At 32.6% G+C, this 57,671-nt stretch carries 49 protein-coding genes, 19 tRNA genes and 3 pseudogenes (1 of these 71 running past the window's edge); 8 read left to right on the forward strand and 63 right to left on the reverse strand.

Annotation, left to right across the window (positions count from 1 at the left end; all coding sequences use genetic code 11):
- On the forward strand, window positions 1-463 hold a 463-nt coding region (locus V5784_RS09350), incomplete at its 5' end, for a transposase zinc-binding domain-containing protein (protein WP_336888767.1).
- Between the two features lie 1,075 nt (window positions 464-1,538).
- On the opposite strand, the gene V5784_RS09355 is transcribed toward V5784_RS09350, so the two are convergent.
- Both V5784_RS09355 and V5784_RS09360 read right to left on the reverse strand, forming a co-directional pair.
- Window positions 1,539-1,615 (reverse strand) — tRNA-Asp (locus V5784_RS09355).
- Window positions 1,616-1,634: 19 nt separating this feature from the next.
- A tRNA-Val gene (locus V5784_RS09360) sits at window positions 1,635-1,710 on the reverse strand.
- 250 nt (window positions 1,711-1,960) lie between these two features.
- Between V5784_RS09360 and V5784_RS09365 the strand changes: the two genes are divergently transcribed.
- The gene (locus tag V5784_RS09365) at window positions 1,961-3,295 is read left to right on the forward strand and encodes a PhoH family protein (protein WP_336888768.1); all 1,335 of its coding nucleotides are present in this window, start codon (window positions 1,961-1,963) and stop codon (window positions 3,293-3,295) included.
- Window positions 3,296-3,363: 68 nt separating this feature from the next.
- Here the strand turns inward: V5784_RS09365 and V5784_RS09370 are convergent, their stop codons facing one another.
- From V5784_RS09370 to V5784_RS09415, 10 genes and pseudogenes are all read right to left on the reverse strand, one after another.
- Entirely contained in the window at window positions 3,364-4,251 is an 888-nt protein-coding gene (locus V5784_RS09370; RefSeq protein WP_336888826.1) for an EamA family transporter, read from the reverse strand.
- Between the two features lie 91 nt (window positions 4,252-4,342).
- Window positions 4,343-5,186, reverse strand: a pseudogene (gene nadC, locus V5784_RS09375) (carboxylating nicotinate-nucleotide diphosphorylase).
- 33 nt (window positions 5,187-5,219) lie between these two features.
- Window positions 5,220-5,567: an FAD-binding protein gene (locus V5784_RS09380; protein WP_336888769.1), complete on the reverse strand. Its 348-nt coding sequence runs from the start codon at window positions 5,565-5,567 to the stop codon at window positions 5,220-5,222.
- A gap of 79 nt (window positions 5,568-5,646) precedes the next feature.
- Window positions 5,647-5,727: pseudogene (gene nadA / locus V5784_RS09385) on the reverse strand (quinolinate synthase NadA); the annotation flags it as partial.
- Between the two features lie 69 nt (window positions 5,728-5,796).
- Complete coding sequence (locus tag V5784_RS09390; RefSeq protein WP_336888770.1) at window positions 5,797-6,165, reverse strand: DUF6672 family protein; 369 nt, start codon at window positions 6,163-6,165, stop codon at window positions 5,797-5,799.
- Complete coding sequence (locus V5784_RS09395) at window positions 6,165-7,268, reverse strand: ABC transporter permease (RefSeq protein WP_336888771.1); 1,104 nt, start codon at window positions 7,266-7,268, stop codon at window positions 6,165-6,167. Before V5784_RS09395 ends, V5784_RS09390 begins: the two co-directional genes overlap by 1 nt.
- Entirely contained in the window at window positions 7,258-8,295 is a 1,038-nt protein-coding gene (locus V5784_RS09400; protein ID WP_336888772.1) for an ABC transporter permease, read from the reverse strand. Before V5784_RS09400 ends, V5784_RS09395 begins: the two co-directional genes overlap by 11 nt.
- Entirely contained in the window at window positions 8,282-9,874 is a 1,593-nt protein-coding gene (locus V5784_RS09405; protein ID WP_336888773.1) for a sugar ABC transporter ATP-binding protein, read from the reverse strand. Before V5784_RS09405 ends, V5784_RS09400 begins: the two co-directional genes overlap by 14 nt.
- 76 nt (window positions 9,875-9,950) lie before the next feature.
- Window positions 9,951-11,126: a DUF3798 domain-containing protein gene (locus V5784_RS09410; RefSeq protein ID WP_336888774.1), complete on the reverse strand. Its 1,176-nt coding sequence runs from the start codon at window positions 11,124-11,126 to the stop codon at window positions 9,951-9,953.
- A 203-nt stretch (window positions 11,127-11,329) separates the two neighbouring features.
- Window positions 11,330-12,349 (reverse strand): alpha-hydroxy-acid oxidizing protein, encoded by a 1,020-nt coding sequence (locus V5784_RS09415; protein ID WP_336888775.1) that lies wholly within the window; start codon window positions 12,347-12,349, stop codon window positions 11,330-11,332.
- A gap of 290 nt (window positions 12,350-12,639) precedes the next feature.
- Between V5784_RS09415 and V5784_RS09420 the strand changes: the two genes are divergently transcribed.
- On the forward strand, window positions 12,640-13,503 hold the full coding sequence (locus V5784_RS09420) for a YitT family protein (protein ID WP_336888776.1): 864 nt from the start codon (window positions 12,640-12,642) through the stop codon (window positions 13,501-13,503).
- Window positions 13,504-13,600: 97 nt separating this feature from the next.
- On the opposite strand, the gene pheT is transcribed toward V5784_RS09420, so the two are convergent.
- The 18 genes from pheT to V5784_RS09510 form a co-directional block, all read right to left on the reverse strand.
- Window positions 13,601-15,982 (reverse strand): phenylalanine--tRNA ligase subunit beta, encoded by a 2,382-nt coding sequence (gene pheT / locus V5784_RS09425; RefSeq protein WP_336888777.1) that lies wholly within the window; start codon window positions 15,980-15,982, stop codon window positions 13,601-13,603.
- A gap of 207 nt (window positions 15,983-16,189) precedes the next feature.
- Window positions 16,190-17,209 carry a phenylalanine--tRNA ligase subunit alpha gene (gene pheS / locus V5784_RS09430; protein WP_336888778.1) on the reverse strand — a complete coding sequence of 340 codons (1,020 nt, stop codon included), beginning with the start codon at window positions 17,207-17,209 and terminating at the stop codon, window positions 16,190-16,192.
- Between the two features lie 144 nt (window positions 17,210-17,353).
- A complete protein-coding gene (locus tag V5784_RS09435; RefSeq protein WP_336888779.1) occupies window positions 17,354-17,809 on the reverse strand; it encodes a metallophosphoesterase in 456 nt (151 codons plus the stop codon).
- 116 nt (window positions 17,810-17,925) lie between these two features.
- Entirely contained in the window at window positions 17,926-18,702 is a 777-nt protein-coding gene (locus V5784_RS09440) for a hypothetical protein (RefSeq protein ID WP_336888780.1), read from the reverse strand.
- A gap of 113 nt (window positions 18,703-18,815) precedes the next feature.
- Window positions 18,816-21,635: a DNA gyrase subunit A gene (locus V5784_RS09445; RefSeq protein WP_336888781.1), complete on the reverse strand. Its 2,820-nt coding sequence runs from the start codon at window positions 21,633-21,635 to the stop codon at window positions 18,816-18,818.
- A 280-nt stretch (window positions 21,636-21,915) separates the two neighbouring features.
- Complete coding sequence (gene gyrB, locus V5784_RS09450) at window positions 21,916-23,823, reverse strand: DNA topoisomerase (ATP-hydrolyzing) subunit B (RefSeq protein ID WP_336888782.1); 1,908 nt, start codon at window positions 23,821-23,823, stop codon at window positions 21,916-21,918.
- A 20-nt stretch (window positions 23,824-23,843) separates the two neighbouring features.
- Window positions 23,844-24,683, reverse strand: a complete 840-nt coding sequence (locus tag V5784_RS09455) for a DUF721 domain-containing protein (protein ID WP_336888783.1) — start codon at window positions 24,681-24,683, stop codon at window positions 23,844-23,846.
- Window positions 24,676-25,758: a DNA replication and repair protein RecF gene (recF, locus tag V5784_RS09460; protein ID WP_336888784.1), complete on the reverse strand. Its 1,083-nt coding sequence runs from the start codon at window positions 25,756-25,758 to the stop codon at window positions 24,676-24,678. Before recF ends, V5784_RS09455 begins: the two co-directional genes overlap by 8 nt.
- An 11-nt stretch (window positions 25,759-25,769) precedes the next feature.
- Window positions 25,770-25,979, reverse strand: coding sequence for a S4 domain-containing protein YaaA (yaaA, locus tag V5784_RS09465; protein WP_336888785.1), 210 nt, complete (start codon window positions 25,977-25,979; stop codon window positions 25,770-25,772).
- A 695-nt stretch (window positions 25,980-26,674) separates the two neighbouring features.
- Window positions 26,675-28,066 (reverse strand): aminopeptidase, encoded by a 1,392-nt coding sequence (locus tag V5784_RS09470; protein ID WP_336888786.1) that lies wholly within the window; start codon window positions 28,064-28,066, stop codon window positions 26,675-26,677.
- A 24-nt stretch (window positions 28,067-28,090) separates the two neighbouring features.
- Window positions 28,091-29,854 carry a M3 family oligoendopeptidase gene (locus V5784_RS09475; RefSeq protein ID WP_336888787.1) on the reverse strand — a complete coding sequence of 588 codons (1,764 nt, stop codon included), beginning with the start codon at window positions 29,852-29,854 and terminating at the stop codon, window positions 28,091-28,093.
- A gap of 75 nt (window positions 29,855-29,929) precedes the next feature.
- Window positions 29,930-30,151 carry a hypothetical protein gene (locus tag V5784_RS09480; protein ID WP_336888788.1) on the reverse strand — a complete coding sequence of 74 codons (222 nt, stop codon included), beginning with the start codon at window positions 30,149-30,151 and terminating at the stop codon, window positions 29,930-29,932.
- Window positions 30,144-31,139, reverse strand: a complete 996-nt coding sequence (locus V5784_RS09485) for an oligopeptide/dipeptide ABC transporter ATP-binding protein (protein ID WP_336888789.1) — start codon at window positions 31,137-31,139, stop codon at window positions 30,144-30,146. The genes V5784_RS09480 and V5784_RS09485 overlap by 8 nt, the downstream gene beginning before the upstream one ends.
- Window positions 31,129-32,130, reverse strand: coding sequence for an ABC transporter ATP-binding protein (locus tag V5784_RS09490; RefSeq protein WP_336888790.1), 1,002 nt, complete (start codon window positions 32,128-32,130; stop codon window positions 31,129-31,131). The genes V5784_RS09485 and V5784_RS09490 overlap by 11 nt, the downstream gene beginning before the upstream one ends.
- Window positions 32,131-33,135: an ABC transporter permease gene (locus V5784_RS09495; RefSeq protein ID WP_336888791.1), complete on the reverse strand. Its 1,005-nt coding sequence runs from the start codon at window positions 33,133-33,135 to the stop codon at window positions 32,131-32,133.
- Window positions 33,135-34,166: an ABC transporter permease gene (locus tag V5784_RS09500; protein WP_336888792.1), complete on the reverse strand. Its 1,032-nt coding sequence runs from the start codon at window positions 34,164-34,166 to the stop codon at window positions 33,135-33,137. The genes V5784_RS09495 and V5784_RS09500 overlap by 1 nt, the downstream gene beginning before the upstream one ends.
- Window positions 34,167-34,234: 68 nt before the next feature.
- Window positions 34,235-36,031 carry an ABC transporter substrate-binding protein gene (locus V5784_RS09505; RefSeq protein WP_336888793.1) on the reverse strand — a complete coding sequence of 599 codons (1,797 nt, stop codon included), beginning with the start codon at window positions 36,029-36,031 and terminating at the stop codon, window positions 34,235-34,237.
- Between the two features lie 500 nt (window positions 36,032-36,531).
- Window positions 36,532-36,912, reverse strand: coding sequence for a RidA family protein (locus tag V5784_RS09510; RefSeq protein ID WP_336888794.1), 381 nt, complete (start codon window positions 36,910-36,912; stop codon window positions 36,532-36,534).
- A 294-nt stretch (window positions 36,913-37,206) separates the two neighbouring features.
- Between V5784_RS09510 and V5784_RS09515 the strand changes: the two genes are divergently transcribed.
- From V5784_RS09515 to V5784_RS09535, 5 genes are all read left to right on the forward strand, one after another.
- Window positions 37,207-37,881 carry a hypothetical protein gene (locus V5784_RS09515; protein WP_336888795.1) on the forward strand — a complete coding sequence of 225 codons (675 nt, stop codon included), beginning with the start codon at window positions 37,207-37,209 and terminating at the stop codon, window positions 37,879-37,881.
- Between the two features lie 66 nt (window positions 37,882-37,947).
- The gene (locus tag V5784_RS09520; protein WP_336888796.1) at window positions 37,948-38,169 is read left to right on the forward strand and encodes a 4Fe-4S binding protein; all 222 of its coding nucleotides are present in this window, start codon (window positions 37,948-37,950) and stop codon (window positions 38,167-38,169) included.
- Window positions 38,170-38,186: 17 nt separating this feature from the next.
- Window positions 38,187-39,248: a 3-methyl-2-oxobutanoate dehydrogenase subunit VorB gene (locus V5784_RS09525; protein WP_336888797.1), complete on the forward strand. Its 1,062-nt coding sequence runs from the start codon at window positions 38,187-38,189 to the stop codon at window positions 39,246-39,248.
- Window positions 39,248-39,997, forward strand: coding sequence for a thiamine pyrophosphate-dependent enzyme (locus tag V5784_RS09530; protein ID WP_336888798.1), 750 nt, complete (start codon window positions 39,248-39,250; stop codon window positions 39,995-39,997). Before V5784_RS09525 ends, V5784_RS09530 begins: the two co-directional genes overlap by 1 nt.
- Window positions 39,997-40,536, forward strand: coding sequence for a 2-oxoacid:acceptor oxidoreductase family protein (locus V5784_RS09535; RefSeq protein WP_336888799.1), 540 nt, complete (start codon window positions 39,997-39,999; stop codon window positions 40,534-40,536). Before V5784_RS09530 ends, V5784_RS09535 begins: the two co-directional genes overlap by 1 nt.
- Window positions 40,537-40,825: 289 nt before the next feature.
- Here the strand turns inward: V5784_RS09535 and V5784_RS09540 are convergent, their stop codons facing one another.
- From V5784_RS09540 to V5784_RS09700, 33 genes and pseudogenes are all read right to left on the reverse strand, one after another.
- The gene (locus V5784_RS09540; RefSeq protein WP_336888800.1) at window positions 40,826-41,329 is read right to left on the reverse strand and encodes an Mn2+dependent serine/threonine protein kinase; all 504 of its coding nucleotides are present in this window, start codon (window positions 41,327-41,329) and stop codon (window positions 40,826-40,828) included.
- 61 nt (window positions 41,330-41,390) lie between these two features.
- A complete protein-coding gene (locus tag V5784_RS09545; RefSeq protein WP_336888801.1) occupies window positions 41,391-42,068 on the reverse strand; it encodes a lipopolysaccharide core heptose(II) kinase RfaY in 678 nt (225 codons plus the stop codon).
- A gap of 74 nt (window positions 42,069-42,142) precedes the next feature.
- Window positions 42,143-43,153, reverse strand: a complete 1,011-nt coding sequence (locus tag V5784_RS09550; protein WP_336888802.1) for a glycosyltransferase family 9 protein — start codon at window positions 43,151-43,153, stop codon at window positions 42,143-42,145.
- Window positions 43,154-43,323: 170 nt separating this feature from the next.
- Entirely contained in the window at window positions 43,324-44,370 is a 1,047-nt protein-coding gene (locus V5784_RS09555; protein WP_336888803.1) for a glycosyltransferase family 9 protein, read from the reverse strand.
- Between the two features lie 137 nt (window positions 44,371-44,507).
- A complete protein-coding gene (locus V5784_RS09560) occupies window positions 44,508-45,224 on the reverse strand; it encodes a glycosyltransferase (protein ID WP_336888804.1) in 717 nt (238 codons plus the stop codon).
- 216 nt (window positions 45,225-45,440) lie between these two features.
- Window positions 45,441-45,692 (reverse strand): hypothetical protein, encoded by a 252-nt coding sequence (locus V5784_RS09565; RefSeq protein WP_336888805.1) that lies wholly within the window; start codon window positions 45,690-45,692, stop codon window positions 45,441-45,443.
- On the reverse strand, window positions 45,689-46,810 hold the full coding sequence (locus tag V5784_RS09570; protein WP_336888806.1) for an O-antigen ligase family protein: 1,122 nt from the start codon (window positions 46,808-46,810) through the stop codon (window positions 45,689-45,691). The genes V5784_RS09565 and V5784_RS09570 overlap by 4 nt, the downstream gene beginning before the upstream one ends.
- Window positions 46,811-46,856: 46 nt before the next feature.
- A pseudogene (locus V5784_RS09575) lies at window positions 46,857-48,018 on the reverse strand (nucleotide sugar dehydrogenase).
- A gap of 3 nt (window positions 48,019-48,021) precedes the next feature.
- Complete coding sequence (locus tag V5784_RS09580) at window positions 48,022-49,230, reverse strand: glycosyltransferase (protein ID WP_336888807.1); 1,209 nt, start codon at window positions 49,228-49,230, stop codon at window positions 48,022-48,024.
- Entirely contained in the window at window positions 49,227-49,985 is a 759-nt protein-coding gene (locus V5784_RS09585) for a polysaccharide deacetylase family protein (RefSeq protein ID WP_336888808.1), read from the reverse strand. Before V5784_RS09585 ends, V5784_RS09580 begins: the two co-directional genes overlap by 4 nt.
- Before the next feature lies 1 nt (window position 49,986).
- The gene (locus V5784_RS09590) at window positions 49,987-51,138 is read right to left on the reverse strand and encodes a glycosyltransferase (protein WP_336888809.1); all 1,152 of its coding nucleotides are present in this window, start codon (window positions 51,136-51,138) and stop codon (window positions 49,987-49,989) included.
- Window position 51,139: 1 nt separating this feature from the next.
- Window positions 51,140-51,877, reverse strand: a complete 738-nt coding sequence (locus tag V5784_RS09595; RefSeq protein WP_336888810.1) for a lipopolysaccharide core heptose(II) kinase RfaY — start codon at window positions 51,875-51,877, stop codon at window positions 51,140-51,142.
- A 245-nt stretch (window positions 51,878-52,122) separates the two neighbouring features.
- Entirely contained in the window at window positions 52,123-52,854 is a 732-nt protein-coding gene (locus tag V5784_RS09600; protein ID WP_336888811.1) for a hypothetical protein, read from the reverse strand.
- A complete protein-coding gene (locus tag V5784_RS09605) occupies window positions 52,841-54,082 on the reverse strand; it encodes a glycosyltransferase family 9 protein (RefSeq protein ID WP_336888812.1) in 1,242 nt (413 codons plus the stop codon). Before V5784_RS09605 ends, V5784_RS09600 begins: the two co-directional genes overlap by 14 nt.
- A gap of 156 nt (window positions 54,083-54,238) precedes the next feature.
- Entirely contained in the window at window positions 54,239-55,288 is a 1,050-nt protein-coding gene (locus tag V5784_RS09610) for a glycosyltransferase family 9 protein (RefSeq protein WP_336888813.1), read from the reverse strand.
- A gap of 34 nt (window positions 55,289-55,322) precedes the next feature.
- Window positions 55,323-56,078 carry a glycosyltransferase family 2 protein gene (locus V5784_RS09615; protein WP_336888814.1) on the reverse strand — a complete coding sequence of 252 codons (756 nt, stop codon included), beginning with the start codon at window positions 56,076-56,078 and terminating at the stop codon, window positions 55,323-55,325.
- 104 nt (window positions 56,079-56,182) lie between these two features.
- Window positions 56,183-56,257, reverse strand: a tRNA-Gln gene (locus tag V5784_RS09620).
- A 14-nt stretch (window positions 56,258-56,271) separates the two neighbouring features.
- Window positions 56,272-56,347, reverse strand: a tRNA-Thr gene (locus V5784_RS09625).
- Window positions 56,348-56,368: 21 nt separating this feature from the next.
- Window positions 56,369-56,445 (reverse strand) — tRNA-Asp (locus V5784_RS09630).
- 21 nt (window positions 56,446-56,466) lie between these two features.
- Window positions 56,467-56,542, reverse strand: a tRNA-Val gene (locus V5784_RS09635).
- A gap of 10 nt (window positions 56,543-56,552) precedes the next feature.
- Window positions 56,553-56,627: transfer RNA gene (locus V5784_RS09640), tRNA-Glu, on the reverse strand.
- Between the two features lie 19 nt (window positions 56,628-56,646).
- Window positions 56,647-56,723, reverse strand: a tRNA-Met gene (locus V5784_RS09645).
- A gap of 5 nt (window positions 56,724-56,728) precedes the next feature.
- Window positions 56,729-56,804: transfer RNA gene (locus V5784_RS09650), tRNA-Ala, on the reverse strand.
- Window positions 56,805-56,808: 4 nt separating this feature from the next.
- A tRNA-Ile gene (locus V5784_RS09655) sits at window positions 56,809-56,885 on the reverse strand.
- 2 nt (window positions 56,886-56,887) lie between these two features.
- Window positions 56,888-56,972 (reverse strand) — tRNA-Tyr (locus V5784_RS09660).
- 27 nt (window positions 56,973-56,999) lie between these two features.
- A tRNA-Leu gene (locus V5784_RS09665) sits at window positions 57,000-57,087 on the reverse strand.
- 42 nt (window positions 57,088-57,129) lie between these two features.
- A tRNA-Glu gene (locus V5784_RS09670) sits at window positions 57,130-57,204 on the reverse strand.
- A gap of 16 nt (window positions 57,205-57,220) precedes the next feature.
- Window positions 57,221-57,297: transfer RNA gene (locus V5784_RS09675), tRNA-Ile, on the reverse strand.
- A gap of 6 nt (window positions 57,298-57,303) precedes the next feature.
- Window positions 57,304-57,380 (reverse strand) — tRNA-Arg (locus tag V5784_RS09680).
- 3 nt (window positions 57,381-57,383) lie between these two features.
- Window positions 57,384-57,459, reverse strand: a tRNA-Lys gene (locus V5784_RS09685).
- Between the two features lie 3 nt (window positions 57,460-57,462).
- A tRNA-Gly gene (locus V5784_RS09690) sits at window positions 57,463-57,538 on the reverse strand.
- 26 nt (window positions 57,539-57,564) lie between these two features.
- Window positions 57,565-57,641 (reverse strand) — tRNA-Met (locus V5784_RS09695).
- Between the two features lie 21 nt (window positions 57,642-57,662).
- A tRNA-Leu gene (locus V5784_RS09700) sits at window positions 57,663-57,671 on the reverse strand; it runs 79 nt beyond the window's last position.

Below are 57,671 nucleotides of genomic sequence, written 5' to 3' on the forward strand. Positions count from 1 at the left end.
CAACCCCCTGCCCCCATCTTGGGGGTTTTTTGGTATAATAACTATTATGACTACTATTACTCTTAAAGAGATTCTTACTAACGACAATTTAAAAGCTTTCTTCAAACATTCTTCCAAATATTTCGAGCACTTCCCCAAAAGTTATCTTGATTTCATAAAATCTACCCTTCTTTCTGCAAAAAATTGTAGAGAGTTTTCTTTTCCCAAATCCGTATTTTCTTCCCCTACTTGCTCTCATTATATTTTTAGACCTATTACTTGTAAATCAAAATTTTGTTCTTCTTGCGGTAAAATTTACGCTGAAAAATGGGCTTCTAAACTTTCTTCGCAATTAATTGATCAAAAACATCGTCATGTTATTTTTACCTTACCTAAAGAAATATGGAACTACCCTATTATTAAAAAGGATCTTCTGATTACTTTTTCTAACCTTATTAATACTCTTTTTAAAAATTGGTTTTAAAAGAATGATATTAAATTCCCTGGCCTTATTGTTGCTATCCATACTTTTAGTAGAGATTCTTCTTTTCATCCACACTTTCACGTGATTCTTCCTCTTGGTGGATTCAAAGAAAATCTCGCATGGAAAAAATTCTAATTTTATCCTGCTAATTTTTTTAATAACTCTTGGAAATACCTAGTTCTTCGAAGTATTACTCGAGCATATCCTAAATGCAAAAAGACTAAAAAAATTATCTCTCTTTGCCATAAAAAAGATTTTTTTATTAACTTAAAAGGTGAATCTCTTAAGACTTATCCTAAATCTCTTAAATATATTGGTCGCTATCTTATGAGACCTGCCATTGCTGAGTATCGAATTACTAAATTTGAAAATAATAAAGTTACATTTTGGTATATCAATGTAATTACCAAAGAAAAAACATTTCTAACTCTTTCATTATTTAAATTTATTGGAAGACTTATTACTCATGTTAATCCCAAAGGATTTAAAGCAAATAAGAAGATATGGATTTCACGCACGTAATATTAAAATTAATCTAAAAAATAAATTTAAATTACTTTTAAAGAAGTCATTATTAAATACTAATTTATTAACATGGCGTGAGCGAATTTTTAAATTCTATGGAAGAGACCCTTTTATTTATCCTAACTGTTTTTCAGAATTAAAATCAACATCATTTCATCATAAAAAATATGGTGATTTATATTATCCCTAGACTTTTAAAATTGAATATTCTCTCTCAACTTAGCCCTTAAGTTTTTTTTTATGCAGTTTTTTCAATTTACCATTTCAATTTTACCTTTTAATTTCAAATCTGACTTTTTTTTACAAATTTCTATCAAGATTTGGTTTTATAATTTCCTAGATAATAAAAATAACCACGAAACTAACACTCTTTTTCAAGTGTCTAGTTTCATGGTTATAGTTTGCTAAATTTTCTTTTATATTAGTTTATCATATTATAATCAAAACTTTATTACTGTCTGTATACACACTTCAGTCCTTAATTCTAAAAGTTTTATCATATAATTTTATGCAATAAAAAAATCTCCCAAGAGACTTCTAATTTAATATATGGCGGGAGTGACGAGAATCGAACTCGCGACATCCTGCGTGACAGGCAGGCACTCTAACCAACTGAGCTACACCCCCCTAGCGCTTTAAATTTAAATGGTGCTCGCAACAGGACTTGAACCTGTGACCCCCTGCTTGTAAGGCAGGTGCTCTCCCAGCTGAGCTATGCGAGCTCTCGTTTTTTCAGAACTCATTAAGTATACTATAAGTGGTTTTTGTTTGCAAGGTTTTTTTTATTTATTTTTATTTTTATTTTTATTTCTATTCACTATAAATACAAATAAAAATTTGAATTTCTATACGAGAAATATACATATATCTTTCCCCTTTGTGTGCTTATACCCAAAGTTTCTCCGTCGTTTCTCTTGCCATTTGATATTTTAAATACTATACTTGTATCAACCAAATTAGGAGGTATAACTCATGAACTCATATATAGTCGATACTAATGTTATAATTGCAAACCCATTCTTTATGAGGGATTTCAATGATTGTGAGATAATCATCCCTATCTACGTGCTAGAAGAATTGGATAAAATTAAATCCCGAGAAGGAAACAGTGGATTCCGTGCCAGACAATTCTTTAGATTCTTTAAGGAACTCGAAAAAAATGGAAATCTTATAGAGGGAATAACAGTCGATAATAGAGTTATTTTAAAAACCGAAATACAGGGAGATCTTTCTCTTATTCCTGTCGGTTTGGATCCAAATTATGTAGACAATAAGATATTAGCCCTTATGATGATGCCAAAACATAAAGAAAAAACTCTTTTAACCAACGACGTCAGTATGAGAGTTAAAGCTTCGTCTTTAGGAATAAGTTGCCTCATCTTGGATGCTTCTAATAAACATAAATTAGATGATCTTTATACGGGGGTTATTACCCATGAGGTGACCTCTGAGATGGTAAAAAAATTCTATACAGCAAAAGATATCTCGCTGGAAGACCTAAAAATTAAATCTATGCACCCCAACCAATTTTTTTACGGTTACACAGAATTTTCCTATAATCAGATCGTTGGTAAATTTGATAAAAAAAGAAACAAGGTCATAAAATTAAAATTTGATGATGCCAAAATATACGGTATTTCTCCTAAGGATGTAAGACAAAAATTCGCCATCGATGTTCTCCTAGATCCAAAGATTCCCTTTATTACGATTACCTCCAGACAGGGGTGTGGAAAAACTCTTTTAGCAGTTGCAGGAGCCTTAGAACAGGTATTAGAAAGAAATCGTTATGAAAAAATATTGATCGGTAAAAATACAGCACCTGTAGATAAGTGGAGTTATCAAGGGTTTACCACTGGAGATACAGAGGAAAAATTATTGACACATTTTGCCAACTACACCACTACTTTTGAAAATATCCAGCATATCAGGGGGAAAAAACCTCGTAAAGGGGTGGAAATTTTACAAGGATTGATAGATCAAGATAAAGTAGAAGTTTTGGATATCTCCTCTATTCTGGGATCAAGTTTTCTTAACAAAATTGTTGTAATAGATGAAGCTCAATCATTCGATATCCATGCTATGAGGTCGATGATTACAAGGATAGGAGAAGGGAGTAAATTGATCTTAATAGGAGATATCGCTCAGCAGACCGTCTCTAGATTAGACCCAGACAAATCAGGTCTCTATGCATCCATTGAATGGCTGAAAGAACTTCCAGAAACTGCTCATATCACATTAAATAAAGTCCATCGAAGTGAATTTATAGACAAAGCCAGCTTGATTTTTGACAAGAAAATTTTTGGCTAATTAAAAAAATGAGATCTTTCAAAATTAGATTTTGAAAGATCTCATTTTTTTACACTTTGAACACAAGTTTATGCAACCTTATATTCAAATTTTTTCTGAATATACCTTGGGAAGATAATTCCAAATAAAATTATTAAAATTCCAATCCACTGAACCATTGATGAGCTTTCGTGTAATATTGTCGTCGAGGCTAGTATGGCTACTGGTAGTTCTATTGATACAAGGATCGAGGTTAAACCTACCCCAATAACAGGAACTCCTATTGAAAAAAATAATGGAGGAATAATCGTTCCAAATAATGCTATTGTTGCTCCGTATTTTAATAGTGGTAAAACTATTTTAAGATCCCAAAGAAATGTGGGAGGAAATAAACCCACTATAAAAATAAAAGCTCCTGTTAGCATTAATGCACTTCTTTGAATTGGATCTACATTCGTTGCAACTTTTCCACTGACAAAGGTAAAAGCCGTATATGAACATGCTGCAAGAAGCCCGTATATTGTACCTAAAAATGTTAAACTATTTAATCCTCCATCAAAAACATTAGATGAAAATGCCGTTCCTATTAGGAGTAATGCAATCGACATTACCTGCGTCTTCGAAGGCAATCTCTTTTCCATCACACATTCCACTAAATTTCCCATCCATGTAAATTGAAAAAGAAGTAATATTGCCATTGAAGCTGGAATTTCTTGGACAGATTTATAATAAATTATACTGGTAAATCCAATTGGTATCCCTGCCAGTATTAACTTTATCGAATCACTTCTATTAAAATTTATCCTATATTCTTTATTTATTAGTTTGTTTAAAAAAACCAAGAGCCACAGAACTAGACATCCTATTCCTGCTTGAGAAAATACAATCGGTCCCAATGTAAACCCCTCAGCATAAGCTAACTTTACAAAAGTCGAAAGGACCCCATAACTTACAGCACCTAATAGAACAAAGATTATATGGAATTACTTATTTTTATACCTGTTAAAAACAGTACCATAATTCCCAATTTTTTTCAATCATTATAAAACTCAGTCTTCTACTAAAAAATTATTTCAACTTTAGATTTTTTATACTTATATCCAGTGACGTATACGAATGAGTAAGAGCTCCTAAAGAGATATAATCTACTTTCAACCCTCTAATCTCTCTTATCCTTGCTTCATCTACATTTCCAGATATCTCAACTATAGCTTTTCCATCTATTATTTCAACGGTTCTTCCCATAGTTTCTACATCCATATTGTCCAACATAATAATAATATCGGCTCCTACTTCTATAGCTTCCCTTACCTGATCTAGACTCTCAGTCTCTACCTCTATCTTCTTTACAAATGGATGATTGTTTCTCACAGCTAACACGGCTTTAGTCAGACTACCCCCAGCAGCCATTATATGAATTGTCCTTGATCATAGCTATGTCCATCAGATTATATCTATGGTTGTGCCCTCCTCCTATTTTCACCGAATATTTTTCCAAATATCTCAAATTAGGAGTTGTTTTCCTGGTATCCATAAGTTTTATCTCTGTTCCATCTAAGATTTTTACCATCTTATTGATTTTAGTGGCTATCCCTGACATCCTTTGTATTAAGTTGAGGGCTACCCTCTCACCACTGAGTATATTTTTAGCTATTCCAGATATCTTAGCTATAATTTCTTTGGGTTTTACCACCGATCCTTCAGTAGTCATAAATTGTACCTCTACACCGCCTAGGATATCAAAAGTTCTTTTAAAAATCTCCAGTCCACAGATTATTCCCTCTTCCTTAGCTATCAAATCTACCTCACATATAGCCTCGACACCTAAGATAGAATTCGTCGTTATATCATCTATTACAGAATCTTCTAACAGTGCACCTTTTATCACCTTATCAATTAACAGAAAGTTCATCCTTTAAATCCTCCCTAACCTTTAATATCTCATCTATAACCAATTTTCTATATCTATATCTATATCTATATCTATATCTATATCTATATCTATATCTATATTTTTCTCTACTTCTATCCATTTACCTTTTCCTCGCTTTATCATCTGGAGGGGAACAGAAGAGGAGAGCTCTTTATTTATGTCATTCGCTACCCTATTTCCAAATACCAATCCCTCTAAAAGGGAGTTACTAGCTAATCTATTTCTCCCATGAAGCCCTGTAAATGCAATTTCACCACAGGCATATAAGCCTTTTAACTTAGTTTCCCCGTCCATGTCCACTGCGATTCCACCCATGAAATAATGTTGGGAAGTTGTTATTAGGATCATGTCTTTAGCCAAATCATATCCTTTCTTATATTAAGTGCTGTATAGATGCCCGCTATCCCGCTTCCACAGATTATCACATCATAGTTCATCTCTATCCTCCTGCATAGTCAGTAATATCCTGTACATCTGCGTTTTGATAATAATGTGCAAGAATTATTGCATTTTTCTCTTCTTTTAACTTTTTTTCATGATTTTATTTCAATAAAAAATTCCCAGTTATTTTTATAGCCGGGAATAATCACTATTTTTTTTTGCTTTTTAACTCTTCCATTTTAAACCATGAATCACTTTCTATCATAGCTATATTCATCGTTATTTTCTTCCCTATCTCTGTTTTAAATTTTTTAACTATTTTTATTTCTATTCCACTTGCATCTTTAAACCTAACCTCTATAGTATGGTTAACGCCTTTTATATATTCTCTTTTTTTCTTCTTTTTCTTTACCTTAACTTCTTTTTTTCCATCTAAGATATAGTAAGCATTTTTAGGCGTATATGTTTCTCCTTTATTTTCTATATATACTGCATGTTCCTTACCACTTATAAATAAAAATACTCCCAAAAGGATCATCACCAGAATAACTCCTATTCTTGCAGCAATCGTTTTCATTATTTCTCACCTCCAGAAAGCTGTATCTCCATCATTTTCTTCCTTTCAGCTTTATTTTCCTGTTCCCTTCTCCATTGATGTAGCACCAGAGCCAAGGCTATTACTCCGTAAGAGATAAATACTCTAAAAAACTCTCCTATTTGAGCTGATCCTACTAATGCCTTTCCTGCTCTTGGTGATATCACAAACATCAAATGAAATAGTATTATTCCACCTAGAGCATTTGGTATACTTGCTCTTGCGGCTGTTGCTCCACCTATTAGTATCGCTGCGATAGAGAACATTCCTATCTGTTCATGACTGTTATATGTATTCATAGTTCCTATATTTTGTAAAAATATTATCTGCCCAATAGAAGCCAATACAGTAGATATTACAATAGATAAGATCCTAGTTCTTTCCACTGCTATTCCTGCTGATTTTGCTATTTCTATATCCTGACCAATAGCTCTCATATCCTGACCTAGCTTAGTTTTTCTAAACCACACTATAAAGAAACATAAAGCTATAATTATTATTATTGTTAGAAGAGGTATTGTAAATTGTCCCACTTTTACAACCATGGATCGATCCAGTACCTGACGAATATTCTTTAGATCGATGGCATTTCTAATCCCATATCCACGACTGAGTATTATTTTTTTATTTGTCATAGGAATGATATTTCCCATCCCATATAAAACTACTAATTGATAGACACCATTTATAAAAAATCCCATGATTATAGAAGTTATCATCTCTCTACCCTTGGCTTTATTTAATATATACCCGCCCAATATACCAAGTAAAATAGCGATTGGTAATGAGATTAAGACCGCTAACACAATCCCTTCCATCCCTGCTATCCTCCAATCGGTAATAAATATGAGTCCCAGTTGCCCAGCCATAGCTCCTAAAACTATTCCAAAGTTTAGTCCCATTCCTGCAACTACCGGGATAATAAGAGACAGCACTAAAAACGAGTTTCTAGACAATCTAGATATCATCTCTTGAACCAAATATCCCCCTGACAGACCAGCCAATGGAATAGCCATGACGATCAGTATTAATATTACTATTGGTACTATGTTACTTATAAGAAACTTTTTACCTTTATTTTCCATTCTTTTTCCCCCCTTTCCTAGTCAAAGCGTAGAGGATCATTCCATTTGAAATTATTATCCTCAGAGTTTCTGACATATCTGTTTTGACCAAGTTATTTATTACCGAAGGTGTCATTGTAAGTATTCCCTGGAATAAAAAAGTTCCTACCATTACATTTATTACAGTTGCTTTATTTACAGAAGCTCCCCCTATAAGGATCGCTGCAATTGCCGGAAATGCCATATAAAATGGCGCTAAATATAGCTGGATGAACCCAAAACTTTGTTGATATACTATTATTCCTATGGCAGCTAACATAGTAGACATTATAACTGATTTAGTTCTTACCTTGTCTATATTTACTCCTGTTGCCAAAGCAAATTTTGGATTTTCTCCTACAGCTTTCATTGCTAAACCTGACTTAGTTTTAAAGAATCCCCACATTAAAAATGCTAAAAAACCAAAGAAAATCATCTCACCAAATGGGATCTTGTCTGCCATTGGAAAGATCTTATTCAATGCTCCCTGCCAATAATTTTCTATACTGATCGTTGTACGAAGACCAGACCCTCCATATGCCCAGATCATATCCTGACTTTTAAATGGAAGTACAAGCCACATGATACACATAATTGCCACTGAGGAGAATCCGACATAGGTAGCGATCATCATCTCTCCACCCTTTACCCTGTTTAGTATCTGTGAATACCCCCATCCAAATATAATGGCAAATGGAATTGCCATTATGATAGCTCCCCAAAATCCAAAGACTCCAGTAAGACCCATCTCTACACTGACTACTGCTCCTATTAACCCTGCTTCTACTCCTAAAGGTAGCCCAAAGTTAAGCCCTGTTCCCGAATATATCATAGGCATAAGAGATAATACCAAGATAGCGTTCATTCCAAATCTTATTAACGTATCACTTATAGACGTTCCCAAATTTAAACCTACAAATGGAGCTGCTATATACATACTTAAAAGGAATAATGTTATGATTACCCTTGGCCACCCCATAGTTTCAATATAATTTTTAATTTTGTTCATCAGTTCCTCCTATCCCTACCATCAATTCTCCAAATTTAATTATGTCTGCTTCTGGAGGCAGTATTCCAGCTACTTTACCCTCTGTTATTATAGCTATCCTATCACTGATCCCTCGAAGTTCCTCAAGTTCTGAAGAAGTTATTATTATCGTAGTGCCATATTTTTCATTGTATTCACGCAGAGTTTCCAAAACTAATTTTTTTGCTCCTACATCTATCCCCCTGGTTGGCTCCGAAACCATTAATAATTCAGGTTTCATGGTAAATGCCTTGGCTAGGCAGACTTTCTGCTGATTTCCACCACTTAGTTCTCCTGCTGTCTGCTTAGAACTCAGGCACCTAATCTCTAATTTTTTTATGTATTCCAATGCATTTTTTTCTACACTTTTCTCATCAACCCATTCCACTAAACCACCGAGATATTTCTTAATAAATTTATTCTTGATTTGGATCGCAGGATAAGCTATATTGTCTTCAACGGTTCCATCTAGGAGCAGGCCTACTCCTTTTCTGTCTTCTGACACCAGGAAAATACCTTTTTCTAAGGGTAATTTAGGTTGATTTAACTCTAACCTTTTCCCTTCGAAAGTTATTTTTCCACCTGTAGTATATAACCCCATGATTCCATTGGCTATTCCTAATTTTCCCTGCCCTGCCATTCCACCTATTCCCAAGATCTCACCTTTATATACTTTCAGATCCATTTTTTTTACTGTTTCTCCAGGCATATCTACCCAAAATTTATCTAACTCTAGCAGAACGTCCTTGTTTTCAGTTGCTTTTTTTATTGTTTCTGATTCACTGAAGCTTCTACCAATCATCCATTCTGTTATCTCATGGGAGCTAGTTTTCTTTGTTTCTATCTCCTTTATTAAAATTCCATCCCGGAGTACTACCACCTTGTCACTTACCTGCATTATTTCATTTAATCTATGGGTTATGAATACTATTGAGATCCCCTCATTGGCCAATCTCTTCATTGTTTGTAATAAGATCTCTGATTCTGATTCTGTAAGTACTGCCGTAGGTTCATCGAGTACCAATAATTTTGTGTTTTCCCTTTCTATTTCACGGGCTATCTCTGTGAATTGTTTATGTGCCACTGGCATCTCTTTTATTATAGTTTTTGGATCCATTTTTACACCTAGATGTCCCACGGCTATCCCTGCTCTAGCTTCCATCTCCAAACGATCCAACTGTTTTATCCTATCACCAAATAAGACCTCTAAAAATCCATCTTTAGTCGATTCCCTATTAAGAACTATATTTTCAGTAGCTTCAAATCCAGGGATTAAGGAAAACTCCTGATGTACCATCCCTATCCCTGCCTCTAAAGCATCAAATGGAGATTTAAAATCTATCTCCTTTCCTTCAAACTTTATACTCCCACCATATCCACCTGTTTCACGGATTACAGGCATTCCAAATATAGTCTTCATTAGAGTCGACTTCCCTGCACCATTTTCCCCTACTAAGCCTATTATCTCGCCCTTATTTATACTTATATTTATATTTTTTAACACACAATTTTCACCAAACGATTTGGATAAATTCTCTATTTTTAAAAGTAGTTCACTCAACGCTTGTCCTCCTTTTTTTTCTGATTTAATGATAAAAAAGGGGCTCTCGCCCCTTTTTTTTTACCTTTATAAATTTTTAGTTGATTTCAAAATATTTTTCAGGAACTTTAAGCGCTGTCATATTTAAATATCCTTTTCCAAATACATATGTATCTTGGTATACTAAGAAAAAGTTTTCTCTCTCTATTCCGTCAACATCTATATATTTACTTCCATTCCAACCTGCTCCAGGAGTTTCTCGTCTTAAAGATGCCATAACTTTATCAGTATCATCTATTTCTGATCTTCCTTCTATTACGTCTATAACATGAGTTCCTAAAGCTACTGCTGCTGCAAAGTTATATGAATATGCCCATGTTCCCATTCTTCCAGAACCACCAGCTGCGACTACTGATTTTTCAACTTTCTTTAATATTTTAGGCCAATTTCCTTTTTCACTCTTATCAAACTTAACTCCTAAAGCTCCAGGATATCCCATTGTTGGAGAAGGTAAATCTGCTTCTACGAAGTATCCACCATCTTCTGCTATCCTCTTTAATAAAGGTTCAGTCTGTGCATCATTTGTTGCGAAAAATGCAGTATCTTTACCGTATCTTGCTAACCATGAAGGTACTTTTTCTAAGATAAATTGTTGAGCACCTGCTACACCGACATCACTTACAGGGTCTGGGGCAGTCATAGTTATGAATTCCATTCCTAAATCTGCTGCTGCTTGTTTCATAATATCTCTTCTTCTAGATAAAAGTTCATAACTCATATGTCTAGGAAATGATATATGCATAAATTTCTTTGCTCCCATTTCTTGAGCTGCTTTTATAATTAAATACCCTCTAGCTACGTTATCAGGATTTAATACTAAGTCTGCCACATCTGCGATCATTTCTGGATCTTCATGGGGACTGTTTGCAACTAATAGAATATCAGGATTCTTTTCCCTTACCCTTCTAAACGCTTCCACTGTTCCAGGAATAGCTTCTGTTACAACTATTGCTCTCATCTTGGGATCGTCTGATAAACTTACTATTTGAGAGATTGTTGTTTCCATCTCCTGCATAAAATTATCCGGATAAGTTAGATGAGTTACTCTTCCGCCATCTTCAGTTGCTCCAAACTTATTTATTAACTCTTGAGCTCCCCTAAGACCATCTTCTGATTGAGATACTGTTCCAGATACTACACCAATATGGTAATCTGCTGAAAATGTAAATGCCGACATTACAAACATTGTAACTAATAAAAATAATTTTTTCATCTTTCATCTCCTTAAAATAAATTTATATACAAATACCATTTAGTTAGCACTACACTCCATTATAAAAGTACATTCTTATAGTATTAGTACTAATACTACCTTAACATGGACACTTTGTCAATAGTTTTGGACATTATTTATTTTTAACCTAAAAAAAGATGCCAAAATTTCAGCATCTTTTTTAAATTCTTATTATTTTTTAACTAATCCCTATATATCATATTTTTATTTATTTCTTCTAAACTACCTGCGCCTGTAAGTATCATAGACTGGTAAAGTTGATTTTTCAAAGTTTCTAGAGTTAATTTAACTCCCTCTCTTCTTCCTCCTACACTTCCCCAAATAATAGGTCTTCCTACCAATACACAATGAGCTCCAAGGGCTAAAAACTTCACTATATCAATTCCTTCCCTTACTCCACCATCGGCTATTACTACCATTTTATCTCCTATAGCAGCAGATATTTCAGTTAGAGTCTCTATAGAACTGATAGTCCCGTTCAGAACACGACCACCGTGATTAGACACTATGATACCAGCCACTCCTGCTTCCATGGCTATTTCAGCTTCTTTTACACTTAGAATCCCCTTTAATATAAATGGTAACTTAGTTGAATCTACTAGCTCTTTTAGCTCTTCCATTGATTTCGGTCCTACAGGCTGTCCCATAGTACTCATAACCAGTAATCCAGCCCCATCTACATCTACTCCTACTGCAAGTGCCCCAGCTTCTTCTGCCATCCTTATTCTTTTTATTATCTCAGGATTTCCCCGGGGTTTTATGATAGCCACGCCATTCCCATCCATTTTTTTTATAGCTTCTATTCCCCATCTATAAAAATCAGGATTTCCTCCATCACCTATCATAGCGATAGTTCCACATTCTACACTTCCATTTACGATATCATCTATATAATCTTCTTCCGCTATAGCTCCTCCAGCATTATAGTTTAATCCTGTAATAGGGGCTATCATTACCGGGCTAGAAAGTACCTTTCCTAAAAAATTAAATTTAACATCTGGATCCTTGGCACCATGTAATGTTCTCATCATAAGTCTTATCTCATTTAATTTATTATAGTTCCTCTGCATTGTTGAGCCATTTCCTGCTCCTCCCATTCCCGGGACCATCCCCCTGCACCATACACCATTACATTCACGGCATATAGCACATACCCCTTTCATCTTTTCACGGGCATTGTTTTTTATCTCTTTTAAGTTCATATTTCCCCTCCAATATTTTAATTATTTTTTCTATATATTATTTTTTATCCACTATATCTATATCAAAAAATGTTTTAATTTTAGCTGTTTTTTATCTCTTAAATCTTACCATAAAACTATAAAAGTTATCACTTTATATAGTTTTTTTATCCACCAAAAAATAATTAATTTTATTGTATCTTTTTTGTTTTAAAAATGCTAAAATTTGTCGATTTAGAAGGAATGATTTTTTGAATCAATAAAATTTAAAGTTTAATAAACTTTATTATATCGGGGGGGGAGAAAGTCAAATGAAAAGACATTTAAAGGGGTTATTTTTTGATTATTTTGTTATTAATTTAGGATTGATACTATCAGCCATTGGAATAGGGATTTTTTTAGTCCCCGGAAAATTAGTCAGTAGTGGGGTTCCAGGAATTGCCACTATATTATTTTATGGGATGGGGATTCCCATTGGTCTTACCATTCTGATCTTTAATATCCCTATATTTATCCTAGGCGTTAAAGTATTTGGAAAAGAATATGGATTCAAAACTTTTTTTGGAATTGTGGGTTTAGCCTTTTATACCCAAACATTCCAAGAACTGTTAAATTACACCTCTGTAATCGACTATACCAAGGGCGGAAATTTACTCTTAGCACCTATCTTTGGAGGGATGCTTTTAGGTGCAGGAATAGGTTTGGTTTTTAGATTTGGCGGGAGTATGGGGGGAGCTGATATCTTGGGGCAGGTTATCAGTAAATATTCCAAGCTGCCTGTTGCTTACGCCATCTTGATGTTGGATATGCTCGTAATGGGGAGCGGAATAGTAGTCTTTGGAATCGAAAAGGGGCTCTATGCTATCCTGTCTGCATTCACCTGTAATTTGATGTTAAATAAGATATTTGAAGGATTAAGCCATAGTAAGATGGTATATATTACTAGCTCTAAGTATGAGGAAATCCAAGAACTTCTAGCAAATATTATTCAGACTGAAAGCACTACTATTATGACTAAGAGTCTTATCCAGAATTCTGAAAAAAAGATGATCATGGTTATCTTAAAGAATAAACAGCTTCGCGATTTGCATATGTTTATTAACAGGATCGACCCAAAAGCTTTCATTGTTATTTCTGAAGTATATGAAGTTTTTGGTGATCCAGAAGACGAATAAAAGCAACGTGATGTTGCATCCAATTAACCAGAATTAAAGTTTCTAAATTATTAGATAAAAAACCCCTCCTAAAAATTTAGGAGGGGTTTTTATAAAACTATTGTCTGATTTCACCTTGATGCTTTTTCTTGATAAGTCCTAAGATCTTATCGATTGCTGCAGCTACTTCGTTCTCTTCCAAAGTTCCTGTTGTTTTTCTAAGCACGATATTAATAGCTACTGATTTTTTATCTGCTTCTACTTTTTCACCCTCATAGATATCAAATAAATTTACACTTTCGATGATATTGGAAGACTTTTTAATATCTTCCAACATATCTCCAACTAATTTATCTCTGTCCATTAAGATAGCTAAGTCTCTGTTTACTGCTGGATATTTTACTATCTTTTCGTATTTTATCTTAGTTTTTCCATATTTTACTATCTTAGCTAGTTCTAACTCTGCTAGATATACTCTTTCTCTTGAGATAGACATAACTTCAGCAACGTCTGGATGGATCTCTCCAAAAGTTCCGATATAATCTCTTCCTATCAAAATATCCACTGCTCTACCTGGATGATAACTTTTATTTTCAGTTCTTTTCAATTGATATCTAGTCATTCCCATATCTGTCAGATAACTTTCTACATATCCTTTTAAGTCATAAAAATCATAGGCTTCAGGTTTTGCTTCCCATAGATTTCTTTCCTCTCTACCAGCTAAAGCAATCCCTACTTTTACAACTTCATCTGCTAAAGTTTCTGCTTTAGTAAATGTTCTTGATACTTCAAATATCTTTAGATCATTTATATTTCTGTTGAAATTATCCTTGATATTGGTAAGTAATCCATACATCAAAGTAGGTCTGAGTGTTACCATATCCTCATTGATAGGATTTTTGATATCTATAGTCTCTGCCTCTACCTTTAATTTCCCTAAAATTCCCCTAGGGATAAAGCTATAGTTTATAACTTCTTGTAATCCCATATCTCTCAGATGTTTTTTAGAAGTATCGATAGTTTTGAACTCCTCATCTACTACACCAGCTTTGATCTCTTCTATTGGCATCTTATCTTCAATATTTTCAAATCCATACATTCTGATGATCTCTTCATATAAATCTGCTGATCTAGTTATATCATTTCTATATGATGGAGGAGTTACAGAAATTTTGTTTTCTCCTCTGTTTTTTATCTGCACATTTAAGCTGTTTAATATCGTCCCTACTGTATCTAACTCTATTTCCTTACCTACAAATTTGTTTAATTTGTTGATATCTAAAGAAACTTCCCTAGAAACATAAGGATCTGTATATACATCTATACACTCTCCTACAACTTCACAATTAGTTATAGACTGGATCAGAGATGATGCTCTTTCTAATACAACTAAAGTATTATCTCTGTCTATTCCTCTTTCAAACCTATACGAAGCATCGGAAGATAATCCTAATTCCTTAGCTGTTTTTCTTATATTTTCAGGAGTAAAATATGCTACCTCTAATAATATATCAGTAGTATTCTCATCTACCTCTGAGTTTTGTCCACCCATGATTCCAGCTATTGCTATAGCCTTTGCCTCATCAGCTATTACTAATTCAGAGTTATTTAATTCTCTCTCTTCACCATCTAAAGTAGTAATTTTTTCACCTTTTTCAGCTTCTCTTATAGTTATCTTTGAACCCTCTAATTTAGAGTGATCAAAAGCATGCATCGGCTGATTGTATTCAAACATAATATAGTTAGTTACATCCACAATGTTGTTTATTGGTCTGAGTCCGATGGCTTTCAATCTTCTCTTCAGCCATTTTGGAGACTCTTCCACCTTTACATTTTTTAATATTCTAGAGCTGTATCTAGTACATCTTTTATCATCCTTGATATCTACAACGATCCCAGACGGTCCAGTCAGAGTTCTGATGTCAGATGCAGGATATCTTACCTTTCTCTCATAATAAGCTGCGACTTCCCTTGCAATACCAATATGAGACAAACAATCAGGTCTGTTAGGTGTTATTTCTAATTCAAAAATTATGTCATCTAACTCTAAGTGTGTTCTTATACTTTCGCCGATAGGTGCATTTTCAGATAGAATAACAATCCCATCTCCATCTGTGCCCATTCCTAATTCTGCTTCTGAACAAAGCATTCCGCAAGATTCTACTCCCCTTATTTTAGATTTTTTTATCTTAAAGTTTCCAGGTAAAACAGCACCTATTTTAGCAACTATTACTTTATCTCCTAATTTATGATTGGGAGCTCCACAGATTATTTGTAACAGAGCTTCTTCCCCTATATTTACCTTTAATAGAGATAATTTATCAGCATCAGGATGCTGACTATATTCTACAACATGTCCTACCACTACGTTCTCTAGATGTTGTCCTTGCTCTTCTATTGACTCAACCTCTTGTCCAATCATAGTCAGGGCATTTTCAAGCTCTTTAACATCTTCATTTATATCTACATATTCCTTTAACCATTCTAAAGATATTAACATTTTTCCCTCCAAATTTAACTCTTCCTTCTAGGTTTCCACGATTTACGAATATTAAAACTAGATCTAACTAAATCTAGTTTCAAATGTAAAAAAGGAAAGAGTTGATTTTTTCTATTTTTTTTAATGACAATTTTTTTTATTTTAATACTCCTATAATTTTATGTGTCTTCTCCCTACAAGAGAAATCTATAAAAAGATGAGAGTCTACTAAAAGTTAAACTGCTTTAAGAATCTTAGATCATTATCATAAAATGCTCTTAGATCATCTATACCATGTCTCAACATCGCAACTCTCTCTATACCCATTCCAAATGCAAATCCACTTATTTCGTCTGCATCATAATTCACACTTTTTAACACTTCAGGGTCTACCATTCCACAACCCATTATTTCTAACCAACCTGTATTTTTACAGAGTCTACACCCTTTACCTTTACAGATTACACACTCTATGTCCATCTCTGCTGAAGGTTCTGTAAATGGGAAAAAATGAGGTCTAAACCTTATATTAGTCTCTCCAAATACCTTGTTTACAAATTCTGTTAAGATCGCTTTTAAGTTAGCAAAAGATATATCTTTTCCTACCATCAATCCTTCCATTTGGTGGAACATCGGTGTATGAGATACATCGTAATCAGATCTATATACCTTTCCTGGGCATACCATTCTAAATGGTGCTGTTTTATTTTGCATATATCTAATTTGTACAGGCGATGTATGTGTTCTAAGGACTGTATTATCATCGATATAAAAAGTATCCTGTAGATCTCTCGATGGATGAGCTTCTGGTATGTTCAATGCATCAAAGTTATTAAATGTAGTCTCTAGTTCTGGTCCTGCAGCTACATCAAATCCCATCTCTATAAAGATATCCTTTAAAAAATCCATAGTCTCTGTTATAGGATGTAATCTTCCAGTTCCCGTTTTTCTTCCTGGTAAACTAATATCTATAGTTTCGTTATTCATTCTCGTTGTTTTTTCTGTTTCCTTTAGCTCAGTCATCTTAGTTTCAATTTCATTTGTAATAAAATCCCTAACTTCATTAGCTAATTGACCAACAATAGGTCTTTCTTCCTTAGATAAATTTCTCATACCTTTCATAATATCTGTCAATTTACCTTTTTTTCCTAAGATCTCTATCTTTAGATCTTCTAGTTCTTTTACACTAGTTATCGAAGTTAAGCTAATAGCTACTTCACTCTTTAGAGCGTTTATTATCTCTTTCATCTTGCCTCCTAAAAACTTCTCGCAATATTCTATAATTTATAAAGTAAATTAATAGTATATTGGTGATGCCCTTTACGGGTACTTATATCATTAATCTCATAGTATTTTATCAAATTTTTGATGATTATCATACTTTTTTTTAGTTTATAATTTCTTATGCTCTATATTGATTTCATCATTATTTATGTTTAATATCCCATAAAGCCCATCTTTTACGGCTCCCGGGTTAAATAAAATCATTCTTTCTTCCTCTAAATAAGGAACATGAGTATGACCAAAAATACAGATATCAGTCCCCTTATCCCTAGCTTCCTTCCTTAGATAGTCATAGCTTGTTTTAACTCCATATAGGTGACCATGGGTCAAAAATATCTTTTTACCTGAGAGTTCAAACTCCAAAGTATCCTCTGTATTATGATCCATATAATCGCAGTTTCCTCTGACTATATAATATTTAGAACTTTCATATACATATGATAACTCCTCCGCATCTTTGCTATAGTCTCCAGCTGAAATAACTATATCCGGAACTTCTTTCTCCCATATTTTTATCAAATTATCTAGCCTTGAATGACTATCCGATACTATCAATATTTTCATAACGACTCCTTTCTCGCTCTTCCTTTTGACATCGTAAATCGAAGAAAGAGTCTAGATTAATTTAGGAGGAGAACATTAGTTCTCCTCCTAAAAAATTTTTTTACTCGTATAAAATATTATCCTATATAGATAGGAATTTCTATATTTTCCAGTAACTTTAACCCCGTATCTCTTGTCAGTTTCTCCAATAAGAAGGAGTGTTTAAGATCTCCCATAATTAAAATATCAAATTCTTTACTCTTTTCAGAAATTATATCTATTGCTTTCCCCTCTAGTTCCAAAATATTTAATGTTTTTCCTGCTATCTCCATATATTTTGAAAATTCATCATCAGTTTCATCCTCTAAATTTACAGCTACAGAGGTAAAATTATTTGATCTATCAAACATATTTAAAAAAGCAAAGACCGATTTGTTTACCCTTTCACTCTTACTATTGGCAATTATCACTTTTTCAACCTTCAAACTATTGTTTTCAGGAATCAATAGAACAGGTTTATAATGATGTCTAAGGAGATCTTTTTGATTATCCGTAATCTTATTGGATTTCTCTGCTATTATCAGATCAAACCCAAACATTTTTTCTTGTAAAATCTCCTGAGGAACCCCATCTTCTACCAATAGATGTTCTACTGGAAAATAATTTTTAAATACTTTCTTTAGTTCTTCTACTTGAATATTTTCTGTTTTTTCCCAATCTCTGATCATTAAATTAGCTGAAGTATCCACTGCTAATCCTTCTACTGTCGGAGGGAGTACCTCATACTTTCTTATGTCTCTAACATATAGCCCGTATACTTCTGTCTCGTATTTTTCTTTTAAATACTGTCCCGTTACAAGTAAATTATTTTTGTTAAGTTCATTTCCGAATAAAATCAAAATTCTATTTAACATAAGTACCCCTCCAGTTGAATAATCCATAATAATCAATTATTAATTATTTCTAATTCATTTTAGTACTTATGTTTTTCTACAAGACTATATATTTTCCTTTTTTTCTTATTTTTTTATTCTGCTATCTCCATAAGTTCCTCTTCAATGAGTTCTTCTAGATTTCTTTTTACCTTGATAGTCGAAACCACATGTTCTGTGTCTTCTACTCTCATTATTTTTACACCTTGAGTTGCTCTTCCAATTAGAGATATATCTTCTACAGGAGTTCTGATTACAACCCCATTTGAAGTGATAGCCAATAATTCTTCATCATCAGTCACAGCTTTCACATCTACAACCTTTCCATTTCTAGCATTTACTCTGATATTGATTACACCTTTCCCACCTCTAGATTGGCTAGTATAACCACTTATTCTAGTTCTTTTCCCATATCCATTTTCAGTTAGAGTAAGGATTTTAGCGTCTTCACATTCTACTATTACTCCTGATACTACCTTATCTTCTGGACGAAGAGTGATCCCTTTTACACCTGTAGCTGTTCTTCCCATAGATCTTACATTATCCTGTGGGAATTTTATAGCATACCCTAATCTTGTAGCTACGAATACCTTACTGTCTTTGGTATCTATTAATCCAACGAAGATCAAATCATCATCATCTTTTAAGTTTATGGCACGTAGACCAGATTTATTGATATTTTTAAATTGGCTTAGGTTAGTTTTCTTCACTAGACCATTTCTAGTCAGGAAGAATACTTCATGTTCTTCAGAAAAATCTCTTACTTTTATTATAGATCTTACCTTCTCACCTTCCCCTAAATTAATCATATTTTCAATTAATTTCCCTCTAGCCTGCTTAGAAAATTCTGGGATTTCATATACCTTTAAGCTGTATACTTTTCCGCTGTCTGTATAGATCATCATGGTGTCGAGGTTAGAAGCAGCATACATATTTTCTACGAAGTCACCCTCTACTGTATGTTGGCTACTTACACCCTTCCCGCCTCTTTTTTGAGCTTTATATTTATCTTGGCTTATCCTCTTTACATAACCTTTGTTAGTCAGAGTTACTATTACCTTCTCATCGGAAATCAAGTCCTCAATATTGATATCTAATCTAGATTCTTCTATTTGAGTTCTTCTTTCATCTGAATAATTTTCTTTGATCTCTTCTAATTCTTCTGTTATTATCTCATACACCTTATTTTCATTGTTTAAAATAAAGTTTAATTCTTCGATTATTTTTACTAGAGCAATAAATTCATTTTCTATTTTATCTCTCTCTAAGCCAGTTAATCTTTGTAATTTCATATCTAAGATCGATCTTGCTTGAGTTTCACTGAATGAGTAATCTATTTTTAAAGTTTCCTTAGCTACATTAGCATCTTTTGATCCTCTAACTATCTTGATTATCTCTCCGATGTTGTCTAGGGCTATTCTGAATCCCTCCAAGACATGAGTTCTTTTTTCAGCTTTTTCCAACTCATACTTAGTTCTTCTAGTTACTACATCAATTCTATGGTTGATATAGTGATCCAGGGTCTCTTTCAGAGTTAATACTTTTGGTATATTGTCAACTAAAGCTAACATAATAATTCCAAATGTATTTTGTAACTCAGTATATTTATATAGCTTATTTAAGATTAATTCGGGTTCTTCTCCCCTCTTAGTCTCTATTACTACTCTTATACCATTTCTATCAGATTCATCTCTAAGATCGGTTATTCCTGTAATCTTTTTTTCCCTTACAAGATTAGCGATCTTTTCTATCATCCTAGCCTTATTTACTTGGAATGGGACTTCATTGATTATTATAGAACTCTTTCCATTTTTATGCTCTTCAATTTTTACCTTACCTCTTACTCTTACTCTTCCTCTACCAGTAGTATAGGCATCGTAGATCCCTTTTTTCCCATCGATTATTCCACCAGTTGGGAAATCCGGTCCACTTATAAATTCAATCAGGTCTCTTGACGTTATCCTAGGTGCTTCTCCTAAAACTTCTGAGATTACCTTTTTTAACTCTCTAAAAGTAGTCAATGATAGTTCTTTTGGTATCTCGGTATATTCTTCAACTTCTAAAGACTCTTCCCTAGCTTCCTTTTCTTTTTTAAGTTTAAGGTTCAACGCATCATTTTCTTCTATAGATTTTTCTACAACCGCCTTTATCTTTTCAATGGCATTCAATAATTTATTTTCATCTGATGCGTCAGCTCTTGATATCATCTTTTCAATTCTTCCAAAAGCAATCTCTGCATCGAACTTTTCTGTAGAGTTAGCAATCAGTTCCTTTATTTTTTCAAACCCTTCTACAATCTCATCTTTTTTATCTTTTATCTCCAGTCTATTATTTATAACAGCCAGGATTCCATCTACTAATTCTCCTAGGTTATGAGGAGGTATATTAGTAGTCATTCCGACTGCGATACCAGTTGCTCCATTTAATAATAAATTGGGTAATTTCGCAGGTAATACAATAGGTTCATCCAATGAATCATCAAAGTTTTTTCTGAAATCTACTGTATTTTTATCTAAGTCTACCAATAATTCTTTAGTAATTTTAGCCATTCTTGCTTCTGTATATCTCATGGCTGCTGCCGAATCTCCATCTATCGATCCAAAGTTTCCATGCCCATCAATCAATTCATATCTGTAATTAAATTCTTGAGCCATTCTAACCATAGTATTATAAACAGCCGTATCTCCATGTGGATGATACTTACCCAGTACTTCTCCGACAATTCTAGCCGATTTTTTATGTGGTTTATCACTAGTCATTCCCAGTTCATTCATAGCAAACAGAATTCTTCTATGAACTGGTTTCAGCCCATCTTTTACATCTGGTAATGCTCTACTTATGATTACACTCATAGAGTAGTCCAAATACGATTCTTTCATCTCTTGTTCTATATATCTAGTTATTATATTTGACATCTAATCCTCCTGAATTAATTTATCTTCATCCGTCCTATCGGACACCCTCTCCCTTGACATCATAAAAATCATATTTATTAAATATAATTTTTTTATACTCGACAATCGGAAGAAGGAAGGTTATTTGTAAGAGATAGAATTCGAAGAATTCTATCTCTTACTATTTTTTATTTTTCTAAGAAGCTAAATACTCCATTTCTTCTGAATATATATTTCTTATTTGCTTTAATAGTTTATTTTTTGATTATTTATTGTGAATTTTTTTCTACAACTTTCAACCCTATATATCCAAGTTTTTAACGAATTCGGCTCCTTCTTCGATAAATTTCTTTCTAGGTTCCACCTTGTCACCCATTAATTTATCAAATAACTTATCCGCTTCTACAGCATCATCTATTCTTACCTGTAATAGTGTTCTTGTATCTGGATCCATCGTTGTTTCCCATAGCTGATCAGGGTTCATCTCTCCTAATCCTTTGTATCTTTGAAGAGTAAATCTTCTATTCTCTGCATTTAGCAGATCGGTTGCACTCTTCATCTGTTTGTCCGTATAAGCATACTGTATCGATCTGCCAGCTGTTATCTTAAATAACGGAGGTTGAGCGATATATATATTTCCATTGGCTACTAGATCGTGCATATATCTAAATAGGAACGTTAAAATTAAAGTTCTGATATGAGCTCCATCTACATCGGCATCGGTCATGATTATGATCTTATGGTATCTTAATTTCTCAAGATTCATCTCATCATTAAATCCAGCACCAAATGCTGTGATCATAGCTCTTACCTCTGTATTTTCTAAAGCTCTATGTAATCCAGCTTTTTCTACATTTAATATTTTTCCTCTCAGTGGCAAGATAGCCTGAGTGTGTCTGTCTCTTCCTTGCTTTGCCGATCCCCCTGCTGAATCTCCCTCTACGATGTAGACTTCACATTCTTCAGGGTTTTTAGATGAACAGTCTGCAAGTTTTCCTGGTAATGATCCCACTTCTAAGGCTGATTTTCTCATTACCAATTCTCTTGCTTTTTTGGATGCTTCCCTTGCTCTTTTAGACATCAAGATCTTCTCAATTACATTTCTAGCATCTGCAGGAGTATCCTCTAAATGCATCTTTAAATATTTACCTACAATCCCAGAAACTATGCTGGTAACTTCTGAACTTCCTAATTTTGTCTTAGTCTGTCCCTCAAATTGTGGATCTGGCACCTTTAAAGATAAAATAACTGTCATTCCTTCTCTGATATCACTACCTTGAAAATTTCCATCTCTTTCTTTTACAAGACCCATAGTTTTAGCTACATCATTTATTACACGTGTAAGAGCGGTTCTAAATCCACTTACATGGGTTCCCCCCTCATGGGTATTTATATTATTAACGAATGAAAATATACTCTCCCTTTGTTTTGTTGTATAAGTCATGGCAATCTCTACAATTACCCCTTCGGCCTCTCCTTTCATATAGATAGGTTCTTTGATTAATTTTTCATTCCCCTCTTCTAACTCACCTAAGAAATCGATTATACCACCATCAAACTTTAATATTTCCTCTACTGTTTCCTCTTTTCTAGAGTCAGTAAGTACTATCTCTAGATTTTTATTTAAATAGGCTAATTCTTTTAATCTATTCTTTAAAGTTTCAAAACTATAGATTAAAGTTTCAAAGATCTCATCATCGGCTTTGAAGACTATTCTGGTACCGGTTTCCTCAGTTTTTCCTATCACCTTTACATCAAACATAGGTTTCCCTCTTTCTAACCTTTGATGGAAAATCTGCCCTTCTCTCTTTACATAGACTTCCAGCCATTCAGAAAGAGCATTTACCACTGAGATACCTACCCCATGAAGTCCTCCTGATACCTTGTAGTTATCATTTTCAAACTTACCTCCGGCATGCAGTACCGTCAATACGATCTCCAAGGCTGATTTGCCGTGTTTTGGATGAATTCCTGTGGGAATACCCCTTCCATTATCGATTACCTCGATTATATTGTCTTCCAATACATTTATAATTATCTTATTACAGTGCCCTGCCAAGGCTTCGTCTACCGAGTTATCCACTACTTCCCATACAAGATGGTGTAATCCCCTCTCAGATGTTGTTCCAATATACATTCCCGGTCTTTTTCTAACGGCTTCCAGTCCTTCTAAAACCGTTATGTCTTCCGCTCCATAATTATTACTCATCTAACGTACCCTCCTAAATCTTATTTCTTCAATAATTGTATAAATTCCTCTGCTCTTCTCTCTATATATTCATCCTCTAATCCACCTAAATCTATTGTAAAATATAGCTTAGATAGCTCAAAAGCTATATTATCTTTCCTATTCCTTAAATAGATATCTATATCTTTTTTTATCCTGGATAGTTTTTTTAATTTTATCCTATTATACTCCTTTTCTGTCAAGGTCTCTATCTCTTTTATAGCCTGAGGATATTTAAGCATCTTCTTGTTTTTAAATGCTCTCATGAGAGTTTCTTCTAATTTTAAAACTTCTTTATTCATACATATAACACACATAGGTTCCGTTGAACTATAATAAATCCCACACTTACACTGTTTATACCCATGAAGTTTTAAGTATTTTTTTCGTTTATATGATTTTTCCAAAATAATTTTTGTCTGTTTTTTTATAAGATCATTTTCAATTCCCCTGAGTTCCTCTTCCATCTGTAAGTATTCTTCACCAGTTAAAGTCACATTGTCTAGATCTATAGGTTCATCTATTTCTTTTTTTTCCAAAAAATAATCTTTGGTGTCTTTTCTTCCAATTTTAAAAACTATCTCACTTACATAATCTCCACCTAAAAATTCATTAATTTTCTTTATGATAGACTGTTTTTGAAAATTCATCTGCTGGATCCAGATAGAATTTTCCACTCCTACAAAAAGCTTCCCCTGTTTCAAGAAGATAACAAAACTTTTTTTAGAGAGTTCTCCCACTATATTATCCCATTCTGATTTTAAGATACCTTCCTTTAGGAGCCGGCTCTTAGTTATGGCTACTTCCATCAAATCACTTACATCTACTAGATTTTTAACCATCTATCTCACCTCTGTGTACATGAAATCTTTTAGCTTCTATCTTTAGATCCGAAGTAGAACTAATAAATAATTGGATCTCTCTCTTTTGAAAATATTTCAATATATTTTCCTTCCTTATAGAGTCAAAATAAGATGATATATCATCTATTATAAAGATAGGTGTTTCTTTTTTTTCCTTTATTATCATATCTATTTCAGATATTTTTAAGGCAAATACTATGGATTTTTTCTCCCCTTGGGATGAATATGATTTAGCTTCCTTATTATCTAACAAAAAAATAAAATCATCTTTCTGAGGACCAATAAGGGAATATCCATATCTTAGTTCACGATCCCTTACCTCACCATAACTTTTCTTGATCTTTCCCTCTATCTCCTCCAAAGTAGGAGATCTCAGTTCTCCTAAAAAAGATTTATACCCCAGGGTCAGTTCCTTTTCACCGTCAAATAACTTTCGATAGTTTAAGGACAACAATCTCGAAACATTTTTTATATAATCAACCCTTTTTTTTACTACTAATGATGCATATTTTATAAACTCCGAGTTATATATCTCAAACATCGGATCCTTAGTTTTTCTATTCTTTAGATATTTGTTTCTGAATTTTAATAGCTTGGACACCGACTTTAAATAAAGATAGTACTCAGGATCTGCCTGAGCTATCTCATAGTCAAAGAATGATCTCCTCACACTGGGTGACCCAACAATAAGCTCTATATCTTCTGGTATAAAAGATATAATATTTAATTTACCCAAAAATTCATCATACTTAATATTTTTTCTGTTATAGGAGTACACCTTTTTCTTTTCATCTATCTTTACCGATACAGATTTTCGTGCTATCCTATCTTCGTAATTAACAAAAGCTCCCATCTTATGGCGACCGTATTTTATCATTTCCTTATTTTTACTGGTTCGAAAACTCTTTCCTGTAACTGTAAAATAGATAGCCTCTAATATGCTAGTTTTTCCCTGGCCATTTTTACCTAAAAATAAGTTAAATCTACGATCAAATTCCAAATGTTTATCATCTAAGTTTCTAAAATTGATCATATTCATATCTAGGATTTGCATACCGGCACCTCTTACGCTATTACTTCTATTTCTTTACCTTCAAATTCTACGATATCCCCTACACGGATCTTCTTCCCTCTTCTAGTTTCTATCTCACCATTTACTTTAACCATCTCTTCGGTAATTATGTGTTTTGCATCTGATCCACTGCTTACTACGTTAGCCCATTTCAATAATTGATCTAATTTAATATATTCCGTTGTGATCTGTATCTTTTCCATTTTTTACCTCCAAGTTAATTGAATATCGTCTAAACCAACTTAATCTCTATCCCTTCGAATTGCTTCCAAAGTAAGGATTAATTTTAATAAAATTCAAATCTCCTACCCAATATAATTACACATTATATTTTATCATATTTGCCCTTTATTATCAATCAAAACGGGTTCTTGGCAATCCGTCTTAACCCTTCCATTAAAAAGTTTTTAAACCATCCTTATTTGACAGATTAGAGGGTCTCAGAAATGTAAAAAATAGACCTCGAAAGTCCTATTTTTCTAATCCTACTTTTTTTTTATTATTCTCCCCCCTCATTTTCTTTCTTTGAGGATTTTTTTTATAAAAACTTTTTGCCACCAATTTACACCAACCTATAATTTTCTACCGCTATTACACAGAGGTTTTTAAATCTACTTTTTGACACAGGTTTCCCCAAATCACTCAGATTTCAAACCTAAACCTTTACACTAAGATCACAAAGAAAAAACTAGAAAGGGCACTAAGAGAAGCTTTTTTCCTTGGTTTTAACCTAAAACAAAAATCTGTGATCATCATAGATTTTTCCGTGTATGTGATAACATCCGCGTTCTATTTCTTTTTTAATCTATAGCACAGGATTCTTTTATTTTCTCGGCTTTTCAATAATAAAAAAACTGCAGAGACTCTCCTGCAGTTTTTCTTATTTTTAATCCTATCCTTAAAAATTATAGAACACCTTATAAGCTCTATAAATTTCATATACATCATATTTTGAAGCCAACTCCATAGGTGAATGCATAGATAATAGTGCAGCCCCTGCATCAATAGTTCTAATCCCATAGTGAGCCAAGAACATAGCTACAGTTCCGCCACCGCCTTCATCTACCTTTCCAAGCATTCCAGTCTGCCATTTGATATTTGCCTCATCAAATATAGACCTAAGTTCCGCTACATATTCTGCATCTGCATCAGATGATCCATCTTTTCCACCAGATCCAGTATATTTAGTAAGAACTATTCCATAGCCTAATTTACTTGCATTTTGCTCATCATGAACAGATTTAAACAATGGATTAAGACCAGCATTTACGTCAGATGATAGTGCATGTGAGTTCCATAACACTTTTCTTAATATCTGATCATTAAACTTATCTCCTAGGATTTTGTAGACGATGTCTCCCATAAAATAATCTAAGTATCTAGATTGTAACCCTGTAGATCCCATAGATCCTACCTCTTCTTTATCTGCTAAGTAACAGATAGAAGTTCTTCGAGGTATTTCCTTTAAATCAAACATAGAGATCCTTGAAGTATATCCACAGATTCTGTCATCGTGACCATATGCTCCTACAATGGCTCTGTCAAAACCAATGTCTCTGGCTTTCTCTGCTGGCACTAACTGTAATTCAGCTGAGACAAAATCCTCTTCCACTATTCCATAATCATCGTTTAATTTTTTTAAGATAGTATACTTAAAGTGTTCCTTCATATCACCATCTTTCATAGTCGTAGGAGTAGATCCCACAATGATATTCATCTCCTCACCTTTTAATACTTCACCAGCTTTTCTATCTCTCTGTACATGTTTATCTAAATGAGGTAATAGATCAGGAATTATAAACACAGGATCCGTAGGATCTTCACCTATAACTATATTTATTAATCTACCATCTTTTAAAGCCACTACACCGTGTAGTGATAACGCTCTAGATGCCCATTGATATTTTTTTATTCCACCATAGTAGTGAGTTTTTAAAAGTGCAAAATCAACATCTTCATATAGTGGGTTTTGCTTTAAGTCCAATCTAGGAGAATCTACATGGGAAACTACAAAGTTAGCTCCCTTTAAAATGTCTTCTCTTCCAATAATTGCTAAGATAAGGTTTTTCCCTCTATTATTATAGAAAACCTTGTCTCCGGCTTTTAACATTTCCACAGATTCTGCATCTACGAAACCATTGGCTTCAGCCATCTTTTGAGCATAAGTGATTACTTCCCTCTCTGTCTTGGCTGTATCTAAAAAATTTTTATATCTCTCTGAAAAATCCATTATATTTTTTTTAACAGATTCATCAATATCTTTCCATCCATTTTCCTTTTTGTAAAACATTTTTCCCTCCCTTTTTTAAACTCTTTATTCGTACACTTTCGTTAATTCCAAGAATAACTCCACATCTTCTTTGACTTGATCTAACGAACTTCTCCAAAATTTAATATCTGTCACATCTATATCAGCAAGAAGAGCTACTTCCTCTACACTTTTTTGACCTGTTAATTTAAGCAGATTATCATATTTTGGTAAAAATGCCTCTTTATCTTTTAAATATTGAGAGTATAATCCTCTGCCGAATAAAGCTCCAAAGGCATATGGAAAGTTATAAAAACTTAGGCCAGGTCTATAATAATGACCTTTATTTACCCACATATACGGGTGTAAATTTTCCGGGTCTAATCCATCACCATAAGATTCTTTCTGTGCTTCTATCATAATTTCCTTTAATTCTTCTGGGCTTAAGATACTATCCTTTCTTTTATCAAATACTGTTTCTTCGAATATATATCTACTCAATATATCCACTGCTACTTGAGTTATCCCTTCTAAAGAACTTTCTAATAAGAAGATCTTTTCCTCTTTAGTAGCATCTATAAGTGCGTTTTTCATCACTATAGTTTCACACATGATAGATGCCGTCTCTGCTACAGGCATGGTATAGTTAGTATTCAAGATACTTTGATCAAATATACAGTCACCGTGATATGCATGTCCCAATTCATGAGCCAGAGTCAGCACTCCGGAGAAAGTCCCAGTAAAATTATGCAATATTCTACTTTGTTTAATCGGTGGAATATTAGCACAAAATGCTCCCCCTACCTTTCCTTTTTTAGGAGAATAATCCACCCAATTTTCATCGAATGCTCTCTCTGCTACTCCCCTTAATTTAGGAGAAAATGAGCCAAAGTTTTTCAATACATAAGTCTGGGCTTCCTCTATGGTAAATTTCTTATCTGCACTACCAATTGGAGCAAACAGTTCATAAAAAGGTAACCCATTCTCATACCCTAATATCTTAGCCTTTCTCTTTAAATATTTTCTAAAATATGGCAGGTATTCTCTGATTGCATCTAATAATGCATCCAGTGTTTTTTGCGTCATCCTGGAATCTTCCAATGTTTTTGAGATGGGTGTTTCATAACCTCTTAGGTCATTTATAGTGTTGACTTCTCCCTTTATAGAATTAAGGGAAGAGGCTATTGATTTTTCTATTTTTTCATATGCTTTTAATTCGGCTTCAAATGCTGTTTTTCTTATTTTTGAATCTTTATCATGAGCTAAACTCCTTACTTCTGATAAAGTTATAACTTTTTTTTCGCCGTTTAATTCTATTTCTACATCCAGTGTCGAAGTAAGAGCCCCATGTAGGTTACTCCAGGCTGTCGCACCTGTTTGACCTAATTTAGAGAGTAATAACTCTGTTTTTTCATCCAAAGTATATCTATCACTTTCTTTTATTTGTCTTAAATAAAATTCATGTTCTTTTAAAAATTCACTTTTCTTTATTATCGCATCGATATCTAAATTTGCTATCCATTTTTTTGCTCTAGTTTCTACCTCTGTTGTCTCTGAATATTTATTCGACAATAAATTTATATATTTTATTGCATTTGAATCAGATGTATTTGTGGATTTTGTTAGAGATGAAAATGCTCCTAAAGTTCTGTATAGAGTTGCAGATTTTATCAAAGTTTTTAAATATCCTTCTACAGTTTCCGCACTATCATCTAATCTATCTTTATAGCTGTTTAATTCGGCTATATTTTCATCTAATTTCACTAAATCAGCTTTAAATTTTTCCGATTCGAACGATGGGTATAACCTATCTAAATTCCAATTATTCATCTTTCCTCCCCTTGTATAACAAAACAGAACTTATCCACTCTAAGATGGATAAGCTCCTTTTTTATATCTATCTCTTTAAAATTTAAATATAAATTTCATAAGCAGATAAAATAATAAACAAGCTATTAAAACTACCGGTAAAATAGTAGTTAATGCTGCAATTATCAATGCTTTAGCATCATTTTTTTCAAATTCCGTTTCATCTATCAATTTTTTTAATTCATCATCTTCCCGTCTAAGTTTTTCTTTTTTAGAAATGAGATCTTCCATAGTCCCTTTTTCTTTATCCTTAAACAAGTTCGGCACCCTTATAGTGACAAGCTACAAAATGACCCTCTGATACCTCTTCCCATTTAGGAACTTCTACCTTACAGATATCCTTGACTACGGGACATCTTGTGTGAAACTTACATCCAGCTGGAGGAGTTACATTTGATGGGATATCTCCCTCCAATACAATTCTCTTTCTATTCTTTATGATCTCTAGGTCTGTTTCCGGGATTGAAGATAACAGTGCCTTAGTATATGGATGTTGAGGAGTTGCATATAGATTTTTTTTAGGAGCCAGTTCTACCATATTCCCCAGATACATTACCCCTATCCTATCAGAGATATGTTTCACTACTGACAGATCATGAGATATAAAGAGATATGACATCCCGAATTCCTTTTTTAAGTCATTCAATAGGTTAATTACCTGGGATTGAATAGATACATCTAGTGCTGATACAGCTTCATCACAGACGATAAATTTAGGTTTTAGTGCCAGTGATCTAGCTATCCCGATTCTTTGCCTTTGTCCTCCTGAAAATTCATGAGGAAATCTGTAGATCATATAGTCGTCCAGCCCACAAGTTTTCATTATTTTTTTTACATATGTTTCCAGTTCCTTCGACCCGGCTTTATATATCTTATGTTCTACAAGAGCTTCCCCGATTATATTCCCCACTGTCATCCTGGGGTTTAGCGATGAATATGGATCCTGGAATATGATCTGCATCTCACGCCTTAGAGGGATCATCTCTTTGACCGACAGATCGGTTATATCTCTCCCGTCATAGATGATTTTTCCTGCTGTTGGAGTGTACAGTTTAAGCAGACTTCTTCCAAATGTAGACTTCCCACAGCCTGATTCTCCTACGATTCCTATAGTTTCCCCTTCATAGATCACCAGATCTATCCCATCATTTGCTTTAACAAACAATCTTTCACCATTTTTTCTTTTTCCCGTAGGGAAATATTGTTTTAAATTTTTAGTTTCTAATATTATTTTTCTATTTTTCATCTCTCTGCTCCTTATTTGGATAGAAACACCTGATCAGATGATTTTCCTCTACCTCTACAAGATTTGGTTTTTTATCTATACATTTTTGAGTAGCAAACTTACAACGAGGTGCAAACCTGCAACCTATCGGAAGGTTCAGCGGGTGTGGTACACTTCCGTCTATTTGATCTAAGTATACCACTTCTTCATTTAATTTAGGGATGGAATTTAATAATCCTTCCTTGTATGGATGAGAGAACTTTGAAATTTTTGAGAATAAAATCTCCACCGGAGCTTTCTCCACCGCTTCTCCTGTATACATTACCACTACATCATCAGCTAATTCTGCTATAGCTCCTAAGTCATGAGTTATAAATAATATAGCTGTATTATGTTTTTTCTTCAGGTCATTCATAAGATTGAATATCTGTGCCTGAATAGTTACATCCAAGGCAGTTGTCGGTTCATCAGCTATAAGTAGTTTTGGCTCACAAGCTAATGCCATGGCAATCATTACCCTTTGTCTCATCCCTCCTGATAATTGATGGGGATAGTTATGCACTACCCCTTCAGGTTCAGGTATTTTCACCTCTCTTAGGAGTTCTACCGATCTTGCCCAAGCTTGTTTTTTATTCATCCCTTGATGGAGGATCAACGGTTCTCCTAATTGTTCCCCTATCTTTAATACCGGGTTCAGACTGGTCATAGGCTCTTGGAATATCATAGATATTTCATTTCCCCTGATACTCCTCATCTCATCCTCTGTATAATCTAATAATTCCTGCCCATCAAACATTATACTTCCGTCCACAATATCACCCGGGTCTTCTATAAGTCTTAATATACTGAATGAAGTTATTGATTTTCCTGATCCCGATTCTCCTACAACTCCCAGAGTTTTACCTCTTTGAATCTCCATATCTACACCATTTACTGCCTTTATAGTCCCTTTATTGGTAAAGAAATAAGTATGCAGATTTCTTATTTCAAGTAAGTTTTCTTGTGTTTTCATCTACATCGCCGCCTTTGCTAATTTTCTTCTTTTTTGTCTTTCTTTTTCTCTTTTCCTCTTCTCTTTAAGTCTTATCCTCTGTTCCTTAGTTACATACTGAGATTTTGGATCCACAGCATCTCTTAGACCTTCACCAATTACATTGATACTCATGATTAGAATAAATAATGCCAATCCCGGGAAGATCCAAGTCCACCAATAATTTGTCATTATAATTGAATTCTTGGCAGATAGACTGATAAGTCTCCCCCATGTGGGAGTGGGTTCTGTAACTGATAGTCCTAAATATGATAGGGATGATTCTGTAAGTATGGCTCCTGCAAAGGTCAACGTTCCACTTACAATTACATATGTCAGTACGTTGGGAATCAAATGTTTAGTTATTTGGTTGTAACTACTGATCCCCAATGCTCTTGTGGCAACTATAAATTCTTGTTCTCTCAGGGATAAGATCTGACCCCTGACCATCCTGGCTAATCCAGTCCATCTTAAAAATCCCAGAATAAATATTATTAAATATAACCTGAGTTGAGCATCTAAATCCATAAATATAGCTGAGATAGTCATTGCTATAGCTAAAAATGGGAATGATGAAACGATCTCTGTTCCCCTCATAATTAAGGTATCTACCTTTCCGCCGAAGAAACCTGCTGTAGCTCCTATAGATACCCCTAACACGATAGATAATATAGTCGATAAAAGTCCCACTTGGATCGAGATCCATCCCCCTGCTAATACTCTAAGAAACAGGTCTCTTCCCTGTGCATCTGTTCCAAACAGATGCTGCATACTAGGTTTCATATATTTTTTCGATATATCTACATGAGCCAGATCATAGTTAGTTAGATGAACATAAATTTGAGCTCCCACTATGACTAATAACAACACTCCAAAGGAAACAAGTCCTACCATAGCCAATCTATTGTGTTTAAATTTATCCATTATCTGTCTTGTAGGAGAAATAATTTTTTCATGCTCTTTACTTAATTTATCGTTATTACTCATTATTTTATCCTCCTTGCTTTTATTCTAGGATCTACCAGTGCATAACCCACATCAACAAAGAGATTTGCAAAAAGTGTTAACACTGCAAAGAATAACAATACAGTCGCTAGAACTCCCCTGTCTTTAAATTGATATGCCTGGTTCATCAAAAGACCCATTCCTGGCCACGCAAATATTTTCTCTACGATGATAGACCCGCCAAATAATGCAGGTATCCAGAATCCTATGATTGTAATCACAGGAATCAATGCATTTTTAAAAGCATGCCTATAAATAACCACTTTTTCACTTAAGCCTTTTGCTCTGGCAGTTCTGATATAGTCAGCCTTCAACACTTCAATCATGGCATTTCTTATATATCTGATTAAACTTGCAAGAGATGAGAGTACTATTACTGAAACCGGCAGGATATAATACATATACTCAGGCCTCACTCCTCTAGGATCTATCATTCCAGAAAACGGCAGGATTCGGAGTACTGCAGAAAACAACAATACTAATAATAACGCTATAAAGAATGAAGGAAGGGAGATTCCTACCATAGATACCACAGTTACAATCTTATCGTACCTTGTATTTTTCTTTACTGCTGATTTAACTCCAATAGGTATAGCAATTAAAAAAGCGATAACAAAGCCTACAATATTGACCTTAAATGAGTTCATAATGTAGCTTCCTATAAATTCATTGATGGGTTTATTAAGCGCCACAGAATAACCAAAGTTACCGGTCAACACATCTCTCCACCATAAAAAATATCTCACTATAACAGGCTTATCATACCCCAATACTTTTCTCATAGTTTCTATATATGCTATCCTTTCTTCCTCTGTCATATTAGCAGTTGTTTCCGGATTGATCATAGCCAAGATTGGGTCTCCAGGCATAAGCTGTATCAATGTAAAGATAACTATTGAAATTATAATTACAACCGGCAGCAGATGCAACAACCTGTTGCCTATGTATTTTATATAAGGAAATATTGTATCAAATATAGTTCTTAGTTTTCCTTGTTGTTTTTCATTTTCCACATTTACCTCCAATAAATAAGCAGAAACTATGCTCTGCTCATTTTATTCTATTTATTTTTTTCTATTTATTAATTTATGAAATCTGCTTTTATTATTGCGTAAGGCCATTGCCATAAAGCGTTTGTTTCAAAATTTTCTACTTTATTTGTGTAAGCATCGTAGTAATTATTTGAGTACAGCGGTAATAAAGGCAGATCTTTATTAACTTCCACAATCCATGTTCTCCAGTTAGCTTTGTAACTAGCAGTCCCTTCATCAGTTGATGGGTTAGAGAATCTAATCTCATCAAGTAATTTTTCATCCCCAACATATCTTGCACTATTACTTGACGATCCTTTTCCAAATGGTAAGATCTTTGTACTAGACCAGTTAGCATATGGATCATACTCAATACTGTAAGAAGTTCCACCTGTAAACATATGGTATTTTCTTTCACTTAAAGCTGCATTTCCATATAAGTTATCGGCCATGATAGACCAATCCATAGAGTCTATATTGATCTTAATTCCGAATTTATCTTGAACTTCTTTAGTCAGAGTAAGGTTGATTGCATCTGTCCATGCTGATGTGATAGCCAGATTAAGAGTAAGTGCCTTTCCTTCCCATAGATAAGTCCCATCTGCATCCTTGGTTAATTTTGCATATAATCCATCTGTTTTAGTTGCAGCCTGATCCAATAACTTCTTTGCTTTTGTCAAGTTAGCTCCTTCATCCCAATTACCATCTGCATCTAAAACATCATAACTTGTCAATGATTTTTCAAACTTACCTTCTGTTCCTAATTTTTCACCCTTCTCATACATCATCCACATATTTCTAGAGTATGGTGCATTGGATGAAACTCCATATTTTCCTAAGAAAATATTTCTAAATTTAATTCTGTCAAATTCATAGGCAAAAGCCTTTCTTATTTCTGGCAATTGTACCGGTCCAAAATCAGAATGAAATGTGATTTGTCCCCCACCATGACGGAAATAGTTATTAGTTGACATTGTTGATGTCTCTCCTAATACTGCGTCCACATTTTCCTCTCTTCCAATATTTGTAAGACCATCTATCTCTCCAGTAACCAATTGAGTTATCTTAGTTTCCTCTGGTATATTCTGAACAATAAGAATATCTATACTGGGTTTATCCCCTTCAAAGTTCCCTTGATAGTTTTCGTTTATAGATAATTTTACATATTGTGATTCTATATATTTATCGATCTTATACGGTCCATATCCTATCGGAGTAGACATATTAGCTTTTACCCACTGTTGAGGAGTTATCCCGTCTTTTTCTGCTCCTGCCGTTATGTTAGTTGAATCTAAAATAGATTCAGAAAATACAGAAGAACCTAGTGTATACATTATATTCTTTAAATAAAACATTACAGTATTATCAGCTTCATCCAATTCTATTCTGTCAATATATTGAGTTAAACTACTTGTACCTCCTGTAGCTGACAGTGCATCTTTATCCATATAGAAATCATATGTAAACTTTATATCCTTGGCAGTCAATGGATCTCCATTTGAGAACTTCATTCCGTCTTTAATCTTAAATGTCCATATATCTTCAGTCTCTTTGGACGGATCTGATTTTGACAATATCTTACTCTCTACGAATGAAGCCAGAATCAGCCCCCCATTATCTGTTGGTGATAAAAGTCCCCCACCCCAAACTAATCTTCTGATATTTGCATCATATACCGAATTTGTCCACCCATCATAAAAGTCCCCATTAAAATTTGATGATCCCATTACAAAAGTTGTCAGCTTACCTTTCCCTTCAGTTGTTCCTGTTGTTTCTTTATCTGATCCTCCACAGCCTGTAAATAATAACGCTGCCACCACTCCTAGTATTAATAATTTTTTCTTCATTGCTGCCTCCCTAGTTTTATTTTCTTAGCATAAATGTTTTACGTATTAATGTACTAATGTAATAATGTAATAATGTACTAATGTACTAATGTACTAATGTAATAATGTAATAATGTAATAATGTAATACTATAATTCCTTTAGTTTTAAAAATTTTATTTTTTATTTTAGTTAAATACAACTTAAATTTAGTCTTGATTTAATTAATAGTTAGAATTTTAACATCTTTTGCGCTATAATAAAGTATTTAAATATTAGAATAATCTTAATAAAATATGAATATTCCTAATGAAAAGACTTTAGTTTTTAGTATTAAATATATTCTATACATCTTTTATACTATTAATATTTATAATTTCTATAAATATTTTTTCCATGAATTTTCCTTATTTTAATAGGAGTTCTCATTCTAACTCTTCCTCTTTTCACTTCATCATAATAAAATAATAATAAAAATAGGGAAATCCGAAGATTCCCCTAAAGTTTTATCAATTATTTTAATTATTTTACTGCGATTACTTCGATCTCGATTTTAACATCTTTTGGTAATCTAGCTACTTCTACACAAGCTCTAGCAGGCTTTGTATCTGTAAAGTATTGTGCATAGATCTCGTTGATCTTTCCAAAATCATTCATATCTTTGATGAAAACTCCAGCCTTTACTACATCTGATAAAGAATATCCAGCTTCAATAAGAATAGCCTTTATATTTTCTAATGATTGTTTCGTTTGCTCTTGTACATCTTCAGATACTAATTCCATTGTAGCTGGTACGAATGGGATTTGTCCTGAAACATATAATGTTCTGTTTACTTCTACCGCTTGTGAATATGGTCCTAATGCAGCTGGTGCATTTTCCGTGTGAATATATCTTTTTGACATAATCTTACCTCCATTTTTTTTATATTATTGCTACTTAAAGTATACAATTTTTAAATTTTATGTCAATGAAAAAATTAAAAAATTATCTTTCCAATGGGATAATAAAAAATTCAACTTCTACGATTCCTTTATAAAAGCTAGGCTAAGTCTGTAATAACCGTATGTTATCAAAACACTATATCCTATTTCAATTCTAATTAAGATCAAAAAAAGCTTTTTGTTGTTGACTTTTGCATCATTTTTAAAGTATAATTAATTATATGTACTGAAAATATAGTAACTTAGGAGTTCAAAATGCTAAAAGATAATAGAATTAGAATTATTTGTGGTCACTACGGAAGTGGAAAAACTGAATTTGCAGTAAACTATTCTTTAGCTCTTAAGGCCTCTCAAGATAAAGTTGCCATAGCTGATATGGATGTTGTTAATCCATATTTTAGAAGCAGAGACAAAGCTGAAATTTTAAGAGAGAAAGGCATCAAAGTTATATATAGCTCTCTAGACGGAACAGCTCTTGATCTTCCTGCTGTCAGTGGAGAAGTAGGAACATTGATCGTAGGTAATGAGTGGAACTTGATTTTAGATGTTGGGGGAGATAATGTAGGCGCTCGAGCTTTGGCATCTCAATCCCAAGGTATGAGATCTGACGATTATGACATGTTCTTTGTTATCAATGCTTATAGACCTGAAACACAGAATGCTACAGATGTTATATCTCACTTACAAGCTATTGAGGAAACTACTGGGCTTACAGTTACTGGATTAATAAACAATACTCATATGATGAAAAATACTACTTTAGAAGATGTTTTGTTTGGTCAAAGAGTTTCTGAGGAAGTTTCAAAAGAATTGAATCTTCCAATTAAATATATATCGTGTATCGAGGAAGTAGCAAAACAACTGCCTCAGGAATTAAAAGATATCTGTATCACTACCTCTCTAATAATGAGAGAGGATTGGATGAGCTAAAAGCAAGTTAAACGTAAAGGTAGTGTCTTATCCTACCCCGTATAAATACAAATTAGGAGGTTTAGAATGGCTAAAGGAATGGTTAGTTTTAATCAAGATCGTTGCAAAGGTTGTCAACTGTGTGTGTCTGTCTGTCCAGTTAAAATAATTGAATTAGATAGAACTACTACAAACTCAAAAGGGTATAACCCAGCTCATGTAAGTGAAGCAAATAAGAATAAATGTATCGGTTGTGCTCAATGTGGTCTTATGTGTCCAGATTCTGTTATCACAGTTGAAAGAAATTAATAAAGGGGGACTAAATAATGTCTAAAGTACTTATGAAAGGTAACGAAGCAGTTGGAGCAGCAGCTATTAAAGCTGGATGTAAATATTTCTTCGGTTATCCTATCACACCACAAAATGAAATTCCAGAATATATGTCTAAGAAATTACCTGAAGTTGGAGGAGAATTCGTCCAAGCTGAATCTGAAGTAGCTGCCATAAACATGGTTTACGGTGCTGCAGGATGCGGAGCAAGAGTAATGACATCTTCTTCTTCACCCGGTATGGCACTTAAGCAAGAAGGTATATCTTACTTAGCTGGAGCAGAATTACCAGCTGTTATAGTAAACATGATGAGAGGGGGTCCTGGTTTAGGAGGGATTCAACCTGCTCAATCTGATTACTTCATGTCAGTTAAAGGTGGAGGTAATGGAGATTACTTCATGCCAGTATATGCACCTGCATCTATTCAAGAAACAGTTGATATAATCCAAGAAGCATTCGACGTAGCTGACCAATATAGAACTCCAGTTATGGTAATAGCTGATGGTATGATCGGTCAAATGATGGAGCCTGTTGAATTTAAAGATGTGCCTCATAGAAAATTAGAGAAAAAAACTTGGGCAACTGATGGAACTAAAGAAAAGAGAAAACCTAATGTTATCAACTCACTATTCTTAGAAGCTCAAGATTTAGAAGATCATATTCTTAGATTAGAAGAAAAATTTAACTTAATGGAAAAAAATGAATGTAGATGGGAAGAATATAAGCTAGAAGGTGCTGAAATAGTAATCGCAGCTTATGGAACTACTTCTAGAATTGTAAAAAATGCTATCGATACCTTAGAAAAAGATGGAATTAAAGTTGGATTAATTAGACCAATTACATTATGGCCATTCCCTAAGAAAGCATTTGATCATATTGATTCTACTACAACTACTGTATTAACAGTTGAAATGAGTAGAGGACAAATGATTGAAGATGTTAGATTATCTTTAAATGGTAAATTACCTACTGCATTCTTTGGAAGAACTGGTGGAGTTATCCCAACTCCTGAAAATGTTGTAGAAGCAGTTAAGAAACTTGTTGGAGGTGCTAAATAATGGCAGTTGTTTTCAAAAAAACAAAAGGACTTGTGGATACAAAAACTCACTACTGTCCTGGATGTACCCATGGAATTACTCATAGATTAGTTGGAGAAGTTTTAGAAGAATTAGGAGTATTAGGAGAAACTATCGGTGTTGCACCAGTAGGCTGTTCTGTACTTGCATATAAATATTTTAACTGTGACGTTCAGCAAGCTGCCCATGGAAGAGCTCCTGCTGTAGCTACTGGTATAAAAAGAGTTCATCCTGATAAAGTGGTATTTACTTATCAAGGGGATGGAGATTTAGCTTCTATCGGTGCTGCTGAAATCGTTCATGCTGCTGCCAGAGGAGAAAGATTCACAACTATATTTATCAACAATGCCATCTATGGAATGACTGGTGGACAAATGGCTCCTACTACTTTAGTAGGTCAAAAAGCTACTACAGCTCCATTAGGCAGAGATCCTAAAAAAGTTGGAATGCCTATGAGAGTATCCGAGATGTTGGCTACTTTAGATGGTGCTAAATTCGTAGAAAGATGTACTGTTCACAACCCGGCCGGTGTTAGAAAAACTAAAGCTGCTATTAAAAAAGCTTTTGAAATGCAAATAAATGGTGAAGGTTTTGGAATTGTAGAAATATTATCTACTTGTCCTACAAACTGGGGAATGACTCCTGTTGACTCGTTAAAATGGTTAGAAGAAAATATGATTCCATATTACCCATTAGGTAATATCAGAACTCCTCAAGGAGGGGATAAATAATGAATGAGAAAGTAATCGCTGCTGGATTTGGTGGACAAGGTGTAATGTCTTTAGGTCAATTATTAGCATATGCTGGAATGATAGAAGAGAAACAAGTTTCATGGTTACCATCTTATGGTCCTGAAATGAGAGGGGGAACCGCTAACTGTGGTGTTATCGTCTCTGATGGTCTTATTGGATCACCTGTAGTTGTCGGAGATGCTACATGTTTGATAGCTATGAATAAACCTTCTTTAGATAAATTTGAAGTAGATGTAGTTTCTGGGGGGAAAGTACTTATCAACTCATCTTTAATCAAAGAAAAAGCAACTAGAACTGATATAGATGCATATTATATCGATGCAAATGCAATTGCTGAATCTTGTGGAACTATTAAAGCAGCTAACATGGTTATGTTAGGAGCTTTCTTAGAACTTACTAAAACTGTAGAGCAGGATAGTGTTTTACAAGCTTTCGTAAAAGTATTCGGTGAGAACAAGGCTAAATTTGTTCCTATGAACAGAGAAGCTTTAAACAAAGGTGCAGAAGCAGTTAAGTAAACTTTTTTCTATATAATTCAATTGAAAAGGAGTTGCGAACTATGTTCTCAACTCCTTTTTTATAACCCATTATTTTAATTTTTTGACTTATTCTTAATAATTTTTAAATCTTTTAACCAATACATTATTATCAAAAAATTCTAATTTTTCAGATCAATATTTTTGAATTCTCTCTGTCTGTCTATAAGATGAAATAGATTTCTTTTAAATTTTTATAAGATAGACATAGGTTTATTATTGTCAGTATACATATTAAAATATACTGCATTATAAAAATTTTTAGTATTCTTTATAATCTCTCCTCTATATAACTTACCCAGTCATCATTTCTCAAAGCTTTTTTTAATCTGTTATGTAATTCTTTTTTTGTTTTAAATGCTAGCCTTCCCACTTTGTAACCTTCTAAGTCTATAACAAAAATCTCTCTCCCTTTCACTATAAAATTCTTAGTATTAAAATCACTGTAATATATTTTATTTTTCAATATTTTAACTATTATATCTAAAAAATCTTTTAATACTGAATTATCTTTTTCTAAATATTCTCTTAATACAACACCTTGAATGTCCTTAGTTACCACTTTATATTTAGAATATTCTACAATTTCCGGAACATTTATGCCTATTTTTTTTAAAGTCTGAGCAACAAAATAAAAATTTTCTCCTGGATATTTTCTGAACCTGAAAAAATATTTTAATTTCTGTTCAAATTTTGGATGAAACTCTTTTATGTAAAGTTTATTTTTTTCATCATATAATACTGTTGAGTCTTTCTGTTTTACTACTATTTGCATCATAATTCTCCTATTTTTGATTTTAAGAAGCTATTTAAAATAACTAAACACATTGTTTTTTCTACTTATTTTTTAGTTTTTTTTTGATCCTTCCCCAAATATGTAAAAAACTGTTTAAACCTTTAGCTCCTCTATAATATATATCTTTTTTTTCATAATCCATTTCTCTAGGGCAGCTCTCCTCCAAATATATATATTCATACCTAGCTCCAAATTTTCCATATTTATTTTTTGAAAACTTCGAATCTATAAGATATACATGTTTGTTATCAATAATAAAATTAACCAACTGGGAATCGCCGTGTAAATATCCTAACTGATGTATCTTATCCAGCTCACTCTCAATAACCTTTAGATGTTTTATCGATCCTGTTTCTCCTAAAAGATATTCACATATAAAGTAGGAGTCCACCACAAATCCATACTTTCTTTTTTCAAAAGCTAAAATAGGTTTATATGTCCATAGTCCTGCCCTATGAATTTTTTCTGCCTGTATATACTCACGATAAGATTCTGAACCCCTAAAAATTGAGAGAAATCTCTGCCATTTCCGACTGTTTTTTTCCCTGGGAACTTTAAATACTAATTTATCTCCTTCAAAGGTAAATAAACTAACCTTACTCCTGTTGTCATCTTTAAACACCTTTTCTATCTTTAAATTTTCTAAAGCATCTAATATTTTCAGATATTTTTCATCTCTATAATAAATAGTTATATCATTAATTTTTTTTGTTTTCATTATCAGTCTCCTAAAAAACTTTTTGTTACAACCTTAATTACACCTATCAAATTCATGCAATTCATGATTCTTTTTTAGTTGAAATATTCCTGTATTTTATTGTATACTTCTTCTGGCTTAATCTCTAGCATACACTTAAAGTGTCCCTTTGGGCATTTATCTCCTCCGTGTAATCCGCAAGGTCTACAGTCTAAATTGTTATTTTCTAATACCTCTGAATTTTTTGACCAAGGGAAAAATCCTAATTCCCTAGTTGTCGATCCAAAAATAGCCATTATATGTAATTTTTCAAAAGCTGAAGCTATATGAATCGGAGAACTATCATTTGTAACTATTAGATCACTTCTTCTGCAGAGTTCTGCCACATCCAAGAGACTAGTTTTCCCCATCAAATTTATTATATTTTTGTCCGTATACATATTAAACATAGATTCTTCATGACCTCCAATAAGAACAACTCTGTACTCACTTTTTCTAGCCAACTTTTTTAGAAGTTCGTTGAAGTATTCCAGTGGCCATCTCTTGGTAAACCACTTACTTCCAGAGGCAACTAAAATTATTTTTTTCTCCTCTAAATTATTCTTTTTCCACATCTCATCTACCTTTTCTTTCTCTATTTCACTTGGATAAAGAGATAATTTATCATCGGTAAAATTATCTAATTCTACAAATGATAGTAATTTTTCTACTTCATGCTTAGATTTATCGTAGGGTATTTTTTTAGTCAATAAAAAACCTCCACTGGAATTGTCATATCCAATTCTTGTAGGAGCGCCGGTCAATCTGCCTAAGATAGAACTCCTCAAGTATCTATGAGGAATTATTACTTCATCAAACCCTTTATAGTTAAGTCTTTTTCCTAACAGATAAAGCCCTTTAAATCCTCTATGAGTCCCTCTCTTATCATAGGCTATGATCTCATCCAAATCTGGATTATTTTTTAGTACACTGGCTCCTGCTGGAGTGGTTACATAGGTTATACTACACCCTTCATCTATGTCTTTAGCTTTTAATTTTTTTATTAGAGGAGTTGATAAAATTATATCTCCAATAAATGCCGTATGTATGATTAATTTTTTTTTCAAATTAAACCTCCTCTATTATTTTATTTTTGTTCGTATACATATTTTCTCTATATAATAACACATATTATATATAAAAAAAAGAGTACATATTGGATAGATACCACTGTACTCTTCCCACTAATTCAACCAAGATTCTTATAAATTCAATAAATAAAAATTTACTTTCAATTTTATTTTCTTACATATTTACCTATCATCTCATCTATTATAGGTAAAACCCTTTCAGGAGTTATCAATTCATACGTTTCTTTAGAAGTTTCTGGCCTCTCTATATTCAGTTCCCTAATGATATCATCTGGTTCTATCCCACGATGTCTGTCATTAGCATTGGACAGCCACTCTTTCTTTTCTGCCCTAGGTGAAAATACCGCAAAACTAGGAATATCAAGTCCTTGTGCAATATGTCTCGGTCCGCCATCGTTTCCTATAAACATATCACAATTAGAAAGCAGCATAGCTAATTCTTTTATAGACTTAGTAGTTATATTGGAAAAAATATCCGATCTCATCTCTAATTCTCTGTGCATATCTTTGGCAAATTCTTTCTCTGCCGGTGAGTAATAAAATATTCCCTGAGCATCGTATTTATCCAAGATAGTTGTAATCAATTTTTTCATATTTTCAGGATTCCATATTTTTTCAGGCCTCCTGCTGTTTATAGCAAATGCAAAGACAGGCTTATTAAAATCTACCCCCGCCTGAATCACCCTGTCCTTCATCATATTTTTTTCGTTATCTGTTAATACTACCCTGTAGGTAGTATCATATTTTATCTTTACTCCTCCCTCTTCTAATGGTTTCAGCATATGTAAAAATTTATCTACCTTATCCTTCGAAACCTTAGGTTCTCTAATCGAATGTGTGTAAGTATAACCTCTTTTGGGTTTCCATCTTCCTATACGATATTCTGCTGATCTGCCAAATAGTGTAAATAACTCAGACTTAGGAGTAGACATAATATCTATTATGATGTCATACTTTAATCTAGTTACCTTCCATACCTTAGCTACATATTTAAAAGGATTTTTTCTTTCGTCCTTAGTTATGGATATTACATTATCTATTGCAGGATGACCCTCAAATAAAGGCGCTATATGATCATAGACTACATAATCAATCCTCGCATCTGGATAAGTTTTTCGGAGCGACTCACATATGGGCGTCACCAAAAGTGAATCACCTATTTGTTTAAACCTCACTATTAGTATTTTTTTCATTCTTTTCTCCTACTAAAATTACTATTTTCCACTGTTCATTTTTTAATCCTTTTTGCAAACGACCTTTTAATTTTTTTTCTTCCTGAAAAAAACCTCTTACAATATACCCTTCTAAATCGATAGCATAAATTTCACACTTACCTCTCTATACTTTCTACCATTTTTATAAAGTTATTTATTGACTTTTCTATTGTAAAGTCTTGTCTTCTATCCTTCATTTTTTCTTTATATTCTTTTTGTTTTTCCGTATTTTTTAATAAATTATACATCTTTTCTGCTAATTCTTCTACATTCCCCATTTCAACTAATTCTCCACATTCTCCATTTAAAAGAATATCTTTTGGTCCAGTTGGACAATCATAAGAAATAATAGGAGTTCCTGTTGCCATAGCTTCTAATAATACATTCGGAAGACCTTCTCCATAAGAAGTGTGAATGAATATTTTTGCATTTTTTAACCAAATAAAAGGATTTTTTTTCTGACCTAAAAGGAAAACCTGATCTTCAAGTTTTAATTCTTTTATTAGATTTTCTAACTTTTCCTTTTCCGGTTCCTTTCCGATTAAATAAAGTTTTTCTTCAATGTTTCTTTCTTTTAAAAGCTTCATTGCACGAATCATTTCGTCTCTCGCTTTTACCTTATCTAAAACAGAAACACCAATCATATAGTCTTCTTGCAACATTTTTTTATCTGTCTCTGTTAGATCTGAACTATCATTGGATTTAATTTTAACTTCTTCAATTCCCACAGGATTATATATTTTTACAGTTTTATGAGCTGCAAAAGGATAAAGAATTTCCATCTCATTCTGCATTTCATCAGTTATTATTAATAATTTATCATATAACTTCATTCTTTTATTCTTTTATTCATTTTTTTACCTTTCTACCGTGTTTCGAAGCTAAAGAAAAGCTAAATCTTCCCACTGCAGGAACAAGAATTACTCCTAAATATTTCCATATACTCATATCAAAATCAACTAACAATTTGATATCATTTCTTTTTTCATAAAAGTTTTTAAGCCATAATCTCATTTGTTTTCTTTCATTATATCTAGTGTATTCTTTTATTACCTTATTAAGAAACCCTGTTTCTTCCTAAGTTGGTCTCTTTTCATTTCCATATCTTTAGTTTTAATATTATGAACTTTTATGCTCTTATCTAAATCATCTAATAAGATACTCTTTTTATTTACTTCTTCCTTTGATATAATTTCTACATTATAATTTTTTAGATTATTTAAAGCATTGGCGTATCTGACAATTACCCTTGAAATTCCACCCATACCAAATTCTCCAATATATAAAATTACTGTTTTCATTTTATCTCCACCTTATTCTCTAATTTTCCATAATTAATAATACTATATAATATAAAATAAATCACATATACATATGTATTTTTATTCATATTTGATTCAAAAATTCCTAAAAACAACAATACACTCGTTACTGATAAAAGAAGGTTTAATTTTTTTTTTTTATATGCCTCTCTAAACATTATCCATAACATAATTAAAAAACCCATAAATCCAACTATTCCTGTTTCACACAATAAACCTAAATAATCACTGTGTGCACTATAATATCTTTTTTGAATTTTATATTCTTTTTTTGAAGCTCTATCATAATTTGATATTCCTACTCCTAAGACAGGATTTTCTTTAAATATACTATAAGCATCCTTCCACACCTCAAATCGTCCTGCATTACTAGTGTTTTTCTTGATTTCAACTATAGATTGAACCTTTATAATATATTTTTTTATCACCGGTGTCTCTTTAAATGTTAAAATTAGCACTAATGATAAACCTATTATAACTAAAATTTGTTTTATTTTTTTATTTATTAATAGAGCTGTAAATATTCCTATTACCATGGCTAGCCATGCTGATCTTGTATTTGAAATTAAAACAGCGAATATTGTTATTAAACTAGCAATTAATAGCAGATTTTTTTTCTTTTTTTCTTCTTCTAAAATAAATAGATTAAAGATATACACTGAAATAAATGTTATATAATAAGAATAATACCAAATTCCATATCCAGCATCTATTCTTGCATGACTCCCACCATTATACGGAATTAGTTCAAAAAAATATTGAGATATTCCAAAAAATGCTAATATTAATCCTCCCAAAATAAACATATAATCAAAATATTTTTTATTAAATGGCACAATATTGTAAATAATTATAGGAGATATTACAGCTCTTATTATTCTATTATAATGACCTAATGATGCCTCCCTATTAATTGAAGTAATAAAAGATAAACCTATCAATAATAAAAATATTAATATTCCAATATGCTCTTTCTCTATCTTAAATTTTTCTTTATATTTAATCTTTCTATATATAATACTCCCTGTTAATATCAACAAGACCGCTACTGTCCCTTTGAAAGCGAATATTACTATCAGCCCTAATAAAGCAATCATTAAGTTTATATACACCTCCCCCCTCTTTTATTATTTAATTACTTTTCTAGTCTCTCCTATATAGATCTCTTGTATAAACTTTATCTTCTACATCGACTAAAACATAATCTATCAGTTACAATAACATCTGATATTTTTTTAAACTCTTCCAAATTTTTTATAACTCTTGAACGAAAGAAGTTATCTTCTTTTAATACTGCTCATAAACTACTACTTCTACACCCTTAGCTTTTATCCTTTTCAGAATACCCTGAATGGCTGATGCTCTAAAGTTATCTGAATCCGTTTTCATTGTTAATCTATAGATCCCTACTATTCTGGGATTTTTCTTTAATATTTGGCTAGCTATAAAATCTTTTCTTGTCGTATTTGCATCTACTATAGCTTGAATTATATTGTTGGGTACTTCAGAATAATTTGCTCTAAGCTGTTTTGTATCCTTAGGTAAACAATATCCACCATATCCAAAAGATGGGTTGTTATAGTGGTTCCCAATCCTAGGATCTAAACCTACACCTTGTATTATCTGTTTACTATCTAGATTATGAGCCTCTGCATATGAGTCTAATTCATTGAAATATGCCACCCTCATAGCTAAATACGTGTTAGAAAATAGTTTTACCCCTTCCGCTTCTGTAGAATTTGTAAATAAAGTGGATATGTCTTTTTTTATAGCTCCCTCTGCCAATAAATCAGCAAAAAACTGCAGCCCTTTCAGATTTTTCACCCACAATTATTCTCGAAGGGTGAAGGTTATCATATAACGCTTTTCCTTCTCTTAAGAATTCTGGTGAAAAAATAATATTATCTATACCAAATTTTTCTTTTACTGATTTAATATATCCCACCGGTACAGTAGATTTAATTATCATAGTTGTCTTAGGATTAATTTTTAGTACATCTTTTATCACTGATTCTACTAAACTTGTATCGAAAAAATTTGTTATCTCATCATAGTTTGTAGGCGTTGCTATAATTACATATTCTGCACCTTTGTAGGCTTCTTCTTTATTTAAAGTGGCCTTTAAATTTAATTTTTTTGATGCTAAATATTCACTTATCTCTTTATCTACTATAGGACTTATTTTTTCATTTATTGCTTTCACTTTTTCTTCTGTTATATCTAATGCTACTACCTCGTTGTTTTGAGCTAACAATATTGCATTAGATAGTCCTACATACCCTATTCCTGCTACTCCTATTTTCATTATTTACCTCTCTTTGATTAGTAGTTCAATTCTACCTTTTAGTTTTTCCACAGTTTTTTCCCATAAAAAATTATCAGAATGTTTTATCGTTTTATTATATTTATCTTCTAAATTAATCTCACCATCGATAATTTTCTGGATGTATTTTGAGTATCCGTCTAGATCTTTTTGCTCAATTATTTTTCCATTCACCTGATGATTTGTCAAATCTTCTGCTCCACTTACACGAGTAACAACTATATGCTCACCAAAATACATTGCCTCTAAAAAAACATTAGCAAAAGACTCGCCTCTTGAAGTCATCATAAATACCTTCGCTTTATTATGATAACTGTATAATAAAGTCTTATCGCTCACATAACCTAAAAATTTAACTTTTTCTTTTAAATTAGGGTATTCTTTGAAAAACATATCTATAGTCTCTTGAAAACTAGGAATAATTGGTCCCGCTAAAACAACTTTCCAATGTTTTAAATCAATGTTTTTTAATACTTCTAAGAAAAACTCCGTATTCTTTTCTCGTGTTCCCAATCTACAGGCTGTAAAAATAATATTTTCTTTTTCCTCAAAAGGTTTTCTTTCTATAGTTAATTCTTCAGATAATTTTTTATCAAAACCATTTGGCATATGTAATAATTTTTTAGACACATCTATTCCTGCATACCCGTATTCTAATAATCCTTCATAAGAATCTGTTGGTTCTACACTGAATATATCCATCATCTTTGCTAATTTTTTTCTTTTTTTAAACTCACTCTTCCATCTTCTTTTTTTAAAGAATTCTCTCATGTTTTTAGGTTTCTTTGTTAGCCACTCTACTTCTTTACAAAATTCAGGAAAATCAAAATCCCCCTTTATGAAAACTAATCCTTTTGGATTTGATAACTTATAAAAAAATGTATTCCAATAACTACATTTTGTTAAATGATAGAGCATTATGACATCTATTTTTTTAGCATTCCTATAAATATATAAATACATAGGTAATCTTTTCATAAATTTAAAAAAATTTGTATTTGGTAGGAAAGAAAATAGTTGTTTTAATTTTACTATCTTCACTCCTCTAGCTTCATCCGGTAGATCATCCTTTAAATTATATGTAATTGCCTCACAATCCCAACCAAAATAATTCATATATATGGGGTACATCATCTGTGGTTTCCCCAATTTCATATGGTCTAGTTCTTCGTATATAATAGTAAAATTCTTCATCCTATTACCCCTTTTTCTTTTATTTTTTTCAAGGTATATCTTCCTGTTATCCTTCTTTTAAACCTTCTAAAGTTTAAATCAGGATATATTCCTATCCTTCTAATTTCAAACAAGTCATCTTCTATTTTAAATGGTCCCGAATCTGTAGCCACTCCAAAATCAAAGCCTAATTCTTCTACAACTTTTTTTGCAGAACCATTAAAAAAACCAAAAGGATATGCAAAAGAAACTAATCTTTCTCCTAATAGTTTTTCTAGCCATATTTTATTACCATTTATTTCTTCAATTTGACCTTTTCCATCATATTTTCTAAGATCTACATGATGCATTGTATGTCCACCAAACTCTACTAAGCCCGAATCGTGCATCTCTACAATTTCTTTTTTAGACATTAAATCAAATCTTTTTTCCCCATCATTATCTGTATTCCATTTATTATACTCTAAATGCGACACCATATATATTACAGCTTTCATATTATATTTTTTTAATAATGGAAATAATAGTTCATAGTTATCTCTATACCCATCATCAAAGGTTAAAATAATATTTTTTTCATTCAATCTATTCTTTAAACCAATTTTTTTTAAATCTTTAAAAGTTATTGTTTTATAATTTTTTTCTTTTAAATATATTAAATGCTTTTCAAATTCATCTACATCAAAATAAATTGTATGAATTCCCTTCCCTTCCTCTGAGTCTATCAACCTGTGATACATCAAAGTTGGTATTTCTTTTTTAAAAAAATCAAACATTTTACTCCTCCAAAATTTTTATAAATTTTGTATATATTATATCAATATCAAATGATACCATGTGATTTTCTAATTTTTCTTTATCTAGATCTGTATCAGTTAATATTTCCTTGGCTAAACATTCATGATCTTCGATTTCAAATAATTCTCCAAATTCTCCGTTATTCAAAATTTCTTTTGGACCTGTTTTACAATTTGAACTAATTATATTTTTTTCTAAAGTTAATGCTTCTAATAAAACAGTTGGATAGCCTTCATAGCTAGAACTCATTATAAATTTATCTGCCTTTTTCATCCAATTATATGGATTCATTTTTCTTCCTAATAAATATATATCTTTTTTATACCTTGAGCTTTCTCTTAGCTTTTCCACCCGCTGTCTATCCGGACCATCACCAATAACATATAACTTTCCATCATATCCACGATCTTTTGCTATATCAAATCCTTTAAATAAGGTATCAAAATTTTTTGGAACTAAATCTAATCTCGCTACAGTTAATAAAAATTTATTTTTTATTAATTCTTTTTCATTTTTTTCAAAATCTTTCTCAGCCATATTTTTTATCTTATTAAAATCAATAGGATTATATATATAAGTTATCTTTTCTCTCAATTTTGAATTCAGTTCCTCTAATTCTTCTTTCATCTCTTTACATATGCAAATAATTTTATTGTATTTTTCTAATTGTTTTGTAAATTTATTTATTTTATTCTTTTTTTTCTTCCACCTAGGAACTGAACTATGAATCCAAACAATATTTTTGCTACTTTTAAATTCTGAGACAAATCTAACTAAACTTGAATCAAAGTCAATAACTATATCTGGTTTATATTCATTATAAATTTTTATAAATTTTTCTTTAGAATAATTTCTTTCTTTTTTTATCAGGTAATTATATTTGATTTTACTAAATATATTTTTCTTCCTTTCATCTCTCGCATCTCTAATTTTCATTATATAATCAAAGGTTTTCAAATAAGTTACCTTAGTTTTTATTGCAGATTCTAACTTATTTTCTGCCCCATTATCATTCTCTATAACAACTTCTAGCCTATAATCTTTTTCAACTAAAAAATTGATATACTCTAATTGAACTTTTTCAAGCCCACCCATCATAGTACTTCCACTTTTAAAAAGAATTTTTTTCAAATTAAATCCTCCACCCTTTATCTCTTAGTTTTTTCTTTATTTTTTTTATATACGATACAACCTTTAACCTTTTTATTTTTTTCAAAGTCATTGCAATTTTAAAAGCCATTGTTCTTGTATCAACATATTTTAAAGCTTCTTTTACTTCTGAATAAAATAAATTTACATAATCATAATTACTACCTATTTTAAACAAGTCTTTTTTTAACTGTGTATCTATTATTTTTAAATCACCTGTAAGCTTTTCAATTATAAAGTTTCTTGGATTTGCATCTCCATGTTTCAAGCCGTATGAGTGAAGTTTTTTTATCCCTTCCATTAAAAGATCAATATCATCTTTTTTTTCTGGCTGTGTCTCCATCCCGTCTATATATTCCATTATCATAAAGGAGTCTGAGATCATTCCATATCTCCTCTTTACTCCGACTGCATAAATATCACATAAATTATCCAACCCTTTTTCTTGATATTTATTTGTTCTTTCATAAGTGTTCAACGCCTCACCTTTTTTTAATAAAGTCATTATTTTTCGTTGTGGAATTCTTACTTCATTTTTAGGAAATTTTAAAATAAATTTACTTCCTTTAAACTCAATAACTGCTATATAACTTCTTTTATCATTTTTATATTCTTTTATCACCTTATAAGTTTTATTTGTTAGAATATCTTGTGCTAATTCTATTGCTAAAGCATTTATTTTTTTATAAAATATTTTCCAGTCATTTATTTTTTTATTCATCAAAATCTCCTTATTTAGATGAATTTTTTAGTTCTTCCATCTTAAATGTGTTTATATCTTTCTCGTATTTTCAGCCTTTACGATATAGTCAAAAGTTTTTAGAAAAACAACTTTTATTTTATAACTTTTTTTAACTAAAAATTAATATACTCTAATTGAACTTTTTCAAGCCACCTACCACAGTACTTCCATTTTTTCAAAAGATTTTCTCCTTATATTTAATTAAAATAAATTTTATTAAATATTTAACTTTTATTTTCTATTATTTTTATTTCTTTAATGAATAAATCATATTCATTTTTAGAAATAACTCCGTCTATACATTCTCTTTTTAGATTTTCTTTATATAGTTGGATTGTTTTTTCTCTATTTTTTTTTAGTTTTTTAGTTTTTTGATATCCAGCATCTAAATCAAGATAATAAATTTTCTCATTTACAAGTAGAATATTTTCAAAATGAAAATCGTTATAAAAAAAGTTGTTATCTAACATATAAAAAAGATCCTTAATTATTTTTTTTCTATAAATACTTTTGACAATCCCACCTTTAAGATATTCTTTATAAGTTATCCCATTAGTTCCTTCGCAATAATCTTTAGTTACTAATATACATTCATAGTTGAATAATCCTGTACTATAAACAAATACAGCTTCCCCTTGCACATTGTCTATACCTAAGCTATTTAATTTTTTTGAATTTTTATAATATCTCATTGCTTTATCTTCCATTAGTCCTAGGTTTAATCTTAAACATTGCCTTTTATTTGTATATATAAATTTTTTCAAAAAATAACTCTTTCCTCCTATCATAACCTTATGAATAGTTCTTTTAGCAGTGCTTCTCCCAGGATCATCTTTATACTTACTTTTATTAGCATAATTTTTGTCTACGAATATTTTTTTTATTTTTTCAATAAAATTATAGTCATATTTATTAGATGAGTAATAAACTAAATTATTTGATTTAATTTTTTTCAATATCCAACTCCTCCATCTTAAATGTGTTTACATCTATCTCATCATTTTCACTTTTCTTGTCCTCACAAAAAATCATCTTAAAGTTATCATCGATAGGTCCCCAAACCAAATGATCTACTCCATATCTCCCTCCATTTGGCGGGTAGATACAGATACCATTTTTTTTATATGCCGTTCCTATATGGACTATGGACGTATCTGGAGTAATTAAAAAATCTGCTTTTTCTATCAAACTTGCAGTATGGTTTATAGTTTTTATCCCTATTGGTAAATAAACCCTATTATTATCTAATTCCTTAACCAGACTCTCTAATTCACTATATTTATCCGGGGAATATACAAAAATAACTGCATTTTTTTTATCAGTCAAATACTTAATGATCTCTTTTAACTTACTTTTACTCAAAGTCTTATGTTTACTTGCTCCATAGGGATTTAGTACTGTAACTTTATTTTCTTTAATCTTTTCAAATTCTTTTTCTGCAAATTTTTTATCCTCTTCTGATAAATTTAAATCATAATCTAAATTTGGTTTAATAATCCCTAATTTATCTAAGTACGCTCTATATCTTAAAGTTACATGCTCTGTCCACTTAAAATCAATATTTGGTTCCACAGACACATCAAATAAATTCCAATCAGCTTTATTTAGCCCCATATTAACCCTAGCTCTACATAGGTTAATAAACTTCATCTGCTTAACTCTCAGCATCTCTGAAAAATCAATCAAAAGATCATATTTTTCAAAAGCTATCTCCTTAGCTAAACTTTTTAATTCCCTGTCAGATTTAGTATAATCATAGATCTTATCCACATGGGGATTGTTTACTACAACTTGCCTGTTCGCTCCTCTGGTAACTACACCGATCTTTATCTGTGGGTATGCCTTTTTTATCTCACGAAACATCAGAGTATTGATAATCATATCCCCGATTTTCCCGTCATTTCTTATAAATAAAATAGATCTTATGTTTTCTTTCTCAATCAAATTTTTAGTTTCTGATTTTTGATTTTTTAATCCCTCAATTCTTACTCCTAGCTCACACTTTGGTTTCTTTATATTTAAGTCAACATTTCTAAATTTAGTATTAATTATACTAAATTTTGATATTCGTTGAAAACACCATAAAAAAGAAGAGTCCTTACGATCCCACAGAAACCTTCCCAAAGTCAATCTTTTAGGTCTCAAAAAATCCTGTAACTTTCTATTCAATTCCCTAATTCCCATAACTCAACTCCCCATTTTGACACAGACTAAAATCTGACTTTTAAAAATCAATAAAACCAAAATTAATCTTTCAATTTATTTCTAAATATTTTCCTTTTAAATCTTTATTTAAATATTCATCCATAATTTTAACCTTTTTATTTTCCTAGTCATCTTTTAGTTATCTTTTTCATCCATTAAAGTCCGCATCAAAAGCTTATTTTCTATCGCACTTACTATTTCTTCCTTTGTCTCATCTGTATAGCTGTCAAAAAATTTATGTTTATAGTTTTCCTTTTTATCTCTATCAGGAATTATATAGGTTACATCTCTATGCCCAAACACTCCCCATCTTAGAGGTGATTGAGTCTTTTTATTGGGGTAGATAGCCACAATGCTTTTCTTAAGTGATCCAGCTATATGAGTCGGCCCTGTTGATCCACCGAAATACACATCTGCTCTGTCTATCATAGCTGCCAGATTTAGAAGGTCTCCTCCATTGGCATATAGATGTACTCTTTCATTTTCTATGCCATCTAATATCTTTTGTCCTCTGTCCTCTTCCGATATATGACATGTCAATACCACATCTATACCTGCAATCTTGTACAGTACGACCTTTATTAACTCTGTATACTCTCCATCAGTAATATTTTTAGCACTTCCACCCATAAATGGATTGATTACCAATATCGGAGATTTTATATGATTTTCTTCCAAAAATATTTCTACTGCTTTACTATGTTTTTCTTCATAGTAGATCTCAGTATTTAACTCAAATAGATCATCAAAAATTTTAGAATCTAATTTTTTCACCAAATCTAGATTATACTCAGATTCATTTTTAATTGATTTAGATCTTTTCTGCAAAACACCTTTATTGTATACAAAAAATGACTTTATTTTTGATAATGGACCTATTTTAACCTTAGCACAGCTGGCTTTAGCCAGTTGCATCACAAATTCATCATTATACAGAGCTATAAATACATCTGCTTTAAAATATTTTATTTTTTCTATTAATTCTACCCTTCTATAGTCATCTATTTTAACTACTCTATCGACATAGGGTAGATTTTTTACTATTTCATAGTTATATTTTTTTACTAAAACTATTATTTCAGCATTGGGATACATTTTTTTTACCATAAAAAAACTAGGGATTGATAATATCAAATCCCCTATCTTATCCGTTCTAGATATTATAATTCTTTTTATATCTTTCATAACTTAGCTCCTCAAACTATAATTAATTTTATTGTTATTTTAGATTTATTTTTTCTATCTCTCTCAACTTAAAATATTTGGTCATAGTATACATTCCACTAAACAGTGCTATTATCAAGCCCTCTAGACCATCTAAAAAACCAAATCTAAATATATACATCCTTATAAATTTAAAAAATGGATTGATTACTATATTAAAAAAACTAGATTTTTTCCCTCTTTTGAAGTATTCTTCTGCTCCCAATGTAGTATACCTGTCAAATCTAGTTATATAATCACTTAAAGTTAGATATGTATAATGGTATATTTTCTCTTTTATCTTACCCTTAGTTGATCCCGTTTCAAATTCTTCATGTACTAGGTTATCATTTACGCTTACATAACCTTTTTTCCACAATCTCGTAGCATATTGATTGGACCAGCCACCATATTTTAATTCTTTTCCAAAACATACCGAACATCTGTTTATGTCATAGACTTCATATTTATTTTTTCCATCTATTATATTTTTAATTATTTCTTTCAATTCTCCACTTATTACTTCATCTGCATCAATCAAAAGAATCCAATCACCCTTACATTTTTCTATTATAGAATTTTTTTGAGGGCCAAATCCTTTCCAATCTTCAGTATAAACTATAGCTCCTTTAGATTGTGCAATCTTTATAGTATTGTCTGAGCTATTGCTATCTACAATTATTATCTCATCAGCAAGTCCTCTTACAGCATCTAAAGTTTTCCCTAAAATTCGCTCTTCATTATATGTTATTATTCCTACCGATAACTTCATATTTACTCACTCCACGTTTTTTATCATTCTCTAAATTATACCATATATATATTTAAATTTATATATACAAAAAAACACCCCGAAGGGTGTTAAAAGTTTATAGTTGGCTGGGCTGGCAGGATTCGAACCTGCGCATGACGCAGTCAAAGTGCGTTGCCTTACCGCTTGGCGACAGCCCATTACTATATTTATATGGTGCCGCTTATCGGAGTCGAACCAATCACCTACTGATTACAAGTCAGTTGCTCTACCAGATGAGCTAAAGCGGCATATAGATATTTATAATTTAATGGCGGGAGTGACGAGACTCGAACTCGCGACATCCTGCGTGACAGGCAGGCACTCTAACCAACTGAGCTACACCCCCACAAAATTATAAAGCTTTAAATGGTGCTCGCAACAGGACTTGAACCTGTGACCCCCTGCTTGTAAGGCAGGTGCTCTCCCAACTGAGCTATGCGAGCTTATTACATTTGGTAGTCCGTAGGGGAGTTGAACCCCTCCCGCTTGAGTGAAAACCAAGAATCCTAACCGATAGACGAACGGACCACAAATTGTAATATTGTAATGGTGCCTTGAAATGGATTCGAACCATCGACCGCTCGGGTATGAACCAAGTGCTCTAGCCAACTGAGCTATCAAGGCGATTTTGGTGGAGATAAGCGGGGTCGAACCGCTGACCTTCGCAGTGCAAGTGCGGCGCTCTCCCAACTGAGCTATATCCCCAAAATGGTACGCCTAAGTGGATTTGAACCACCGACCTCACGCTTATCAGGCGTGCGCTCTAACCAACTGAGCTATAGGCGTAATGGTGGTTGGAGAAGGATTTGAACCTTCGAAGGCTGAGCCGGCAGATTTACAGTCTGCTCCCTTTGACCACTCGGGAATCCAACCACACAATGTGTGTATAAATGTTTTAAATGGTGCCTAGGGCGGGACTTGAACCCGCACGTCCACAGAGGACACGGGATTTTAAGTCCCGTGCGTCTACCGATTCCGCCACCCAGGCATAATCATTTAGAACAATTATTTATTTATTTTTTATTTCAATTGGTAGTCCGTAGGGGAGTTGAACCCCTCCCGCTTGAGTGAAAACCAAGAATCCTAACCGATAGACGAACGGACCACAATTTGAAATAAAATGGTGGATCTAGCTGGAGTTGAACCAGCGACCACTCGGTTATGAGCCGAGTGCTCTAACCAACTGAGCTATAGATCCATATAATGGTGAACCTGAAGGGATTTGAACCCCTGACCCACGCCTTAGAAGGGCGTTGCTCTATCCAACTGAGCTACAGATTCATATGGTGCGCCACACAGGGTTTGAACCTGTGACAACTCGATTAAAAGTCGAGTGCTCTACCAGCTGAGCTAGTGGCGCTTATGGAGCGGGAAACCAGGTTCGAACTGGCGACATTCAGCTTGGAAGGCTGACGCTCTACCAACTGAGCTATTCCCGCATACCTATGTGGTTATTCAATTGTTTTGGTGGCGGGAGCAAGATTTGAACTTACGACCTTCGGGTTATGAGCCCGACGAGCTACCAGACTGCTCTATCCCGCGGTATGGATTTGCGTTTTAAAATGGTGCCTA

The organism is Psychrilyobacter sp. (assembly GCF_037132775.1).
In the GTDB taxonomy this organism is placed as follows: Bacteria; Fusobacteriota; Fusobacteriia; order Fusobacteriales; family Fusobacteriaceae; genus Psychrilyobacter.

Bases quoted from the DNA above. Each gene is read 5' to 3' on its own strand.
- V5784_RS09365 (WP_336888768.1), top strand. From the start codon at position 1,961: ATGAACTCATATATAGTCGATACTAATGTTATAATTGCAAACCCATTC.
- V5784_RS09390 (WP_336888770.1), bottom strand. From the start codon at position 6,165: ATGAAAACGATTGCTGCAAGAATAGGAGTTATTCTGGTGATGATCCTT.
- V5784_RS09395 (WP_336888771.1), bottom strand. From the start codon at position 7,268: ATGGAAAATAAAGGTAAAAAGTTTCTTATAAGTAACATAGTACCAATA.
- V5784_RS09400 (WP_336888772.1), bottom strand. From the start codon at position 8,295: ATGAACAAAATTAAAAATTATATTGAAACTATGGGGTGGCCAAGGGTA.
- V5784_RS09410 (WP_336888774.1), bottom strand. From the start codon at position 11,126: ATGAAAAAATTATTTTTATTAGTTACAATGTTTGTAATGTCGGCATTT.
- V5784_RS09415 (WP_336888775.1), bottom strand. From the start codon at position 12,349: ATGAACTTAAAAGAGATAAAAAACAATGCCCGTGAAAAGATGAAAGGG.
- V5784_RS09420 (WP_336888776.1), top strand. From the start codon at position 12,640: ATGAAAAGACATTTAAAGGGGTTATTTTTTGATTATTTTGTTATTAAT.
- pheT (WP_336888777.1), bottom strand. From the start codon at position 15,982: ATGTTAATATCTTTAGAATGGTTAAAGGAATATGTAGATATAAATGAA.
- pheS (WP_336888778.1), bottom strand. From the start codon at position 17,209: ATGAAAGAGATAATAAACGCTCTAAAGAGTGAAGTAGCTATTAGCTTA.
- V5784_RS09435 (WP_336888779.1), bottom strand. From the start codon at position 17,809: ATGAAAATATTGATAGTATCGGATAGTCATTCAAGGCTAGATAATTTG.
- V5784_RS09440 (WP_336888780.1), bottom strand. From the start codon at position 18,702: ATGTTAAATAGAATTTTGATTTTATTCGGAAATGAACTTAACAAAAAT.
- V5784_RS09445 (WP_336888781.1), bottom strand. From the start codon at position 21,635: ATGTCAAATATAATAACTAGATATATAGAACAAGAGATGAAAGAATCG.
- gyrB (WP_336888782.1), bottom strand. From the start codon at position 23,823: ATGAGTAATAATTATGGAGCGGAAGACATAACGGTTTTAGAAGGACTG.
- V5784_RS09455 (WP_336888783.1), bottom strand. From the start codon at position 24,683: ATGGTTAAAAATCTAGTAGATGTAAGTGATTTGATGGAAGTAGCCATA.
- recF (WP_336888784.1), bottom strand. From the start codon at position 25,758: ATGCAAATCCTAGATATGAATATGATCAATTTTAGAAACTTAGATGAT.
- yaaA (WP_336888785.1), bottom strand. From the start codon at position 25,979: ATGGAAAAGATACAGATCACAACGGAATATATTAAATTAGATCAATTA.
- V5784_RS09470 (WP_336888786.1), bottom strand. From the start codon at position 28,066: ATGTTTTACAAAAAGGAAAATGGATGGAAAGATATTGATGAATCTGTT.
- V5784_RS09475 (WP_336888787.1), bottom strand. From the start codon at position 29,854: ATGAATAATTGGAATTTAGATAGGTTATACCCATCGTTCGAATCGGAA.
- V5784_RS09485 (WP_336888789.1), bottom strand. From the start codon at position 31,139: ATGAAAAATAGAAAAATAATATTAGAAACTAAAAATTTAAAACAATAT.
- V5784_RS09490 (WP_336888790.1), bottom strand. From the start codon at position 32,130: ATGAAAACACAAGAAAACTTACTTGAAATAAGAAATCTGCATACTTAT.
- V5784_RS09495 (WP_336888791.1), bottom strand. From the start codon at position 33,135: ATGAGTAATAACGATAAATTAAGTAAAGAGCATGAAAAAATTATTTCT.
- V5784_RS09505 (WP_336888793.1), bottom strand. From the start codon at position 36,031: ATGAAGAAAAAATTATTAATACTAGGAGTGGTGGCAGCGTTATTATTT.
- V5784_RS09510 (WP_336888794.1), bottom strand. From the start codon at position 36,912: ATGTCAAAAAGATATATTCACACGGAAAATGCACCAGCTGCATTAGGA.
- V5784_RS09515 (WP_336888795.1), top strand. From the start codon at position 37,207: ATGCTAAAAGATAATAGAATTAGAATTATTTGTGGTCACTACGGAAGT.
- V5784_RS09520 (WP_336888796.1), top strand. From the start codon at position 37,948: ATGGCTAAAGGAATGGTTAGTTTTAATCAAGATCGTTGCAAAGGTTGT.
- V5784_RS09525 (WP_336888797.1), top strand. From the start codon at position 38,187: ATGTCTAAAGTACTTATGAAAGGTAACGAAGCAGTTGGAGCAGCAGCT.
- V5784_RS09530 (WP_336888798.1), top strand. From the start codon at position 39,248: ATGGCAGTTGTTTTCAAAAAAACAAAAGGACTTGTGGATACAAAAACT.
- V5784_RS09535 (WP_336888799.1), top strand. From the start codon at position 39,997: ATGAATGAGAAAGTAATCGCTGCTGGATTTGGTGGACAAGGTGTAATG.
- V5784_RS09540 (WP_336888800.1), bottom strand. From the start codon at position 41,329: ATGCAAATAGTAGTAAAACAGAAAGACTCAACAGTATTATATGATGAA.
- V5784_RS09545 (WP_336888801.1), bottom strand. From the start codon at position 42,068: ATGAAAACAAAAAAAATTAATGATATAACTATTTATTATAGAGATGAA.
- V5784_RS09555 (WP_336888803.1), bottom strand. From the start codon at position 44,370: ATGAAAAAAATACTAATAGTGAGGTTTAAACAAATAGGTGATTCACTT.
- V5784_RS09560 (WP_336888804.1), bottom strand. From the start codon at position 45,224: ATGAAGTTATATGATAAATTATTAATAATAACTGATGAAATGCAGAAT.
- V5784_RS09565 (WP_336888805.1), bottom strand. From the start codon at position 45,692: ATGAAAACAGTAATTTTATATATTGGAGAATTTGGTATGGGTGGAATT.
- V5784_RS09570 (WP_336888806.1), bottom strand. From the start codon at position 46,810: ATGATTGCTTTATTAGGGCTGATAGTAATATTCGCTTTCAAAGGGACA.
- V5784_RS09580 (WP_336888807.1), bottom strand. From the start codon at position 49,230: ATGAAGAATTTTACTATTATATACGAAGAACTAGACCATATGAAATTG.
- V5784_RS09585 (WP_336888808.1), bottom strand. From the start codon at position 49,985: ATGTTTGATTTTTTTAAAAAAGAAATACCAACTTTGATGTATCACAGG.
- V5784_RS09595 (WP_336888810.1), bottom strand. From the start codon at position 51,877: ATGAATAAAAAAATAAATGACTGGAAAATATTTTATAAAAAAATAAAT.
- V5784_RS09605 (WP_336888812.1), bottom strand. From the start codon at position 54,082: ATGGGAATTAGGGAATTGAATAGAAAGTTACAGGATTTTTTGAGACCT.
- V5784_RS09610 (WP_336888813.1), bottom strand. From the start codon at position 55,288: ATGAAAGATATAAAAAGAATTATAATATCTAGAACGGATAAGATAGGG.
- V5784_RS09615 (WP_336888814.1), bottom strand. From the start codon at position 56,078: ATGAAGTTATCGGTAGGAATAATAACATATAATGAAGAGCGAATTTTA.